The 56451-nt window shown below is 58.5% G+C and carries 51 protein-coding genes, 4 tRNA genes and 2 pseudogenes (2 of these 57 only partly in view); 33 read left to right on the top strand and 24 right to left on the bottom strand.

Going from position 1 to position 56451, the window contains the following annotated elements; genetic code table 11:
• Positions 1-428, top strand: partial view of a GTPase gene (gene yjiA / locus LOY56_RS22725; protein WP_258617217.1) — the 3' portion only. It extends 544 nt beyond the left edge of the window; the window shows 428 of its 972 coding nt (coding positions 545-972); the start codon falls outside the window, past its left edge; it ends in the stop codon at positions 426-428.
• A 129-nt stretch (positions 429-557) separates the two neighbouring features.
• On the opposite strand, the pseudogene LOY56_RS22720 reads toward yjiA, so the two are convergent.
• The 5 genes and pseudogenes from LOY56_RS22720 to LOY56_RS22700 all read right to left on the bottom strand — a co-directional run.
• Positions 558-797, bottom strand: a pseudogene (locus LOY56_RS22720) (FCD domain-containing protein); the annotation flags it as partial.
• A 157-nt stretch (positions 798-954) separates the two neighbouring features.
• Complete coding sequence (locus LOY56_RS22715) at positions 955-1509, bottom strand: hypothetical protein (protein WP_258617216.1); 555 nt, start codon at positions 1507-1509, stop codon at positions 955-957.
• Between the two features lie 86 nt (positions 1510-1595).
• Positions 1596-2168 (bottom strand): hypothetical protein, encoded by a 573-nt coding sequence (locus LOY56_RS22710; protein ID WP_258617215.1) that lies wholly within the window; start codon positions 2166-2168, stop codon positions 1596-1598.
• 248 nt (positions 2169-2416) lie between these two features.
• Complete coding sequence (glyA, locus tag LOY56_RS22705; RefSeq protein WP_007895259.1) at positions 2417-3670, bottom strand: serine hydroxymethyltransferase; 1254 nt, start codon at positions 3668-3670, stop codon at positions 2417-2419.
• Positions 3671-3891: 221 nt separating this feature from the next.
• Positions 3892-7740: a bifunctional diguanylate cyclase/phosphodiesterase gene (locus LOY56_RS22700; protein ID WP_258617214.1), complete on the bottom strand. Its 3849-nt coding sequence runs from the start codon at positions 7738-7740 to the stop codon at positions 3892-3894.
• A gap of 280 nt (positions 7741-8020) precedes the next feature.
• Here LOY56_RS22700 and ettA point away from each other — a divergent pair, with 280 nt between their 5' ends.
• Positions 8021-9685, top strand: a complete 1665-nt coding sequence (gene ettA, locus LOY56_RS22695) for an energy-dependent translational throttle protein EttA (protein WP_258622846.1) — start codon at positions 8021-8023, stop codon at positions 9683-9685.
• A 98-nt stretch (positions 9686-9783) separates the two neighbouring features.
• Here the strand turns inward: ettA and LOY56_RS22690 are convergent, their stop codons facing one another.
• From LOY56_RS22690 to LOY56_RS22680, 3 genes are all read right to left on the bottom strand, one after another.
• The gene (locus LOY56_RS22690) at positions 9784-10278 is read right to left on the bottom strand and encodes a GreA/GreB family elongation factor (RefSeq protein ID WP_258617212.1); all 495 of its coding nucleotides are present in this window, start codon (positions 10276-10278) and stop codon (positions 9784-9786) included.
• Between the two features lie 364 nt (positions 10279-10642).
• Positions 10643-12496: a DUF4105 domain-containing protein gene (locus tag LOY56_RS22685; protein WP_258617211.1), complete on the bottom strand. Its 1854-nt coding sequence runs from the start codon at positions 12494-12496 to the stop codon at positions 10643-10645.
• A 105-nt stretch (positions 12497-12601) separates the two neighbouring features.
• On the bottom strand, positions 12602-13090 hold the full coding sequence (locus tag LOY56_RS22680) for a DUF3015 domain-containing protein (protein ID WP_007901840.1): 489 nt from the start codon (positions 13088-13090) through the stop codon (positions 12602-12604).
• Between the two features lie 275 nt (positions 13091-13365).
• On the opposite strand from LOY56_RS22680, the gene LOY56_RS22675 reads away from it, so the two are divergent.
• Complete coding sequence (locus LOY56_RS22675) at positions 13366-15804, top strand: Lon protease family protein (protein ID WP_258617204.1); 2439 nt, start codon at positions 13366-13368, stop codon at positions 15802-15804.
• Positions 15805-16107: 303 nt separating this feature from the next.
• On the top strand, positions 16108-16449 hold the full coding sequence (locus LOY56_RS22670; protein ID WP_258617202.1) for a hypothetical protein: 342 nt from the start codon (positions 16108-16110) through the stop codon (positions 16447-16449).
• Positions 16450-16454: 5 nt separating this feature from the next.
• Here the strand turns inward: LOY56_RS22670 and LOY56_RS22665 are convergent, their stop codons facing one another.
• Positions 16455-18284 (bottom strand): hypothetical protein, encoded by a 1830-nt coding sequence (locus LOY56_RS22665; protein WP_258617201.1) that lies wholly within the window; start codon positions 18282-18284, stop codon positions 16455-16457.
• Positions 18285-18444: 160 nt separating this feature from the next.
• On the opposite strand from LOY56_RS22665, the gene LOY56_RS22660 reads away from it, so the two are divergent.
• From LOY56_RS22660 to LOY56_RS22650, 3 genes are all read left to right on the top strand, one after another.
• A complete protein-coding gene (locus LOY56_RS22660; protein WP_007901849.1) occupies positions 18445-18933 on the top strand; it encodes a TIGR00645 family protein in 489 nt (162 codons plus the stop codon).
• Positions 18934-19077: 144 nt separating this feature from the next.
• Entirely contained in the window at positions 19078-19371 is a 294-nt protein-coding gene (locus tag LOY56_RS22655; protein WP_258617199.1) for a DUF6482 family protein, read from the top strand.
• A 129-nt stretch (positions 19372-19500) separates the two neighbouring features.
• Positions 19501-20118, top strand: coding sequence for an FKBP-type peptidyl-prolyl cis-trans isomerase (locus tag LOY56_RS22650; protein ID WP_258617198.1), 618 nt, complete (start codon positions 19501-19503; stop codon positions 20116-20118).
• 147 nt (positions 20119-20265) lie between these two features.
• Here the strand turns inward: LOY56_RS22650 and LOY56_RS22645 are convergent, their stop codons facing one another.
• The 3 genes from LOY56_RS22645 to LOY56_RS22635 form a co-directional block, all read right to left on the bottom strand.
• Positions 20266-20523, bottom strand: coding sequence for a hypothetical protein (locus LOY56_RS22645; protein WP_258617196.1), 258 nt, complete (start codon positions 20521-20523; stop codon positions 20266-20268).
• 204 nt (positions 20524-20727) lie between these two features.
• Positions 20728-21069, bottom strand: coding sequence for a zinc ribbon domain-containing protein YjdM (locus LOY56_RS22640; RefSeq protein WP_258617195.1), 342 nt, complete (start codon positions 21067-21069; stop codon positions 20728-20730).
• A gap of 193 nt (positions 21070-21262) precedes the next feature.
• On the bottom strand, positions 21263-22231 hold the full coding sequence (locus tag LOY56_RS22635; RefSeq protein WP_258617194.1) for a polyprenyl synthetase family protein: 969 nt from the start codon (positions 22229-22231) through the stop codon (positions 21263-21265).
• A gap of 239 nt (positions 22232-22470) precedes the next feature.
• Between LOY56_RS22635 and rplU the strand changes: the two genes are divergently transcribed.
• The 5 genes from rplU to LOY56_RS22610 all read left to right on the top strand — a co-directional run bounded on the left by rplU (position 22471) and on the right by LOY56_RS22610 (position 26232).
• Positions 22471-22785, top strand: a complete 315-nt coding sequence (gene rplU / locus LOY56_RS22630; RefSeq protein WP_003176051.1) for a 50S ribosomal protein L21 — start codon at positions 22471-22473, stop codon at positions 22783-22785.
• A 35-nt stretch (positions 22786-22820) separates the two neighbouring features.
• Positions 22821-23096 (top strand): 50S ribosomal protein L27, encoded by a 276-nt coding sequence (rpmA, locus tag LOY56_RS22625; protein ID WP_007901871.1) that lies wholly within the window; start codon positions 22821-22823, stop codon positions 23094-23096.
• Between the two features lie 193 nt (positions 23097-23289).
• On the top strand, positions 23290-24513 hold the full coding sequence (gene cgtA / locus LOY56_RS22620) for an Obg family GTPase CgtA (protein ID WP_258617192.1): 1224 nt from the start codon (positions 23290-23292) through the stop codon (positions 24511-24513).
• A 123-nt stretch (positions 24514-24636) separates the two neighbouring features.
• Positions 24637-25755 carry a glutamate 5-kinase gene (gene proB / locus LOY56_RS22615; protein ID WP_258622845.1) on the top strand — a complete coding sequence of 373 codons (1119 nt, stop codon included), beginning with the start codon at positions 24637-24639 and terminating at the stop codon, positions 25753-25755.
• Positions 25756-25767: 12 nt separating this feature from the next.
• Positions 25768-26232 carry a CreA family protein gene (locus LOY56_RS22610; RefSeq protein WP_258617186.1) on the top strand — a complete coding sequence of 155 codons (465 nt, stop codon included), beginning with the start codon at positions 25768-25770 and terminating at the stop codon, positions 26230-26232.
• Between the two features lie 185 nt (positions 26233-26417).
• Here the strand turns inward: LOY56_RS22610 and rpsT are convergent, their stop codons facing one another.
• Complete coding sequence (rpsT, locus tag LOY56_RS22605; protein ID WP_007901883.1) at positions 26418-26696, bottom strand: 30S ribosomal protein S20; 279 nt, start codon at positions 26694-26696, stop codon at positions 26418-26420.
• A 388-nt stretch (positions 26697-27084) separates the two neighbouring features.
• On the opposite strand from rpsT, the gene murJ reads away from it, so the two are divergent.
• From murJ to ispH, 6 genes are all read left to right on the top strand, one after another.
• Positions 27085-28623, top strand: a complete 1539-nt coding sequence (gene murJ / locus LOY56_RS22600; protein ID WP_258617184.1) for a murein biosynthesis integral membrane protein MurJ — start codon at positions 27085-27087, stop codon at positions 28621-28623.
• A gap of 129 nt (positions 28624-28752) precedes the next feature.
• Entirely contained in the window at positions 28753-29703 is a 951-nt protein-coding gene (ribF, locus tag LOY56_RS22595; RefSeq protein ID WP_258617183.1) for a bifunctional riboflavin kinase/FAD synthetase, read from the top strand.
• Positions 29704-32535, top strand: a complete 2832-nt coding sequence (gene ileS, locus LOY56_RS22590) for an isoleucine--tRNA ligase (protein ID WP_258617182.1) — start codon at positions 29704-29706, stop codon at positions 32533-32535.
• On the top strand, positions 32528-33040 hold the full coding sequence (lspA, locus tag LOY56_RS22585; protein ID WP_038981489.1) for a signal peptidase II: 513 nt from the start codon (positions 32528-32530) through the stop codon (positions 33038-33040). Before ileS ends, lspA begins: the two co-directional genes overlap by 8 nt.
• Before the next feature lie 7 nt (positions 33041-33047).
• Positions 33048-33485, top strand: coding sequence for an FKBP-type peptidyl-prolyl cis-trans isomerase (gene fkpB / locus LOY56_RS22580; RefSeq protein ID WP_176466970.1), 438 nt, complete (start codon positions 33048-33050; stop codon positions 33483-33485).
• 145 nt (positions 33486-33630) lie between these two features.
• Entirely contained in the window at positions 33631-34578 is a 948-nt protein-coding gene (ispH, locus tag LOY56_RS22575; protein WP_150747772.1) for a 4-hydroxy-3-methylbut-2-enyl diphosphate reductase, read from the top strand.
• Here the strand turns inward: ispH and LOY56_RS22570 are convergent.
• Entirely contained in the window at positions 34547-35104 is a 558-nt protein-coding gene (locus tag LOY56_RS22570; RefSeq protein WP_258617180.1) for a GspH/FimT family pseudopilin, read from the bottom strand. The genes ispH and LOY56_RS22570 overlap by 32 nt on opposite strands.
• 131 nt (positions 35105-35235) lie before the next feature.
• Here LOY56_RS22570 and LOY56_RS22565 point away from each other — a divergent pair, with 131 nt between their 5' ends.
• From LOY56_RS22565 to thiO, 7 genes are read left to right on the top strand one after another with little or no spacing between them, the layout of a single operon-like run.
• Positions 35236-35709, top strand: a complete 474-nt coding sequence (locus LOY56_RS22565) for a GspH/FimT family pseudopilin (RefSeq protein WP_008008702.1) — start codon at positions 35236-35238, stop codon at positions 35707-35709.
• Entirely contained in the window at positions 35706-36155 is a 450-nt protein-coding gene (gene pilV, locus LOY56_RS22560; RefSeq protein ID WP_258617179.1) for a type IV pilus modification protein PilV, read from the top strand. The genes LOY56_RS22565 and pilV overlap by 4 nt, the downstream gene beginning before the upstream one ends.
• Entirely contained in the window at positions 36152-36865 is a 714-nt protein-coding gene (locus LOY56_RS22555; RefSeq protein WP_258617178.1) for a PilW family protein, read from the top strand. The genes pilV and LOY56_RS22555 overlap by 4 nt, the downstream gene beginning before the upstream one ends.
• Before the next feature lie 10 nt (positions 36866-36875).
• Positions 36876-37355 (top strand): PilX N-terminal domain-containing pilus assembly protein, encoded by a 480-nt coding sequence (locus LOY56_RS22550; protein ID WP_258617177.1) that lies wholly within the window; start codon positions 36876-36878, stop codon positions 37353-37355.
• Entirely contained in the window at positions 37342-40464 is a 3123-nt protein-coding gene (locus tag LOY56_RS22545; RefSeq protein WP_258617176.1) for a pilus assembly protein, read from the top strand. Before LOY56_RS22550 ends, LOY56_RS22545 begins: the two co-directional genes overlap by 14 nt.
• A gap of 14 nt (positions 40465-40478) precedes the next feature.
• Positions 40479-40883, top strand: coding sequence for a type IV pilin protein (locus LOY56_RS22540; RefSeq protein ID WP_258617175.1), 405 nt, complete (start codon positions 40479-40481; stop codon positions 40881-40883).
• Positions 40884-40940: 57 nt separating this feature from the next.
• A complete protein-coding gene (gene thiO / locus LOY56_RS22535) occupies positions 40941-42041 on the top strand; it encodes a glycine oxidase ThiO (RefSeq protein WP_258617174.1) in 1101 nt (366 codons plus the stop codon).
• A gap of 67 nt (positions 42042-42108) precedes the next feature.
• On the opposite strand, the gene LOY56_RS22530 is transcribed toward thiO, so the two are convergent.
• The 4 genes from LOY56_RS22530 to LOY56_RS22515 all read right to left on the bottom strand — a co-directional run bounded on the left by LOY56_RS22530 (position 42109) and on the right by LOY56_RS22515 (position 46421).
• Positions 42109-43449, bottom strand: a complete 1341-nt coding sequence (locus LOY56_RS22530; RefSeq protein ID WP_258617173.1) for a sigma-54 dependent transcriptional regulator — start codon at positions 43447-43449, stop codon at positions 42109-42111.
• 2 nt (positions 43450-43451) lie between these two features.
• Complete coding sequence (locus tag LOY56_RS22525) at positions 43452-45038, bottom strand: PAS domain-containing sensor histidine kinase (protein ID WP_258617172.1); 1587 nt, start codon at positions 45036-45038, stop codon at positions 43452-43454.
• The gene (locus tag LOY56_RS22520; RefSeq protein WP_258617171.1) at positions 45028-45261 is read right to left on the bottom strand and encodes a PP0621 family protein; all 234 of its coding nucleotides are present in this window, start codon (positions 45259-45261) and stop codon (positions 45028-45030) included. The genes LOY56_RS22525 and LOY56_RS22520 overlap by 11 nt, the downstream gene beginning before the upstream one ends.
• Positions 45262-45398: 137 nt before the next feature.
• Positions 45399-46421: an outer membrane protein assembly factor BamD gene (locus LOY56_RS22515; RefSeq protein ID WP_258617170.1), complete on the bottom strand. Its 1023-nt coding sequence runs from the start codon at positions 46419-46421 to the stop codon at positions 45399-45401.
• 151 nt (positions 46422-46572) lie between these two features.
• Here LOY56_RS22515 and rluD point away from each other — a divergent pair, with 151 nt between their 5' ends.
• The 7 genes from rluD to LOY56_RS22480 all read left to right on the top strand — a co-directional run bounded on the left by rluD (position 46573) and on the right by LOY56_RS22480 (position 51665).
• The gene (rluD, locus tag LOY56_RS22510; protein ID WP_223485945.1) at positions 46573-47535 is read left to right on the top strand and encodes a 23S rRNA pseudouridine(1911/1915/1917) synthase RluD; all 963 of its coding nucleotides are present in this window, start codon (positions 46573-46575) and stop codon (positions 47533-47535) included.
• Positions 47532-48257: a peptidoglycan editing factor PgeF gene (gene pgeF, locus LOY56_RS22505; protein ID WP_258617169.1), complete on the top strand. Its 726-nt coding sequence runs from the start codon at positions 47532-47534 to the stop codon at positions 48255-48257. The genes rluD and pgeF overlap by 4 nt, the downstream gene beginning before the upstream one ends.
• Positions 48258-48386: 129 nt before the next feature.
• Positions 48387-50951, top strand: a complete 2565-nt coding sequence (gene clpB, locus LOY56_RS22500) for an ATP-dependent chaperone ClpB (protein ID WP_258617168.1) — start codon at positions 48387-48389, stop codon at positions 50949-50951.
• A gap of 299 nt (positions 50952-51250) precedes the next feature.
• Positions 51251-51326, top strand: a tRNA-Asn gene (locus tag LOY56_RS22495).
• A 9-nt stretch (positions 51327-51335) separates the two neighbouring features.
• Positions 51336-51412, top strand: a tRNA-Pro gene (locus tag LOY56_RS22490).
• A gap of 5 nt (positions 51413-51417) precedes the next feature.
• A tRNA-Lys gene (locus tag LOY56_RS22485) sits at positions 51418-51493 on the top strand.
• 95 nt (positions 51494-51588) lie between these two features.
• Positions 51589-51665, top strand: a tRNA-Pro gene (locus LOY56_RS22480).
• A 288-nt stretch (positions 51666-51953) separates the two neighbouring features.
• Here the strand turns inward: LOY56_RS22480 and LOY56_RS22475 are convergent.
• The 4 genes and pseudogenes from LOY56_RS22475 to LOY56_RS22460 all read right to left on the bottom strand — a co-directional run bounded on the left by LOY56_RS22475 (position 51954) and on the right by LOY56_RS22460 (position 54288).
• Positions 51954-53252, bottom strand: a complete 1299-nt coding sequence (locus tag LOY56_RS22475) for an NAD(P)/FAD-dependent oxidoreductase (RefSeq protein ID WP_258617167.1) — start codon at positions 53250-53252, stop codon at positions 51954-51956.
• A gap of 60 nt (positions 53253-53312) precedes the next feature.
• The gene (locus LOY56_RS22470) at positions 53313-53486 is read right to left on the bottom strand and encodes a DUF3094 domain-containing protein (RefSeq protein ID WP_033864904.1); all 174 of its coding nucleotides are present in this window, start codon (positions 53484-53486) and stop codon (positions 53313-53315) included.
• A 52-nt stretch (positions 53487-53538) separates the two neighbouring features.
• A pseudogene (locus LOY56_RS22465) lies at positions 53539-53652 on the bottom strand (MOSC domain-containing protein); the annotation flags it as partial.
• Positions 53653-53661: 9 nt separating this feature from the next.
• Positions 53662-54288, bottom strand: a complete 627-nt coding sequence (locus LOY56_RS22460) for a DUF1780 domain-containing protein (protein ID WP_258617166.1) — start codon at positions 54286-54288, stop codon at positions 53662-53664.
• 129 nt (positions 54289-54417) lie between these two features.
• Between LOY56_RS22460 and LOY56_RS22455 the strand changes: the two genes are divergently transcribed.
• Positions 54418-54885: an FAD/FMN-containing dehydrogenase gene (locus tag LOY56_RS22455; RefSeq protein ID WP_258617165.1), complete on the top strand. Its 468-nt coding sequence runs from the start codon at positions 54418-54420 to the stop codon at positions 54883-54885.
• Positions 54886-54905: 20 nt separating this feature from the next.
• On the opposite strand, the gene LOY56_RS22450 is transcribed toward LOY56_RS22455, so the two are convergent.
• A complete protein-coding gene (locus LOY56_RS22450; RefSeq protein WP_258617164.1) occupies positions 54906-55343 on the bottom strand; it encodes a potassium channel family protein in 438 nt (145 codons plus the stop codon).
• Positions 55344-55365: 22 nt separating this feature from the next.
• Positions 55366-56451: the 3' portion of an AI-2E family transporter gene (locus LOY56_RS22445; RefSeq protein WP_258617163.1), read on the bottom strand. 15 nt of this gene lie beyond the right edge of the window; only the last 1086 of its 1101 coding nucleotides appear in the window; its start codon lies off the right edge, out of view; its stop codon occupies positions 55366-55368.

Genomic DNA, 56451 nt, shown 5'->3' with positions numbered 1-56451 from the left:
CACCGATCCGTGTAGTCGACCACGGCAAGATCGACTTGGCAGAACTGCTCGACGTGCGCGGTTTCAATCTCAATGCCGATCTCGGCGGTGGGGTAAGTCTGCGTCCAGCGAGCAAGGCACCGTCCATCGACCGTATCTCCAGCCTGGTGTTGCGCACCGACAAGCCGCTGGATATCGATAAACTCAGCGAGTTCATGAACGAACTGCTGGAAGACCATGGCAAGCAATTGCTGCGCTACAAAGGTGTTTTGAACATCTTGGGCGAACCGCGGCGGATGGTGTTTCAGGGGGTCTTGAAGTTGTACGGATTCGATTGGGATACGGAATGGGCCGATGCTGAAACACGCGAAAGCGTAATCGTGTTCATTGCCGATGATTTGCCGGAAGAGAAAATTCGCGAGGGGTTTGCGCGGGTTGCGGCGGAGTAAGCCCCTCGACATTTTCAGCGGGTCTGATGCCGCCATCGCGAGCAGGCTCGCTCCCACCGTTGATCTCAGGTGTTCACAAATTCTGTGTTCACCTTCGATCCAATGAGCGAGCCTGCTCGCGATGGTGATCTAATCGGCAACACGATTTTTGGCTGACTGCCGATCCAGGGTGCAGCACGCCTCCTCAAGGCGATCCAGATGCCGGGTCATCAACCTCTCGGCCGCCGTAACATCCCCACGCTCCACTGCATCGACAATCTCCGCGTGCTCCCGCCACCCGCAATAATCACCTGCCAGCGCGTCATACCGCGCGATAGCCAGCGAAGTCATTGGCACCAGGCTGCCAAGAAAATGTGCCAACGGAAAATTGGCATGACCGGTCTGACCAGTGGTGGTGATCATGCGTCCACCTGTGCTCAGGCATGCGTTCCTTGTGAGCGCATGCGCGTTAAGTCAGATACTCGTGAAGAGCATTTATGGCGAGGCGCATAAAGTGTTGGGAGGAAGGACTTTCAATTCCGCGCCCTTAATAAGGTACATTGCGCTGGAGGATGTTAAGTTTGAAGTCGAGAATGCCTGAACTGCGAGTTTGGCTGGTGCGAACGAATGTGCCAACTTTAGAATCATATGGGTTGCGGCTGAGTCCTGCTCGTAGCAGGTTACCACCTCGTGTTTGTATTCTTACAGTAGGCGTGTCGTTGTCGAGTTGGTCCAGTGTGATGATTTTTCCGTTGGCATCCAGCAGGTTGAATGTCGTCTGATTTCCATCGTTGGGTGTATAGGCATTTAAAAAATCGTCGCTCTCTTTGCTCAGCGTCATGTAGTAATACACGCCGTGGGTAAAGATATACAGTGTGTAGTAGTCGTTCAGGCACCTGAAGTAGAAGGTTAGTGCGTCGGGGGGGACTTCTGGTTTTAAGAAAAGGTAGTCCGAAACATCCATGTAGTGATCGAAACCGAAAAAATCGTAGTCCGGTTTTGGTGTGCGGGTGATTTTACCGTATGTCAACTTTGGGAAGTGGGGATAGCCAAAGCGTGTACTCAAAGTCGCAGTAAAGGATTTTTCCTGATCGGTGCTCATGTGTGTACCTTGAAGGTTGGGGGATCAACAGGCGATCGCTGTGGTGCCTGTGTGAAGATGCCGCAGGAGCTGTTCCCGGCGGCCTGTCAGATTTCGTTAGGGTTGCTCAGGAAGGAGGCGTTCCGCTCGATAATGCGCAGCTTGAACACCACGCCTTGCTCCTCGATCTCGGCTAGATAGCTGTAGGGCGCGCCCTTGCGAAGAAGACCGCCGATGTGTCCCGAGTTTCGAGCCTTGAGCCGGACTCTGTGAATATCATTCGGCATGTTTTCCAGCGTCATGATGTTGTTTTGACTGCCCAGGATATTGAAAGAAGTGGTGTCGCTGCCTGCAGGAAGGAATGCGCCAAGCACTCTCGCGGAATCCTTGCTTATACAATGCCCTGTGTAGGGTCCGTGAGAGCGGATGTATAAGGTGTAATAGTCGTTAGTGCATCGAAAATAGATGGTTAATGGCGCAATGGCCTCTATTTCTTCTTGTGCGCGACTGCCCAGTAAGTGAGAGTCGTTGCGTGTTGTTGGGGTGCCCGTATAGAAACCGCCACTGGCGAATGTGTCGAATCGAATGGCTGGATTCCCATGCAATGTTTGCAGAAACTCTACATGTCGGTTATCCAGCTCCAGTGTTGCAATGAATGATTTTTGTCGGTTGGTAGTCATAGTCGTCCTTGGCTGTATTGATGTGATTGCAGTCGGATAGTAATTGTTTTTGCAGGGTTGAAGTGGTTGTTATGTATTTCTGTATGTTGGTTGTTTTATTGTTGTTATAGGCTGGCGTAGGTGTTTTAAATAAGTGATTAATCAGTAATCAAGAGGGCGAATGTTTAATAACACGACGTGTCCGGTAAAATTGCAGGCGAAAAAAAACCCGGCTGATTAGCCGGGTTTCTTTATGTCACGAGTTGCAATCAGGCGCCGTACACCGGCAATTTCTTGCAGATGGCCTTGACCTTCTCACGAACGGCGTCGATCACCGCTTCGTTGGAAAGGTCTGCCAGGATGTCGCAGATCCAGCCGGCCAGCTCTTTGCACTCTGCTTCCTTGAAGCCGCGAGTGGTCACTGCCGGTGTGCCGAAACGCAGACCGGAGGTGACGAACGGGGAGCGTGGATCGTTCGGTACCGAGTTTTTGTTCACGGTGATGAACGCTTTGCCCAGTGCGGCGTCGGCGTCTTTACCGGAAATTTCCTGCTTGATCAGCGACAGCAGGAACAGGTGGTTCTGAGTACCGCCCGACACCACGTCGAAACCGCGCTCGATGAACACGCCGGCCATGGCCTGCGCGTTTTTCACCACTTGCTGCTGGTAGGCCTTGAACTCTGGCTGCAGGGCTTCCTTGAAGCAGATCGCCTTGGCAGCGATCACGTGCTCCAGCGGGCCACCTTGGGCGCCCGGGAATACCGCGGAGTTCAGCTTCTTCTCGATGTCGGCGTTGGCGCGAGCCAGGATCAGGCCACCACGTGGACCGCGCAGGGTCTTGTGCGTGGTGGTGGTGACCACGTCAGCGAATGGAACCGGGTTTGGGTAGACGCCAGCGGCGACCAGGCCGGCCACGTGAGCCATGTCGACGAACAGGTAGGCGCCAACCTTGTCGGCGATTTCGCGGAAACGCGGGAAGTCCAGAATCTGCGAGTAGGCAGAGAAACCGGCCACGATCATTTTTGGCTTGTGCTCAACCGCCAAGCGCTCAACTTCGTCGTAGTCGATCAGGCCATTGGCGTCGATGCCGTACTGAACAGCGTTGTACAGCTTGCCGGAGGACGAAACGCTGGCACCGTGGGTCAGGTGACCGCCGTGGGCCAGGCTCATGCCCAGAATGGTGTCGCCAGCTTGCAGCAGGGCCAGGTAAACGGCGCTGTTGGCTTGCGAACCGGCGTGTGGCTGAACGTTGGCGTAATCGGCGCCGAACAGTTCTTTGGCTCGATCAATTGCAAGCTGCTCAACCACGTCGACGAACTCGCAACCACCGTAGTAGCGCTTGCCCGGGTAACCTTCGGCGTACTTGTTGGTCAGTACCGAGCCTTGAGCTTCCATCACCGCAGGGCTGGTGTAGTTTTCCGAAGCGATCAGCTCAATGTGTTCTTCCTGGCGCTGAGCTTCTTGCTCCATGGCGGCAAAAAGGTCGGCGTCGTACTTGGCAATAGTCAAATCACGGCTGAACATGGCGGTCCTCAAGGATCGGGGCAGAAAAGGGGGGCATTCTAACCCAATGGGTTTTAGATGGCATATGAAAGGACATCATGTCGCAGACAAGTGGTGTTCATGCGGGGATCAGCGGTGATCGTGCCGGCCTCATCGCGAGCAGGCTCGCTCCCACAGGGGAACGCATTCCAAATGTGGGAGCGAGCCTGCTCGCGATGGCGTCATCTGAGGCACCAAAAAACTCAGTCAAACATGAACAACGCATCATTGCTGAACTGCGCCTCAAACCGACTCGCCGGCATTGGCCGGCCAAACAGATACCCCTGAACCTCATCGCAACCATGCTCACGCAGGAAGTCGAGTTGCTCGTGGGTTTCCACGCCTTCGGCGATCACCGCCAGATTCAGGCTGTGGGCCATGGCGATGATCGCCCGGGCAATTTGCGCATCCTGTTCACCCGAGGGCAGGCCATCGACGAAGGTGCGGTCGATTTTCAGCACGTCGATCGGGAATTGCTTGAGGTAATTGAGCGATGAATAACCGGTGCCGAAGTCGTCGACCGCAATGCTCAGGCCGAGGTTTTTCAGGCCATCGAGGATCTGCATCGCCTCGCTGACTTCGCGCATCAGGATACTTTCGGTCAGTTCCAGTTCCAGGCACGCCGGCGGCAGGCCGGTTTCCTTGAGGATGGTGGCGATTCGTGTGCCGAGTTGTCCGTCGGAGAACTGCCGCGCTGAAATGTTCACCGAGACCTTCGGCACTCGCACCTTGGCCTGGTGCCAGGTCTTGAGCTGACGGCAGGCTTCGCTGATCACCCAGTCGCCGACATCCACCACCAGCCCGAGCTCCTCGAGCACCGGAATGAAATCCCCCGGCGGCACCAGGCCGCGTCGTGGGTGGCGCCAGCGCAGCAGGGCTTCGGCGCCGGTCAGGCGTTTGCCGTCGCCGCTGAATTGCGGCTGGTAGTACAGCACGAATTCGTTTTGTTCCAATGCATGGCGCAAGTCGCTTTCCAGCTCCAGACGCTCCAGGGCGCTGGCATTCATGTCAGCCTGATAGAACTGGAAGTTGTTCTTGCCGCGCTCCTTGGCGTGGTACATCGCGGTGTCGGCGTTCTTCATCAGCTGACTGAGTTCGCTGCCGTCCTGAGGGCTCAGGGCGATGCCGATACTGGCGGTGACAAAGAACTCGCGGCCTTCCAGCACGAACGGTTTCACCAGGCTGGCGAGGATCTGTTCGGCCACATGAATCGCCCGGTTCAGCGCGATCTCCCGGTTGACCCGCGGTTGCAGCAGCAACGTGAACTCATCACCGCCCATGCGCGCCACGGTGTCGTCATCGTCGACGCAACCGAGCAGGCGCGTGGCCATTTCCTTGAGCATGCGGTCGCCGGCGGCGTGGCCCAGAGAGTCATTGATCGGCTTGAACCGGTCCAGGTCGAGGAACATCAGCACCACCCAAGCCTTCTGCCGTTCAGCCGATTGCAGCGCGGTGTGCAGGCGATCCTGGAACAGCGTGCGGTTGGGCAGGTGAGTCAGGGCGTCGTAATAGGCGAGACGGTGAATCCGTTGCTCACTGGCCTTGCGTTCGCTGATGTCGCTGAAGAAACACACGTAGCTGGCCAGATCGCCTTCGTCGTCGAGCACCGCGGTAATCCCGACCCAGGCTGGGTAATGCTCGCCACTGCGTCGTTTGAGCCAGACTTCGCCTTCCCAGGTGCTGTGCTGATGCAATTGCTTGAGCACATAGCGCAGATGGGCTTCCTGCTGCTCATCGACGGTGAGCATATTCGGCAACTGGTCGAGGACCTGGGCCACCGCATAACCGCTGACGCGACTGAAAGCCTCGTTGGCCTGGACGATGTAGCCGGCCGGGTCAGTGATCAGAATCGCCGAGGTCGAGTGCTCGAATACCGTGGCCGCCATGCGCAGGTCTTTCTCGGCCCGACGTTGCTGGCTGATGTCGCGACCGACCCCGAGCACACCTTCGAAGGCACCGTGTTCGTCCCAGACCAGCACCAGGCGCAACTCGATAGGGATCTTGCGTCCATCGGCCCGCAGGCAGTCGAACAGAAACAGCTGGGTCTGCACCTGACTGCGCAGCAGCGCCAGTTGTTCGGGTTTATCCAGCGCTTTGCTGACCCGGTCCATCAGGCTGTAAATGCCGGTCAGTTGTTGCGGGTTGGCGATGGTCGATTGCCAGCCATTCTGGAATATCCAGTCGGCGTCGAAGCCCAGCACAGCTTGCACCGAGGGGCTGACGTAGTTGAGCGCCAGCTTGCTGTCGGTGGAGAAAATCACGTCGCTGATGCTTTCGGCGAGCATCCGGTAGCGTTGCTCGCTGTCGCGCAGGGACTCACTGGCTTCGATCTGCTCGGTGATGTCCTTGGCCACGCCGATGATACGCGTGACCTGATCGTATTTGTCCCGCGCCAAGGCCTGTTCGCGAATATCGAAACGCCGCCATTTGCCATCGCGATGACGGAAGCGCAACTGGCATTGCATCAGTTGGGTGTAACCCGCGTGACGTTGCGACTGGCGTGAGCGGTGGTAATAGTCGGCATCCTCGGGGTGCAACAGGATTTCCCAGAAATACTCGCCCATCTGATGCAGATCGGTGCGGTTATAACCCAGTGTTTGCCCCAGGTGATGGTTGCTGAAGATCATCCGCTGGCTGACCACATCCTGCACATACAGATGATCCGGCACGGTGCGCACCACGTCGGACCAGAACCCTTCACGCTCCAGCAGCGACAATTCGATGAGCTTGCGACTGGTGATGTCGCTGATGCTCAGGATCACTGCCTTGTAGTCGGCCTGATCTTCCGGCAGACGCAGCACCAGCCACAAATGCTGGTCGCGGCCATTGGCGTCCTGAAGCTTGATTTCCAGTTCAAGCTGTTTCTGCTGATTGAGCACTGCTTCGAGCACTTGATTGCCAATGGCTGTGCAGTCCAGAGGGCTGCCGTCGACCAGCAGTTTCCAGGCCTGATCGCAGGAATTGACATTGAGCAGTTGCAGGGCGACCTGGTTGACTTCGGTGATGCGCAGTTCCTGCAGCAATTGCTGGCGGTGCTCCGGTGTCTCGAGCCAGGCCTTCAACTGCCCACTGCTGTTGAGTTGAGCCTTGTCGAAGATACTTTTGAGCCCGGACAGATCGAGCACGCACAGCGCAACGCCGGTGCCTTCAAAAATGTCTTGATAGCGTCGGCGGTCCTCATGCAGTTGCCGTTGACGGCGACGAATGCTCAGCAGAGCAATGAACGGCAACAGTGAAAAGACCAGCCCCAGCAGGCATTTGCCGATGAACGCCGGCAGCAGTTGTTCGATCACCTGTTGCCGGTCGAACAGCCCGCGCAGTTGCCAGTCGCTGTTGCTCAGGGGGACTGTCAGCACACTGTTGGCCAGTTCGTCGGTTGTCAGCACGGCCGGTTTGGCCGATGGCTGGGCGTCATCGCGGCTGATGATTCGATGATTGATGCGGTTTTCCGCCAACCACTGGGGGCGGATGCCGACGTCGCCCTGTTTGGTCAGAGAGGAGAAAAACGTCGGCGTCAGGCGCAGGAGCCAATAGTCGCGGCTGCTGCCGCTGGCCTGATGCAGGAGCAGGTGCACCACCGAACCGTCATCGGTGTTGCTGAAATAGTGGGCCTGGGCACGGCTGCGCTGAACCAATTCGCTCAGGTAATGGGCGTCCGGGCTGTCGGCGGCACTGTCGCTGAGGATTTTGCCGGAGGGGCTGAGCAGCGCCAGGCTGCGCAGGTCGGGCAGCGATTGTTGCAGTTTGCGCAGCAACGCCTGCTGCTCGTCGGGGCTTTGTGGTTGTTCGATGAACGGTAGCAGATTAAGGGCGATCTGGGCGTTGAGGGCCATGTTGAGGCTGATTTGCGCAGCCAGGTCGGCGGAGTAGTCGATGGTGTACTGGCGCTGGTTTTTCTGGGTTTCGCGAAGCTGATCCAGCAGCTGCCAGAGCAGCAGTGCGAGCAGCAACAGCACGAGGGTCGCCAGCGCGCCCTTCAAGGTTCCGCGCAGGGGCGAGCCGGTCGCAGGATTATGTGCGCTCACGGACGGTGGCGGAGAGACATTGGACAAACTGTAATCCTGGGGTTTGGCTGGACTGGCGCGACGAGCACTATAAGCCGGACGCCCGAAGGGCGGCTAGCATGCCTTGAGTTGTGGCGAAGTGCCAGTCCCGCTCGGCTGGACTGCCTTCTATCAATGAGGTAGCTTTGCCGGTTACGCGGGAGCGTTCCAGCTCCCAGGTTTTTTTCAGCGCGCACGCCTTGATACCCATCAATTGAACGACGCGCATGGCCTGGCCGGGCATCGCCTGCGCTCCAATCATTCATCAGTCACTGACCCAAGGTTCTCCATGGCTCAATACGTCTTCACCATGCATCGGCTGGGCAAAGTTGTTCCGCCGAAGCGGGAAATCCTGAAAAACATTTCGCTGTCGTTCTTCCCTGGCGCCAAGATCGGCGTACTCGGTCTCAACGGTTCGGGTAAATCCACGCTGCTGAAAATCATGGCTGGCGTCGATACCGAGTTCGACGGTGAAGCCCGTCCGATGCCGGACCTGAACATTGGCTACCTGCCGCAAGAACCGATCCTGGACCCGACCAAAACCGTTCGTGAAGTGGTCGAGGAAGCAGTCAGCGTAATCAAGGACGCTCAGGCGCGCCTGGACGAGGTTTACGCGGCCTACGCTGAACCGGATGCCGACTTCGACAAGCTGGCCGCCGAACAGGCCAAGCTTGAAGCCATCCTGCAAGCCAGCGATGGTCACAACCTGGATCGCCAACTGGAAGTCGCCGCCGATGCGCTGCGTCTACCCGCGTGGGATGCCAAGGTCGAATTCCTGTCCGGTGGTGAAAAGCGTCGTGTGGCCCTGTGCCGCCTGCTGCTGTCCGCGCCAGACATGTTGCTGCTCGACGAACCGACCAACCACCTGGACGCCGATTCCGTCGCCTGGCTGGAGCACTTCCTGCACGATTTTCCGGGCACCGTGGTTGCGATCACGCACGACCGTTACTTCCTGGACAACGTCGCCGGCTGGATCCTCGAGCTCGACCGCGGCGCCGGTATCCCGTACGAGGGCAACTATTCGGGTTGGCTCGAAGCCAAGTCCGATCGTCTGGCGGCCGAATCCAAGCAGCAGTCGGCCCACGAAAAGGCCATGAAGGAAGAACTGGAGTGGGTGCGCAAAGGCGCCAAGGCCCGCCAGTCCAAATCCAAGGCTCGTCTGCAACGCTTCGAAGAAATGCAATCGCAGGAATTCCAGAAGCGCAGCGAAACCAACGAGATCTACATCCCGGCCGGTCCGCGCCTGGGCGATAAGGTCATCGAGTTCAAGAACGTCAGCAAGGGCTACGGCGATCGCGTGTTGATCGACAACCTGTCGTTCTCCATGCCTAAAGGCGCCATCGTTGGCGTGATCGGCGGTAACGGTGCCGGTAAGTCGACCCTGTTCCGCATGCTGATGGGCAAGGAAACACCGGATTCGGGCAGCATCGAAGTTGGCGAAACCGTGCAACTTGCGTGCGTCGATCAGAGCCGTGAAGACCTGGATGGCAGCAAGACTGTGTTCCAGCAGGTCTCCGACGGTTCCGACCAGATTCGCATCGGCAACTACGAGATCCCGTCGCGCACCTACGTGGGGCGCTTCAACTTCAAGGGCGGCGATCAGCAGAAGTTCGTCAAGGACCTGTCCGGTGGTGAGCGTGGTCGCTTGCACCTGGCCCTGACCCTGAAAGAGGGCGGCAACGTCCTGCTGCTCGACGAACCGTCCAACGACCTCGACGTTGAAACCCTGCGTTCCCTGGAAGAAGCCTTGCTGGACTTCCCGGGCGCCGCCATTGTGATCTCTCACGATCGGTGGTTCCTTGACCGCGTCGCGACTCACATCCTGGCGTACGAAGACGACTCGCAAGCGGTGTTCTTCGAAGGTAACTACACCGAGTACGAAGCCGATCGCAAGAAACGCCTCGGCGAAGCGGCTTCCCAGCCACACCGCGTACGGCACAAGAAACTGGCCTGATTTCAGGTTGGCAGGATAAAAAAAACGGAGCCTTCGGGGCTCCGTTTTTTTGTTCCTCTGCAGGAGCTCCTACAGGCGAGATTGCGGCGTCATCGAATTCACCCGATTTCTATGGTCAACACCTCAATCACCAAATCCCCCGCCGGTCGTTTCCACAACACTTCATCGCCCACCTGCGCCCCGAGCAACGCCCTCCCCAGCGGCGAGCTCCAATTGATCAAGCCATGGGCGGCATTCGCCTGGTCTTCTCCGACCAATTGCACGCGTTGCTGATGATCGTGTTCGTCGGCAAACGTCACCCAATTGCCAATCTGCACTTTATTGGCCGAGGAGGCCGGTGCGACCACTTGGGCGCTTTGCAGGCGATGCTTGAAGTAGCGCCAGTCGCGATCGAGGTCGGCCTGGCGCTGCTTATCCGCCAGTTCGCCTTTGGCGCTTTCCTGATCAAGCAGCGTTTGCAGCTCGGCGACTTTCGCCTGAAGCTGCGCCAGACCGGCGGGCGTGACGTAATTGGGCTGCGCGCTGACCTGCCGTTCGACTGGCAGATCGGCTTGCTCGGCAGCGTTATCTTCATTGACGAAGGCACGGCTCATGCTGTTCTCCCGTTATAGGATTTGGGCCATGGTCACAGGCTTTAAGTTTCGACGAATGTCTGTAAACGACTTATTGCGAGCGATAGGCTCGCGCGGCGTCCCGGTCTTTCTCTTGTTGCCAGTCCGGTTCGCGCTCGCCCCAATGGACTGCACTGACGCAAGCCATTAGCCGAGCCGGTCTATAAGAGAAGTCTAGAAGTAGATTCGTCGGGTGTGTGAAAGGCTTGTGATTAATCTGCCGGGTAGCGCAGATCCCTTGTGGGAGCGAGCCTGCTCGCGATGGCGGTGGAACAGGCAACACGGATGTTGAAGGTGATGGCCTCATCGCGAGCAGGCTCGTTCCCACAGGTAGTGATGTGTCAGATCAATAGTGATACCACTTCACCTCAAGCATCACTTCGTTTTCGGGCGAAGCCAGGTGGCTGAATTCGCGCTGGGCGCTCAGGCGCAAACCGAGGTTGCGCGACAATTCCCATTGTTGATTCAGGCTCACAATACGGCGCACCTCGCCATTGGTGAAGTAATCGCCCTTGGCTTCCAGGCTGAAATTGCCCAGCGGGTTTTTCCATAGCAAGCCGCTGTTAAAGCCCGCCGCCGGGGCAATGAAGGCCGCGAAGTCGTTGTTATGCTCGACACGCACGGTGCCCAAGGCGAAACCGAGCATATCCTCACCCAGTTGCCAGGTCCCGCCGCCGCCACCGTTGACATGGCTGACCAGGGTTTCGTCATCATGCTTGCCCGGTACGCGCTCAAGGCCACCAGTGACTTGCCACGACAGCGGCTGCAACAATTGATTGCGAGGCGTCAGCGAGCGGATGGTCGCCAGATCCAGTTGCTGCAGCTGCCAGTGATTGCCTTCGTATTGGCGCAGCTTCATCTGCAAAATTTCGATCTGTGCGCCGAGGGGGAAGCTTTCGGCGTTGTCATTGAGGTCGTGATAGGCCATGCGCAGGCCATATTCACCGAAAGCTTTGTCGCCTCGGGTGCCGAGGCCGGCCTGCCAGGTGCGGGACTCGTGTCCGTCCTCGGGCAAGCCGGGTTGCGGAATGTCCAGCTCCGGGGGCGGGTTTTGATTGATTGCGCGCAGCAATTCGAAACTGCGTTGAGCCCGTTGCGGGTCACGCTCCTGACCGTTGGCGCGATAACGCTCCAGACGATAAGCCGCATCGATGATCAACGCTTGTCGGTCGCGAGGCTGAGCCTTGAACGCCGGAGTCTGCAATTGCTTTTGATCGGCGCTGACTTTTAGCACCCACTCCTGCTCTTCAAAGGTTAATGGCTCGGCACGGCTTAGCAGTTCGCGCTCACGGGACGGGCGATACTCGATCGACTCCACCAGCCCGGCTTCTTTCACTGCTTTGACCGTGTCGGTGGGGATGGCCGTCAACGGGAACTGCTCGGTCAAATGTAGGCTCGGCCGCGCTACTTGAAGCAGTTCAAGCAGGCGGTAGGAGCAGTTTTCGTCGAAGAAGAAGTAGTCGAACTGGATCTGCTTGAGTTCCCAGACGTGCTCGACCATGCGCTCGGTTTCCTGCTGGGTCAGGTTCAGGCGGTACTCCCACAGGTCGCGGTTCTCGAGGCTGCGGTATTCCGAGAGTTTTTCCTGATACGGCACCAGCGCAAACAGCCCGGGATAGCCGCCCATCAAGCCTTTCCAGGCGTACAGAAGGCTGTTGTCCGAACCTTCGATGTAAGCGCCGAAGTTGATTGCGTAACTGAGCAGCGAGGTCTTGTCGCTCTGCACATTGGCCTGATCGATGCGCAGCAAGGTGTGGCCGAACATCGACGACGGGCTGTTCAGGTAGGCCGCCGGGAAAATCATCACCGTGCTGTGGGGCGAAACATCCTTGAACCATTGCTTGAACTCAGCACAGTCCGGTGTCGGCAGATCGCCCAGTTCTAGTTGCGCCTTGAGCCAGCGGGTGCGGGCCGGATAGACGCATTGTGCATGCTGCTCGCCGGCACTGGCCGGGGCATACAGTGCCTGCACGGTCGCCGCCAGTTCGCGGTCGGGGTGTTCGTTGCCATCGGGGGCGAGAAAGAATTTCTTGTCGCTGACATAGCTGCGCCAGCCACCGAGCTTGGCGGTTTCGTAATGCCCCAGGGAAATCCAGAAGGGCTCGTTGGCCAGTTGCTGCAAACGTTGATTGTCGATGTGTGGCGCGGCGGACAGCGGGGCGCAGACACAGAGCGCCAGCCAGGCAAGGCGTTTGAGCATAGTGGGCAACTTAAGCCGAAAGAAACAAAAACCCGAAAGGGCAGGCCAAAAGGGCCAGGTTCAAAAAATAAAACCCGCTCCCCAACGAGAGCGGGCCGGTCGAGCTTAAGCTTGAGTGGCGTACTTGGCCAGACGAGGGTCGCTTTTCAGCACGGCCAGGGTGTTGGTATGCACGTCATCAGCGGTCACGTCAGCTTTGCTGAAGATTTGCTGGAAGTGCTGATGAGTCACAGCGGCGAAGTGCGCACGGTCTTCCGGCGCCACGCCCAGTACCACGGCGTAAGTGGTCAGCGCTTCGCCCTGACCTTTGGCCATGTCTTCAGACAGCTCGTTCATCATGCCATTCATGGCAATCCAGGATTTGCCGCCGTAGGTCAGCGACGCATTGGTCGAGCAACCGTTGGTGCCGGAGGTCATACCAAACGTTGCGTTACCGGAAGTGCCGTTGGTGGTGGATGCCAGGAAGTGTGCCGGGGTGCCACGCTGACCTTCAAACAGCATGTTGCCCCAACCGCAGTCCGGACCGCCTGGCGCCTGCGCCATGGCGTTGATGGATACAGCGGTGAAGAGAGTACCGAGAAGAATCCGTTTCATAGCTATGTTCTCTTTGTGTGCATTCCAATGGACAGGGTGCTGGCCCTTAATGGTGCCAGTGGGCCGGTTATTAGTTCCAGCCGCGCAGCATGGAGTTTAGGCATGTTCCGGGGGTTCCGTAATCTTTTGCGAAACATTCCTTGAAACACTGATTTTGACCCGCTCGGCCCGGGGCTGACGCTTTGTCTAAACTTTGGTTATAGGCGCGCCTTGCCAGTGAGGTATGGGCAGCGCCAGAATGCCGCTATCTGCCCCGCCTGATGTAAGGAAGCCCGATGCCTGATCCTGTTGCTGCCAGCTTGCGTTTAGCGCCTGAAGCGCTGACCCGTCCGTTTTCCGCTGAACAGTTCAGCTTCTCTACCACCAATGATCTGGAACCCTTTCGCGGTGTGCTTGGCCAGGAACGCGCGGTCGAAGCCTTGCAGTTCGGCGTGGCCATGCCGCGCCCCGGTTACAACGTATTTGTCATGGGCGAGCCCGGCACTGGCCGGTTTTCGTTCGTCAAACGCTACCTCAAGGCCGAAGGCAAGCGCCTGCAGACCCCGGCGGACTGGGTCTATGTCAATAATTTTGATGAACCGCGCGAGCCTCGAGCGTTGGAGTTGCCGTCGGGCACCGCCGGCGCCTTCATAGGCGATATCAGCGGTTTGATCGACAACCTGCTGGCGACCTTTCCGGCGGTGTTCGAGCACCCGTCCTATCAGCAGAAGAAAAGCGCCATCGACCGCGCTTTCAACCAGCGTTATGACCGTGCCCTGGATGTGATCGAGCGTCTGGCGCTGGAGAAAGAGGTTGCGCTCTACCGCGACAGCAGCAACATCGCCTTCACGCCGATGAGCGAAGGCAAGGCATTGGATGAGGCTGAATTCGCCCAATTGCCTGAAGCCGAGCGTGAACGTTTTCATGACGACATTTCCGGGCTGGAAGAGCGGCTGAACGAAGAACTCGCCAGCCTGCCGCAATGGAAGCGCGAGTCGAGCAATCAACTGCGTCAGCTCAACGAAGAAACGATTACCCTGGCCTTGCAGCCATTGCTCGCGCCGCTGTCGGAAAAGTACGCGGAAAACGCAGGCGTTTGCGGTTACCTGCAAGCGATGCAGGTGTACCTGCTCAAGACGGTGGTCGAGCAACTGGTGGACGACAGCAAGACCGACGCCATCGCCCGCAAAATGCTCGAAGAGCAATACGCCCCCAGCCTGGTGGTCGGTCATCCGTTCAGCGGCGGTGCGCCAGTGGTCTTTGAGCCGCACCCGACTTACGAAAACTTGTTCGGCCGCATCGAGTACACCACCGATCAGGGCGCGCTCTACACCACGTATCGACAGTTGCGTCCGGGTGCGCTGCACCGCGCCAACGGCGGCTTCTTGATTCTTGAAGCGGAAAAAATGCTCAGCGAGCCGTTCGTGTGGGATGCGCTCAAACGCGCGCTGCAATCGCGCAAACTGAAAATGGAATCGCCGCTGGGCGAAATGGGCCGTTTCGCCACGGTGACCCTTACTCCGCAACACATTCCGTTGCAGGTCAAAGTCGTCATCATCGGCGCCCGGCAGCTCTACTACACGCTGCAAGACCTCGATCCGGACTTCCAGGAGATGTTCCGTGTCCTGGTGGATTTCGACGAAGACATCCCAATGGTCGACGAAAGCCTGGAGCAGTTCGCCCAGTTGCTCAAAACCCGTACGTCCGAGGAAGGCATGGCGCCGCTGACCGCCGATGCGGTGGCGCGTCTGGCGACTTACAGCGCGCGTCTGGCTGAGCACCAAGGGCGTTTGTCGGCGCGGATCGGCGATCTGTTCCAACTGGTCAGCGAGGCGGATTTCATTCGTGACCTGGCGGGTGACGACATGACCGATGCCGGGCACATCGAGCGTGCGCTCAAGGCCAAGGCCACCCGTACCGGGCGCGTTTCGGCGCGGATTCTCGATGACATGCTGGCGGGGATCATTCTGATCGACACCAATGGAGCAGCTGTCGGAAAGTGCAACGGGCTGACAGTGCTGGAAGTCGGCGATTCGGCCTTCGGGATACCGGCGCGGATTTCCGCCACGGTTTATCCGGGCGGCAGCGGCATCGTCGACATCGAACGCGAGGTCAACCTCGGCCAGCCGATCCACTCCAAAGGCGTGATGATCCTCACCGGGTATCTGGGCAGTCGTTATGCCCAGGAATTCCCGCTGGCAATTTCCGCGAGTATCGCCCTGGAGCAGTCCTACGGTTATGTCGACGGCGACAGCGCTTCCCTGGGTGAGGCGTGCACGCTGATCTCGGCCTTGTCGAAAACCCCGCTCAAGCAGTGCTTTGCGATTACCGGCTCGATCAACCAGTTCGGTGAAGTGCAGGCGGTGGGTGGGGTTAACGAGAAGATCGAAGGCTTCTTCCGACTTTGCGAAGCCCGTGGTCTGACGGGTGAGCAAGGGGCGATCATTCCTCAGGCCAACGTCGCCACGCTGATGCTCGACGAGAAGGTGCTGGCGGCGGTGCGGGCGGGGCAGTTCCATGTCTACGCAGTGCGCCAGGCCGACGAGGCCCTGAGCCTGTTGGTCGGCGAGCCGGCCGGTGCGCCGGATGAGAATGGCGAATTCCCTGAAGGCAGCGTCAACGCACGGGTAGTGGAACGCTTGCGAGTGATCGCGGAAATGATCAGCGAGGAAGACCTCAAGGAAGCGGAAAAGGAGTTGGCGCAGGAAGCGATGCTGGAAATCAAACCGGCTTGATGTGAAGCAAAAGATCGTCCGAACGCGGCCCGAGCCTTCGGCAGCTCCTACATGGAAAACGCATTCGGCGTAGGAGCTACCGCAGGCTGCGATCTTTTCAGCTAACTCAATCGTGGGTGTTAGTATTTCGCCACAATTCTGGCGTCAATATTCACGCAGTGACCACTCGGCACCTTCTGGTCTCGGTTCGCGTACGAGTCACACTTTTCTTCTATTATCTGCTCAAGGATATCGACAGTTATCACTGGATCGAGACAGCCTTCCCGTGGAGGCTGAATACCGGATCTACCGAGGGTCGCCGCCATGTCGCGCAACCTCTGCCTCACCCGTCAATGCCTGGGCCTTGTGACCCGTATCGAATGTGCCATCCGTCCGTTGGCAGGAGATACGGGCATGTGGACCTTACTCTTCGCCGCCGGAATGGCCGGCGAGCAGCCTTCAGCCATCAAAGCCCAAGGCCCGTTCCGTGGGCCGGTCGCGGCTGAATCAATCCTCGACACCATCGTTGAAAGTCTGACCTTGCATGGCTACGAATTGGCCGACGACCCGCAAATCTGGTGCCTGCATCTGCAAGCCCAGTTGCGAGAGATCAATGGTGGTCGTTACCGCAATCTCAGCGGTCCGGAGTTTCGGCCCGAGCACTGAACAGGCTATCGATCAAGAGTGCTCGGCTCAGCTGGGTCGAGTTTGACCTCAAATCCATATTGCACGGTGGTGAGGTTGGTTCGCTGATAAGTTTCCAGACGTGTGGGTTGGCCATAGAAGTAATGCACTGCGAATAACGCCGGGCCTTGCGCGCTCGCGTCATGACTGACCGAAAGCATCTCTTTCAGATAATTGCCGCTGTCGTCCTTGGCGAAAAAGCGCCAGTCCTGGGCGGGAAACAGCTTCAGATCAACCACCAACGCGTTCCCTTTCAACTCCAGGCCTTTGGGCAATTGGTGGGCGTCGTGCGTTTGCTGAGCGACAGTTGCCAGGAACAGCGGCATGGAGCCCACAACGTAGGCCGGGGTTTCCGGAAACAGGTTCAGATCATAGGTGATATCGCCGCGTAGCGGATCGACCTGATACGCCTCCGGTGGCAGCTCGATCGGCCCGTCGCGCTGGCCCTTGCGGTCTTGGGTGAAGAACGTCACCGGGCTTTCACCGGGATTGAAGGACGTGCCGAGCATCTCGTCATTGAAGCTTCTGGGATGATCGAATTCGATGCGTACGGTGCTAGGGTCATCGACCGACTGACTGATGCTGATGCTTTTTTTCAGTTGCTCCTCGCCCAGCGTTGCGCCTTTGAGCCAAGTCGCGGCCTGGTCGTCATACACCACCACGGGCAAGGTCAGTGGCTGGATGGTTTTTTCCGTGGTGTGCGGGTCGAAACGGCGTATAGGCAGGTCCAGGTTCTTGTGGGTTACCGTGACTGCCGAAAAGTCCAGCAGGCTGACTTCGACGGTATCGATCGGCCCGTTGAAGTACACCTTGGTGTAATGCCGGGTCTGTTGTTTTTCAAACGCGCGCTGCTCGTCATCGAGCTGTTTTTCGAACGCTTCGCTCCAGGCCTTCTGCTGTTGCATCTGCGTCAGTTGTTTCTGATAAAACTTGATCTGCTCGGCGGTTTCATTGATCGCACCCGAGCGAGAGATAAATTGCCCGGTGGCGTCCCTGGCCTGAACGATCACCGGGTTGAGTGTTGTGTCACGAACCTCGGGGGCCAACGGCGCGCTGTTGCTGAATTCGATTTCGGCATGGTTTTTTTCAAGCTTCAGCAGGGTGACACTGAGATTGTCGTTGGCGCGAGTCTGGCCAACATCCTTTTTCGTCAGGTCGAAACTGTAGAGCCGGCGCGGGGCGATGACTTCCACTTTGCCTTGCAGGCTCACCGGTTGTGGCTGGTTTTTCTTGTCCACATCCAGGCCTTCGATGAAGGGGTAGGTCACCGTCAAATCATCCGAGTTGGTCAGGTTGGCGCTCGACGGGCTCAGCTGAATGCCGGGATCAGTTTCCGACCATTCGGGCTGGAATGCGATGACGCGCTTGTTGCTCAGCGTCACCGATTGCCATTCCAGGCTATGAGGGAACAGGAAAGCGCCCGGAATGTTGAAATTGAACGGGAATACCGGCTGCAGGTCAGTCAGGTAATCCGAGCTGGACTCCTTGTGCAGCACGAACAGACCGTTGATATAGGTGTCGACCAGCGCCTGGGGTGTGGGGTAGTGCTTGAGCGTGGCGAGGGCGTCTTCGCTGTATTCGGTCACCACGGGTTTGCTGTCGAGCTTGAGCTGCGCACGCTCGAGTAATAACAGTGAGCCGCCGAGCTCGGCCACGGCGTCCTTGAGTTCTGGATCCTTGATCGCCTCCAGGGATTGTTCGAATTGCGCGGTCTTTTCTTCGAGGCTGGCCTGGCGCTTCTCATCGCTGGGGGAGCAACCACCGAGCAACAACGCGAGGAAAAGTCCGGCACTCGTTAAACGCAATCGCACATCCATTTTCAGTCTTCCTGTCCGACGTCGCTGACCTGTCAATGAGCTGGACACTAGCAGAAAAACTTTGTCACACACACGCAGGTTACGGATTTTTTGACGGTTTCTGGGTGTAACAGGTGGCTGTTATACTCGCCGCCATTTCCAGCCCCTTGTGTGAGATTCAATGGAACGCTTTATCGAAAATGCAATGTACGCCTCCCGCTGGTTACTGGCGCCGATCTATTTCGGTTTGTCCCTGGGCTTGTTGGCGTTGGCACTGAAATTCTTCCAGGAAGTCTTCCACGTCATCCCTAACGTGTTCTCGATGGCCGAGTCGGATCTGATTCTGGTACTGCTGTCGTTGATCGATATGGCGCTGGTGGGCGGCCTGCTGGTGATGGTGATGATCTCCGGTTACGAGAACTTCGTTTCTCAGCTGGATATCGACGACAGCAAGGAAAAGCTCAACTGGCTGGGCACCATGGATTCGTCTTCGTTGAAGATGAAGGTCGCGGCGTCCATCGTCGCGATTTCGTCCATCCACCTGCTACGGATCTTCATGGACGCCAAGAACGTCGATCCCGAGCATTTGAAGTGGTACGTGGTCATCCACATGACTTTCGTGGTGTCGGCGTTCGCGATGGGCTATCTGGACAAGCTGACCAAGCACTGATCGACTGATCCTTGTGGGAACGTGGCTTGCCCGCTCCCACAGAGTTGCCAAAACAGACGGGCGGTGTCGCTTGTAGCTTGTACTTTGGCCCGTCGAGGCATATCCATGTAGAGATCCTGGCTCGCCACAGCGTGAGGTGCGCTCATGACTTTGCAAGAATTGAATGCGTATGCCGTCGCCGGAAAGATCGATGAACTGAACCTGATCTCGATGGAAGGCGTGTTCTACCTGCTGGAAGCTCGGATGCATGGCGCGGCGTATCCATTGCTCGATGCCCACGGCGAGATATTGCAGCTGCGCTCGGTCGAGCATGCGCGTGAAGTGCTTCACGCCTGTCCCAAGTCATTCAACGTTGTACATACCCCGGCTCATGACGAAATGTGCGGTGCCAGCGCCGAGGAAAGCCCGAAAGTACCGAGCACCTTCCGTTCTGTGTAACAGCGCTGACGCAGCTCAAACGTGGCGGCATCTGTGCTAGTCTGCTCGCCCTTTTGATTCCGGGCGCTCCGGGATGCGCTGTGCACGCCACGGCAAGTTCCAGGGCCGTCCGCACAGCGGAGCAGTGTCATGTCCGAAGTAAATCTGTCCACCGACGAAACCCGCGTCAGCTACGGCATTGGCCGTCAGTTGGGCGACCAGCTGCGTGACAACCCGCCACCGGGCGTTAGCCTGGACGCAATCCTGGCTGGCCTGACCGACGCGTTCGCCGGCAAGCCAAGCCGCGTGGGTCAGGACGAAATGTCCGCCAGCTTCAAGGTGATCCGCGAAATCATGCAAGCAGAAGCTGCCGCCCAGGCTGAAGCGGCTGCTGGCGAAGGTTTGGCATTCCTGGCTGAAAACGCCAAGCGCGAAGGCATCACCACCCTGGCTTCCGGCCTGCAATTCGAAGTGCTGACCCAGGGCGAAGGCGCCAAGCCAACCCGTGAAGATCAAGTGCGCACTCACTACCACGGCACCCTGATCGACGGCACTGTGTTCGACAGCTCCTACGATCGTGGTCAACCTGCAGAATTCCCGGTTGGTGGCGTTATCGCAGGCTGGACCGAAGCTCTGCAACTGATGAATGCCGGCAGCAAATGGCGTCTGTACGTGCCGAGCGAACTGGCTTACGGCGCTCAAGGCGTTGGCAGCATTCCGCCGCACAGCGTTCTGGTATTCGACGTCGAACTGCTCGACGTTCTGTAATCCCGTGATCCTGTAGGAGCGGGCGGTGCGGCGATCCGACTTGCTCGCGAAGCAGGCAACTCGGTTTGAGCTTGAAACCGAGTTGATGCCTTCGTGGGCAAGTCGGATCGCCGCACCGCTCGCTCCTACAGAGATTTGCAGTGTTACTCATATTTCGATCTTGTGATGCAGCTCATTCGTCGGGCGCAACGCCCGGGCATAGCAGAACAGAAACAGATTGCGCACCAGTTCCTTGAGCACCACCGGCTCGCTGGAACTCAGGCCATTGACGTCCAGATCACCCTGATCCTGCAGCTCGTTCAAGGCTTCTTCTTCAAGCACCGCACAGACTTCACCGGTTTCCCGATGCAGGATTCTGAGGTAGGGCTGTGGGCGGTCCAGCCAGGCATCGATCAAATAAGTCATGACGCTCATCTCCTTTGAGGGGTTTCAATGAGAATAATTCTTATTCGTCAAATAGCAAGGGTCTATTGGCGGTTTGTGTTTTTTCTGCGGTGAATTGCTGAGCGTCAAAACGATTGGTGTTTGGCTACTGTGCAGGAATGCTGGGTGGTGCGGGGAAGGGCGAAGCACCATCCCACACTGGGCGTGGGATGGGATACAGCAGGATCAGACTTTTCTGACGAACTCGGATTTGAGTTTCATCGGACCGATGCCGTCGATCTTGCAGTCAATGTCGTGGTCGCCATCGCACAGGCGGATGTTCTTGACCTTGGTGCCGACCTTGACCACCAGCGACGTGCCTTTGACCTTGAGGTCCTTGATCACGGTGATGGTATCGCCGTCCTGCAGGACATTGCCGACCGAATCCTTTTTCACGGTGTCATCGGAGGCCGCTTCGGCTTCGCCGCTGACGGACCACTCATGGGCGCACTCCGGGCAGATCAGCTGTGCGCCGTCTTCGTAAGTGTATTCGGAATTGCATTTCGGGCAGGGTGGCAACGTGCTCACTAAAGCTCCTTGGATTCAGGATGGCTAAAAAGCGCACATTATATAGGGTTTATACGGGGGAGGGGTGACACATGATTTTGTAGGAGCGAGCGGTGCGGCGATCAGACTTGCCCGCGAACGCGGTGTGCCAGTCGACATCCATGTGACTGATATACCGCATTCGCGGGCAAGCCTCGTTCCTACAGGGCGCGTGTTAGTGTGTGCGGGCGACCGCAAACTCGCTCAGTTCCACCAATGCATCGCGGTATTCGCTGGAGGGCAGGGCGTCGAGGCACTTGATCGCACGGGTCACGTAATCGCGGGCCAGTTGCGCGGTGTAGTCCAGCGAGCCGGAAGCTTCAACAGCTTCGCGAATGCTTTCCAGGTCTTCGATGCCACCTTTCTGGATCGCCTTGCGCACCAGTGCAGCCTGCTCCGGAGTGCCTTCGCGCATGGTGTAGATCAGCGGCAGAGTTGGTTTACCTTCGGCCAGATCGTCACCGACGTTCTTGCCCAGGGTTTCGGCGTCGCCACGGTAATCCAGCAGGTCGTCGACCAATTGGAACGCCACCCCCAGGTGATCGCCGAAGGTGCGCAGCGCTTCGCTCTGTTCCGGCGAGGCACCGGCCAGGGCTGCGGCACTGTGGGTCGAGGCTTCGAAGAGCATCGCGGTTTTGCCGCGGATGACTTCCATGTAGGTTTCTTCGGTGGTGCTGGCGTCGCGGACCTTCGACAGCTGCAACACTTCGCCTTCAGCGATGATGCGCGTGGCTTGCGAAAGGATCTTCATCACCGGCATGGAGCCCAGTTCGACCATCATTTCGAAAGATCGCGAATACAGGAAATCGCCCACCAGCACGCTCGGTGCGTTGCCCCACATGGCGTTGGCGGTCGAGCGGCCACGGCGCATGCCGGACATGTCGACGACGTCGTCGTGCAGCAGGGTGGCGGTGTGCAGGAACTCGATGGTCGCGGCCAACAGGCGCAGGTCATCGCCTTCGCGGCCCAGCGCCTTGCCGCATAACAGCACAAGCAAAGGACGCAGGCGTTTGCCGCCAGCCGAAGTGATGTAGTCGCCGATTTTCGATACCAGCGGCACTCGGGAAGTCAGCTGTTTCTTGATGATGCCGTCGACGGCGCTAAAATCGTCCGCCACCGCGCGGTAGAAAGCTTGGGGTTGCATCAGCGACAGTTGCTCCAGAAGGGGTGCGCGGCATGCTAGGACCCACGTCGGCGGGTGTCAAGGCGCGATAGACGACCACTTGCAACGCCCCGGCAGCTTGCGTACAATCGCGCACCCTGAACTTCCTGGGCAGCACCTGCCTTACGCAATTGCAAACAGGCCTCCAGCCTTATGCAGCCATGCCAGCCAATACCTCTTCTTATAAAGAGCTGGGTGAGCAGGATTATCGGAGAAATACCATGTCTTATGCAGTAATCGTTACTGGTGGCAAGCAGTACAAAGTTGCTCCAGGTGAATACCTGAAGATCGAAAAACTGGAAATCGCTACCGGCGAATCCGTTACTTTTGATCGCGTTCTGTTGGTTGCCAATGGCGACGACGTGAATATCGGCGCTCCAGTTGTTGCTGGCGCTACCGTTGTGGCTGAAGTGATCTCCCAAGGTCGTCACGATAAAGTCCGCATCATCAAGTTCCGTCGCCGTAAGCACCACATGAAGCGTATGGGCCACCGCCAGTGGTACACCGAGATCAAAATCACCGGTATTCAGGCTTAATTTCAGCCTAATTCCTCACTAGGAGAATTGAACTCATGGCACACAAAAAAGCTGGTGGTAGTACCCGTAACGGTCGCGACTCAGAAGCCAAACGCCTTGGCGTGAAGATGTATGGCGGCCAGGTTATCATTCCGGGCAACATCATCGTGCGTCAGCGCGGCACCCAATTCCACGCTGGCTACGGCGTTGGCATGGGCAAGGATCACACTCTGTTCGCTAAAATCGACGGCGTGATCAAGTTCGAAGTAAAAGGCGCCTTCGGTCGTCGTTACGTAAGCATTGTCCCGAAGACTGACGTCGTCGCGGCATAATTACGTAGTTGCTGGAAAAGCCCTGTCTTGCGACGGGGCTTTTTCGTTTGTGGGGTGAGTCTCTTGCAAAGCTGTTTGTGATGGGCTCCAGCGCTGTATTGGCGGTCGTTGATTGAGGTCGCTGCGCTCATTTTTGCAAGAGTCTTATGTCTAGGTTTTTTCGGCTCGTCCGTATGGCGAGAGGCGTTCTGTTATGAAGTTTGTTGATGAAGTATCGATTCGAGTAAAGGCCGGGGACGGCGGCAACGGTTGCATGAGCTTCCGTCGCGAAAAATTCATTGAAAACGGCGGCCCGAACGGCGGTGACGGTGGTGATGGCGGCTCGGTCTACATGATCGCCGACGAAAACCTCAACACCCTGGTGGACTACCGTTACACCCGGCACTTCGATGCCGAGCGTGGTTCCAATGGCGGCAGTACCGACTGCACCGGCAAGAAAGGTGAGGAGTTGGTGCTGCGCGTTCCGGTCGGCACTACCGTCATCGATTCCGCGACTCAGGAAGTGATCGGCGACCTGACCAAGGCCGGTCAGAAGCTGTTGGTGGCTCACGGTGGCTGGCACGGTTTGGGTAACACCCGTTTCAAATCCAGTACCAACCGGGCGCCGCGCCAGACCACGCCGGGCAAGCCGGGTGAGCAGCGCGACCTGAAGCTGGAAATGAAAGTATTGGCGGACGTCGGTCTGCTCGGTTTGCCGAACGCCGGCAAAAGTACCTTTATTCGCTCGGTATCGGCCGCCAAGCCGAAAGTCGCCGACTACCCGTTCACTACGCTGGTGCCGAACCTGGGTGTGGTCAGCGTCGATCGCTGGAAAAGCTTCGTGGTGGCGGACATTCCGGGCCTGATCGAAGGTGCTTCCGACGGCGCGGGTCTGGGGATTCGTTTCCTCAAGCACTTGTCGCGTACCCGTCTGCTGCTGCACCTCGTCGACATGGCGCCGCTGGATGACACCAGTGCTCCGGATGCCGCTGAAGTCATCGTCAGCGAGCTGACCAAGTTCAGTCCGTCCCTGGCTGAGCGCGATCGTTGGCTGGTGCTGAACAAGTGCGATCAGATTCTTGAAGAAGAGCACGATGATCGCGTCAAGGAAATCGTTGATCGTCTGGAGTGGACTGGTCCGGTCTATGTGATCTCTGCGATCGCCAAGCAAGGCACTGAGCGTCTTTGCCATGACATCATGCGTTATCTGGAAGATCGCGCCGATCGTCTGGCTAACGACCCAGCCTACAAGGAAGAGCTGGCCGAGCTCGATCAGCGCATCGAAGATGAGGCACGTGCCCAGTTGCAGGCGCTGGATGATCAGCGTGCGCTGCGTCGCAGTGGCGTGAAGTCGGTCCATGACATCGGTGACGACGATTGGGATGAAGAAGATGTGGATGATGAAGACGGTCCGGAAATCATTTACGTGCGTGACTGATTCGTTGCGATAAACTTAAGCGCCGCTCACCAGAGCGGCGTTTTAGTATCTGGAAATCGGTAGTCACGAATAACGTTACGGGCAGCGCTGAGTCGTGCTGTCCTCAAGCTAAGGTTGAAGATGATGCGGAGCAAGGTGACAGGTGCGCAGCGTTGGGTCGTGAAAATCGGCAGTGCTTTGCTGACGGCGGACGGCAAAGGCCTGGATCGCGCGGCAATGGGTGTCTGGGTTGAGCAGATGGTTGCCCTGCACGAGGCGGGCGTCGAACTGGTGCTGGTATCCTCCGGGGCGGTGGCGGCGGGTATGAGTCGTCTGGGCTGGACCGTACGACCCAGTGCGATGCACGAGTTGCAAGCGGCTGCCGCCATTGGTCAGATGGGGTTGGTGCAGGCTTGGGAGTCGAGCTTCGCCGAGCATGGTCGGCATACCGCGCAGATTCTCCTGACGCACGACGATTTGTCCGACCGCAAGCGCTACCTGAATGCTCGCAGCACGCTGCGCGCGTTGGTCGAGCTCAAGGTGATCCCGGTGATCAACGAGAACGACACCGTGGTCACTGACGAAATCCGTTTCGGCGACAACGACACATTGGCGGCGTTGGTGGCGAATCTGGTCGAAGCTGATTTGCTGGTGATCCTCACTGATCGCGATGGCATGTTCGATGCTGATCCGCGCAACAATCCCGACGCCAAGCTGATTTACGAGGCGCGTGCCGATGATCCGGCGCTGGATGCGGTGGCTGGCGGCACGGGCGGTGCGCTGGGGCGTGGCGGTATGCAGACCAAGTTGCGCGCTGCGCGTCTGGCGGCGCGTTCCGGTGCGCACACCATCATTGTCGGTGGGCGCATTGAGCGGGTGCTGGATCGTCTCAAGGCGGGCGATCGCATCGGCACCTTGCTGTCACCTGAGCGCGGCATGCTGGCGGCACGCAAGCAATGGTTGGCCGGCCATCTGCAAACCCGCGGCACGCTGGTGCTGGATGCGGGGGCGGTGACGGCGTTGTCCCAAGGCAACAAAAGTTTGCTGCCGGTGGGCGTCAAACTGGTCCAGGGCAGTTTTCGTCGCGGCGAAATGGTGGTCTGCGTGGCGCCGGACGGTCGTGAAATCGCCCGTGGCTTGGCCAACTACAGTGCTTTGGAAGCGCAAAAAATCATCGGTCGGTCGTCTGAGGCGATTGTCGGTCTGCTGGGTTACATGGCGGAGCCGGAACTGGTTCACCGCGATAACCTGATTCTGGTCTAAAGGAATACCTGAATGCGTGTGGCAAAAGGATTATTGGGCTTGTTGTTGGCGATGCCGCTACTGGCCTCGGCCGATGAAATTGGCCAGGTGTCGACGGTGTTCAAATTTGTTGGCCCGAACGACCGTATCGTTGTTGAGGCGTTTGATGATCCGGAAGTGGATGGCGTGACCTGCTACCTGTCGCGCGCCAAGACCGGCGGCGTAAAGGGTGGGTTGGGTCTGGCCGAGGATCGCGCTGAGGCCTCTATTGCGTGTCGTCAGGTTGGGCCGATCAACTTCAAGGGTGAGCTCAAGGATGGCGAGGAGGTGTTCAAGGAGCGCACGTCCTTGGTGTTCAAGACCATGCAGGTGGTGCGATTCCTCGACAAGAAGCGCAATACGCTGGTGTACCTGGTTTATAGCGATCGTTTGATCGAAGGCAGCCCGCAGAATGCGGTGACGGCGATTCCGATTCTGCCGTGGACGCACGCTCAATAAGCTAGCGAAGATGCAAAATGTGGGAGCGGGCTTGCTCGCGAAGACTGGCTGACATGCGGCATTTATGCTGACTGTTGCGCCGCCTTCGCGAGCAAGCCCGCTCCCGCATTTTTTTGCGTGGCGTTTGCCAGGTCGCAGGCAATAAAAAACCGACCCTGAGGTCGGTTTTTTAATGAGCGTGTCGCTTAGGCAGCAGCGGCAACGTTCAGGGCCTTTACGTGGCCATTCAGGCGGCTCTTATGACGAGCAGCTTTGTTCTTGTGGATGATGCCTTTATCGGCCATACGGTCGATAACTGGCACAGCCAGAACGTAAGCAGCTTGAGCTTTGGCAGCGTCTTTTGCGTCGATGGCCTTAACTACATTCTTGATGTAGGTACGAACCATGGAACGCAGGCTGGCGTTGTGGCTGCGACGCTTCTCAGCCTGTTTTGCACGTTTTTTGGCGGAAGGTGTGTTGGCCACCGTCGAGCTCCTCGAAAGACTTTTTAGGAAATAGCAAACAAAATAGGCCGCGAATCATGCCGATGAGTTGATGTCTTGTCAAGGGCGGGAGAAACGTTCCGCTAAGTGGCCGGTTCCGGCCCCCATGAAAACTACTGCGCTCGGCAATACAGCGTTGAAAACAGACTCGAAATGCTCATTGACTAACGTCAACTGCGCTTTCTCGCCTGCTTTCGCCTTGTCTTGCCTTCGCTCGCTACGTTTTCAAGGGGACGGTGAGCTGGATATTTCTTTCCGGCGTGCGACCTGTAAACTCGCGAGCTTTGGCTCTGTGCTGTTGCGGCGCGGAGTATCGCATAAGTGGGCGCGTTGTTCGCCTGCTGTTTATCGACAGGCAAAAACTCTTTCAATGAATCTGCTCAAATCGTTGGCCGCTGTCAGCTCTATCACGATGCTTTCCCGGGTGTTGGGGTTTGTTCGTGACACCCTTGTCGCGCGTGCATTTGGTGCCGGAATGGCGACCGACGCCTTCTTTATCGCCTTCAAACTGCCCAATCTGCTGCGGCGGATCTTCGCTGAAGGGGCTTTTTCCCAGGCATTCGTGCCGATTCTCGCTGAGTACAAAAGCCAGAAGGGCGAGGAGGCGACGCGAACGTTCATTGCCTATGTCTCGGGCCTGTTGACGTTGGTGCTGGCGCTGGTCACCGCGCTGGGCATGCTCGCTGCGCCTTGGGTCATCTGGGCCACAGCGCCGGGTTTCGCCACTACCCCGGAAAAATTCGCGCTGACCACCGATCTGCTACGGGTCACTTTTCCTTATATATTGCTGATCTCCCTGTCTTCATTGGCCGGAGCGATCCTCAACACCTGGAACCGCTTTTCGGTGCCGGCCTTCGTGCCGACCCTGCTCAATGTCAGCATGATCATCTTTGCGGTGTTCCTGACGCCGTATTTCGATCCGCCGGTAATGGCGCTGGGCTGGGCCGTTCTGGTAGGCGGTCTGGCGCAGTTGCTGTTTCAGCTGCCGCACCTGAAAAAGATCGGCATGCTGGTGCTGCCGCGCCTGAATCTGCGCGATAGCGGCGTCTGGCGGGTCATGAAACAGATGCTGCCAGCGATCATCGGCGTTTCGGTGAGTCAGATTTCGCTGATCATCAACACCATATTTGCGTCGTTTCTGGTGGCCGGTTCCGTGTCCTGGATGTATTACGCCGATCGCCTGATGGAATTGCCATCCGGTGTGCTGGGGGTGGCGCTGGGTACGATTCTGCTGCCGACCCTGGCCAGGACTTATGCCAGCCAGGATCGTCATGAGTACTCGCGGATCCTCGATTGGGGTCTGCGTCTATGCTTCATGCTGGTATTGCCGTGCGCCCTGGCGTTGGGGATTCTGGCTGAGCCGTTGACGGTTTCGCTGTTCCAGTACGGACAGTTCAGCGCTTTCGATGCGGCCATGACTCAGCGCGCGTTGATTGCTTATTCCGTCGGCTTGCTGGGGATTATTGTGATCAAAGTGCTGGCGCCGGGCTTTTATGCGCAACAAAACATCCGCACTCCGGTAAAAATCGCGATTTTTACCCTGATCGTCACTCAACTGTTCAACCTGGTCCTGATCGGTCCGCTGGCTCATGCCGGTCTGGCCCTGGCCATCAGCGCGGGTGCCTGCCTCAACGCCGGGCTGCTGTTTTATCAACTGCGCAAGCAGCAGATGTATCAGCCACAGCCGGGCTGGGCGAAGTTCGGGCTTAAACTGTTGGTGGCGGTCGCCGTGATGTCCGCTGTATTGCTGGGTGCAATGCACTTCATGCCGGCCTGGGGGGAAGGGCATATGCTGGAGCGCTTGTTGCGTCTGGGCGCATTGGTGATCGCTGGCGTGGTGGTCTACTTCGGCATGTTGCTGTTGATGGGCTTCCGTTTGCGCGACTTCAATCGCAAGGCCTTGAACTGAGGCTTTTGTCTCGATAAACACGGGCGGGCCGGCGGTTTTGTCGGCTCGATCACTTTGGGTTACGGTGTTGCCTGTCGTCGGCCGCCGGGTGTGGTTATAATCGACCACTTTATGAGCAAGAAGCGCGTTATGCAGCTGGTTCGAGGCCTCCACAACCTGCGCCCCCAGCATCGGGGCTGTGTCGCCACTATTGGCAACTTTGACGGTGTTCACCGTGGTCACCAGGCTATCCTGGCCCGGCTGCGTGAGCGTGCGCTCGAGTTGGGCGTGCCCAGCTGCGTGGTGATTTTCGAGCCGCAGCCGCGAGAATTCTTCGCCCCGGACACCGCTCCAGCCCGTCTGGCCCGCCTGCGAGACAAGCTGCAACTGCTGGCCGAAGAAGGCGTCGACCGGGTGCTGTGCCTGGCGTTCAATCAGCGGCTGAGCAAGCTCAGTGCCAGCGAGTTCGTCGATGCCATTCTGGTGGACGGTCTGGGCGTGCAGCATCTGGAAGTCGGCGACGATTTCCGTTTTGGTTGTGACCGGCTAGGGGATTTCGATTTCCTGCAACAAGCTGGCGTCCTTCAGGGGTTTACCGTCGAAGCGGCGCAGACCGTCGAGCTGGACGGCATTCGTGTCAGCAGCACTCAGGTGCGTAATGCCCTGGCAGCTGCCGATTTTGCCTTGGCCGAGCGGCTGCTCGGTCATCCGTACCGGATTGCCGGGCGGGTGCTGCACGGCCAGAAGCTGGCGCGCCAGTTGGGTACGCCCACGGCCAACGTGCAGCTCAAGCGTCGTCGTGTGCCGCTGAGCGGGGTTTACCTGGTCAACGTCGACATCGACGGCAAGACCTGGCCAGGCGTCGCCAATATCGGCGTGCGGCCAACGGTCGAAGGGGATGGCAAAGCCCACCTCGAAGTACACCTTTTAGATTTTGCCGGCGATCTGTATGACCGGCGTTTGACGGTGGTTTTCCACCACAAGCTGCGTGAAGAGCAGCGTTTCGCCTCTCTGGAGGCGCTTAAGACGGCGATCAATGCGGATGTCGCCGCCGCCCGTGCCCTGTCGCACCTAGCGCCAATCGCTAATGAAGAGCCTTAAATGACCGACTATAAAGCCACGCTAAACCTTCCGGACACCGCCTTCCCAATGAAGGCCGGCCTGCCTCAGCGCGAACCGCAGATTCTGCAGCGCTGGGACAGCATTGGCCTGTACGGTAAGTTGCGCGAGATTGGCAAGGATCGTCCGAAGTTCGTGCTTCACGACGGTCCTCCGTACGCCAACGGCACGATTCACATCGGTCATGCACTGAACAAGATTCTCAAGGACATGATCATCCGCTCGAAAACCCTGTCGGGTTTCGACGCGCCTTATGTGCCGGGCTGGGACTGCCACGGTCTGCCGATCGAGCACAAAGTCGAAGTGACCCACGGCAAGAACCTGGGCGCGGACAAGACCCGCGAGCTATGCCGTGCCTACGCCACCGAGCAGATCGAAGGCCAGAAGTCCGAATTCATCCGTCTGGGCGTGTTGGGCGACTTCGCCAACCCGTACAAGACCATGGACTTCAAAAACGAAGCCGGTGAAATCCGTGCCCTGGCGGAAATCGTCAAGGGTGGCTTCGTGTTCAAAGGCCTGAAGCCTGTGAACTGGTGCTTTGACTGCGGTTCGGCCCTGGCTGAAGCGGAAGTCGAGTACGAGAACAAAAAATCCGCGACCATCGACGTGGCGTTCCCGATCGCCGACGAAGCCAAGCTGGCCACCGCGTTCGGTCTGCCATCGCTGGGCAAACCCGCCTCGATCGTGATCTGGACTACCACCCCGTGGACCATCCCGGCCAACCAGGCGCTGAACGTTCACCCAGAGTTCAACTACGCCCTGGTCGACGTCGGCGACAAACTGCTGGTGCTGGCTGAAGAGCTGGTCGAGTCGTGCCTTGCCCGTTACAGCCTGGAAGGTTCGGTCATTGCGACCACCACCGGTAAAGCACTGGAACTGATCAACTTCCGTCACCCGTTCTACGATCGCCTGTCGCCGGTTTACCTGGCTGACTACGTCGAACTGGGCGCCGGCACCGGCGTGGTTCACTCCGCGCCAGCCTATGGCGTAGACGACTTCGTGACCTGCAAAGCCTACGGCATGGTCAACGATGACATCCTCAATCCGGTGCAAAGCAATGGCGTGTACGCGACATCGCTGGAGTTCTTCGGCGGCCAGTTCATCTGGAAGGCCAACCCGGCCATTGTCGACAAACTGACCGAAGTCGGCGCGCTGCTGCACACCACCATCATCGAACACAGCTACATGCATTGCTGGCGTCACAAGACTCCGCTGATCTACCGCGCCACCGCACAGTGGTTCATCGGCATGGACAAAGAACCTGCGACCGGCGAAACCCTGCGCAAGCGGGCGATCAAAGCCATCGAAGACACCAGGTTCGTTCCGGCCTGGGGCCAGGCGCGTCTGCACTCGATGATCGCCAACCGTCCTGACTGGTGCATCTCCCGTCAGCGCAACTGGGGCGTGCCGATCCCGTTCTTCCTGAACAAGGAAAGCGGTGAGCTGCACCCGCGCACCGTCGAGCTGATGGAAATCGTCGCCCAGCGCGTCGAAGTCGAAGGCATCGAAGCCTGGTTCAAGATGGACGCCGCCGAGTTGCTCGGTGAAGAAGCGCCGCTGTACGACAAGATCAGCGACACCCTGGACGTCTGGTTCGACTCGGGCACCACGCACTGGCACGTCCTGCGCGGTTCGCACTCGATGGGCCACGAGACCGGTCCACGCGCCGACCTGTACCTGGAAGGTTCGGACCAACACCGCGGCTGGTTCCACTCGTCGTTGCTGACCGGTTGCGCCATCGACGACCACGCCCCGTACCGCGAGCTGCTGACCCACGGTTTCACCGTTGACGAGTCCGGTCGCAAAATGTCGAAGTCCTTGGGCAACGTCATCGCGCCGCAGAAGGTCAACGACACACTGGGCGCCGATATCATGCGTCTGTGGGTCGCTTCTACCGACTACTCGGGTGAAATGGCGGTTTCCGAGCAGATCCTGCAACGCAGTGCGGACGCCTACCGGCGCATCCGTAACACCGCGCGCTTCCTGCTTTCCAACCTGACCGGTTTCAACCCGGCCACCGACATCCTGCCGGCCGAAGAAATGCTGGCGCTGGACCGTTGGGCCGTGGATCGTACCCTGCTGCTGCAACGCGAGCTGCAAGAGCACTACGGCGAATACCGCTTCTGGAACGTCTACTCCAAAATCCACAACTTCTGCGTGCAGGAGCTGGGCGGTTTCTACCTCGACATCATCAAGGACCGTCAGTACACCACTGGCGCCAACAGCAAGGCCCGTCGTTCGGCGCAAACCGCGCTGTACCACATCAGCGAAGCGCTGGTGCGCTGGATCGCGCCGATCCTGGCGTTCACCGCCGACGAGCTGTGGCAGTACCTGCCGGGCGAGCGTAACGAGTCTGTGATGCTCAACACCTGGTACGAAGGCCTGACCGAATTGCCGGAAGGCTTCGAGCTGGACCGCGCCTACTGGGAGCGGATCATGGCGGTGAAGGTGGCGGTCAACAAGGAAATGGAGATCCAGCGCGCGGCGAAGGCCGTCGGTGGCAACCTGCAAGCCGAAGTGACGCTGTTCGCCGAAGACGCGCTGAGCGCCGACCTGGCCAAGCTGAGCAACGAACTGCGCTTCGTGTTGATCACCTCGACTGCCACCGTTGCGCCGTTCGTTCAGGCGCCGGGCGATGCCGTAGTCACCGAAGTTGGCGGTTTGAAACTGCAAGTGGTCAAGTCGAGCCATGCCAAGTGCGCCCGTTGCTGGCACTGCCGTGAAGACGTCGGCGTGAACCCGGAGCATCCGGAAATCTGCGGTCGTTGCGTCGACAACATCAGCGGCGCTGGCGAGGTTCGTCACTATGCCTAATGCAGTTGGCCGTTTCGGACGGTTGAGCTGGCTCTGGTTGAGTTTGCTGGTCCTGGTCATCGACCAGGCCAGCAAGTTCTACTTCGAAGGCTCGCTGAGCATGTACCAGCAAATCGTGGTGATCCCCGATTACTTCAGCTGGACTCTGGCCTACAACACTGGCGCGGCGTTCAGTTTCCTGGCTGACAGCTCGGGCTGGCAGCGCTGGCTGTTCGCCCTGATCGCAGTGGTGGTCAGTGCGGTGCTGGTGATCTGGCTCAAGCGCCTGGGGCGCAACGAAACCTGGCTGGCAGTCGCCTTGGCGCTGGTGCTGGGTGGCGCGTTGGGTAACCTGTACGACCGCATTGCCCTGGGCCATGTGATCGATTTCATTCTGGTGCATTGGCAGAACCGCTGGTATTTCCCGGCGTTCAACTTTGCCGACAGCGCAATTTCTGTCGGTGCCGTGATGCTTGCACTGGATATGTTCAAAAGTAAAAAGACCGGAGAAACCGTTCATGACTGAACAGGTATTGGCTGAGCAACGCATCGGCCAGAACACGGAAGTCACCTTGCACTTTGCATTGCGTCTGGAGAACGGCGATACCGTCGACAGTACCTTCGACAAAGCCCCGGCGACCTTCAAGGTTGGCGACGGCAGCCTGTTGCCAGGTTTCGAAGCAGCGCTGTTCGGCTTCAAAGCCGGCGACAAACGTACCCTGACCATCGAGCCGGAAAACGCCTTTGGTCAGCCGAACCCGCAAAACGTGCAGATCATCCCGCGCTCGCAGTTCAAGGATATGGAGTTGTCGCCAGGATTGCTGGTGATCTTCAATGATGCGGCCAATACCGAGCTGCCCGGTGTGGTGAAAGAATTCGATGACGCCCAGGTGACCATCGACTTCAACCACCCGCTGGCCGGTAAAACCTTGACCTTTGACGTCGAGATCTTCAACGTCAAAGCGCTGTAATACCGTGTAGGAGCAGAGCTTGCTCGCGAAGACGTCATCACATTCAGCATCAATGTTGACTGACACACCGCCTTCGCGAGCAAGCTCTGCTCCTACAGGGATTGCAATGATCTAACTTCCCTGCGCGCAAGACACGAGGCACAGCATGCAAATCAAACTCGCCAACCCCCGTGGCTTCTGCGCCGGTGTGGACCGGGCGATCGAAATCGTCAATCGCGCCCTGGAAGTCTTCGGGCCGCCGATCTACGTGCGCCACGAAGTGGTTCACAATAAATTCGTCGTCGAAGACCTGCGCGCCCGTGGGGCGATCTTCGTCGAGGAACTGGATCAGGTGCCGGACGACGTGATCGTGATCTTCAGCGCCCATGGCGTTTCCCAGGCCGTGCGCACCGAAGCCGCTGGCCGTGGCCTGAAGGTGTTCGATGCGACCTGCCCGCTGGTAACCAAGGTGCACATCGAAGTGGCGCGTTACAGCCGCGATGGCCGTGAATGCATCCTCATCGGCCACGCCGGTCACCCGGAAGTCGAAGGCACCATGGGCCAGTACGATGGCAGCAATGGTGGCGCGATTTATCTGGTCGAGGACGAGAAAGACGTCGCCGCGTTGCAGGTGAACAACCCTGAAAAACTCGCCTTCGTCACCCAGACCACCCTGTCCATGGACGATACCAGTCGCGTGATCGACGCCCTGCGTGCCCGGTTCCCGGCGATCGGAGGTCCGCGCAAGGACGACATCTGCTACGCCACGCAAAACCGTCAAGACGCCGTCAAGCAACTGGCAGACGAATGCGACGTGGTGTTGGTGGTCGGCAGCCCGAACAGCTCCAACTCCAATCGTCTGCGTGAACTGGCCGAACGTATGGCCACCCCGGCCTATCTGATTGACGGTGCCGAAGACCTGCAAAAGAGTTGGTTCGACGGTGTCGAGCGGATTGGCATCACTGCCGGAGCCTCCGCTCCGGAAGTGCTGGTGCGTGGCGTGATCCAGCAATTGCAGGCCTGGGGCGCCACCGGGGCCGATGAACTGGCCGGCCGCGAAGAGAACATCACGTTCTCCATGCCTAAAGAGCTGCGCGTGCGTTCGTTGCTGTAACGCTTTTCGCCTTTCGACACAGCGCCTGCTCAGCCTTTTCGTTGGCCAGGCGCACTCGACCGCTCGCGGCCAGCACTACCTGGAGCAGGCTGACCGGCTCGCGAGCCGAACAAATATGTAGCGTCCCTGCCTGAAACGCTCCTTCGGGCATCTGCGGTTCCCCCAGACTACTGAACCGCACAAAACGCCTGACCCACCAATTACCGACAATCGGCGTCCGTGCATCGCTCGCGCGCTCGACCAGCAGCGGGTTGCTGCTGTCCTCCGGCCCTTTGCCGCTGATGTCCAGAATGATTCGCCAGCCTTGGCTCCAATCGCCATTGATGCCATGGATGACTACGCTCTGGTTGCGGGTGATGGCCAGGGTTCTGGCGTGACGGATCCCGCCCACCAGCGACTCGGCCGCTTGCTCCCGATGGTTCGATTCTGTGAAGGCAGCGAACGCCGGGCTGACCAGTTGCAGAACAATCCCGACAATTGTCAGTCCCATGAGCAGTTCGATCAGGCTGAAACCTTGCTGATGCATGTCATTTCCTTCCCTGGAGTGCTGCGGCCCGCGTGATCCCTGCGCGAGTAATGGCAAAACAACCGTACATCCGCCGGTCGAATGTTCTAGCGTGTAGAAGCAGGTATAGCCGACGGCAACGGAGGGCACCGATGGATCATCGTACAAAAGGTTTCACGCTGATCGAGCTGCTGATCACGCTCGCCGTGTTTCTGATCCTGATCAGCCTGGCTGTTCCGGCGTTTACCCGCTCGGTGCAAAGCACCAAGGCCGACACCGAGATCGGCGACCTGCAACGCGCGCTCAATTACGCCCGGCTTGAGGCGATCGACCGGGGCATTACCACCCGGGTTCGCCCGACAGCAGGCGGGAGTGTCTGGACCGGCGATCTGACCGTTTATGACGGTACCGGCAACCCGGCCAATGTATTGCGGGTTGTTCCAGCGATGAGCAGTGGCGCCACTCTGACGCTAACCTCAGGAGTGACCGCAATTGATTTCAACAATCTGGGCGGTTTGTCGGCGCCGTCCACGGCCGTCGTGATCAGTTATGTACTGGGGGCACAGAGCAGGACGCTGAATGTGTGTTTGAACGGACGAATTCTATTGGGTGGAAGTTGCGGATGAGGGGTTGGAGCAAGCGTGCACAGGAAGGCATGACGCTGATCGAGGTACTGGTCGCGTTGTTGGTTCTGGCCGTGGGGTTGTTGGGCGCGGCGGCGATTCAGCTCAATGCGCTGAAATACACCGATAGCTCGCGGATGACCAGTCAGGCGAGTTTTATCGCCTACGACATGATGGACCGCATTCGCGCCAACTCCGGCGCCGATTACACCGTTACGCCACCGACCTCGGGCAATTTGAGCGTGGCCCGGGATCAGGACCTTTTCGACTTCACCCGCAACATCGCCAGTTTCGGCGGCGCCACGGCGACCGGCAGCATCACCCGCAACCAGCGGGTGTACACCATTACCATTACCTGGGACGACTCGCGGGCTGCCAATAACGCCGACTCGCGCCGCAGTTTCGTCGTTGTCAGCCGCGCCACCGTTGATCCGGCGACGACACCATGATCAGAGCCAATAGAGGTTTCGGCCTGATCGAATTGCTGATCGCTCTGGCGTTGAGCCTGGTGGTGATTCTGGGTGTGGCACAGATTTTCATCGCGGCTAAAAACACCTACGTCAGCCAGAACACTGCCGCCGGCATGCAGGAAGATGCACGGTTTGTCCTGAGTAAAATGATTCAGGAAATCCGCATGGTCGGTATGTTTGGTTGTCTGGGTACGATTACCGATGCCAGCACGGCAGGGAGTTTCAATGCCAGTCAAATCACGCCGATCAGTTGGGACAATGCCAACCTCAAATTGACTCTGGTCACCGCCGATGTCGGCGGCAGTGGCGGGGTGCCAACCTGGACGGTATTTTCCGACTGCCGCAACACCGCGACGGCTTACTCCGGTGCGCCTGCGCCGCCGTCGGGACAGTTGGCGTTTCCGATCCGGCGTCTGGTCTACAGCTTCAGTAACGATCAACTGCTGATGGGCTCTGGTGCCGGCACGCCGACGCAGCAGGTGTTGGTGAACAATGTCAGCGCCTTCAATGTGAGCTTCGGCCTCGCCAGTTCGGCCACGGATACGGCCGCCTCCAGCTACAGCAGCAACCCGTCCGATCCGGCGCGAATCCGCAGTGTGCGGCTCACGCTGACGCTGAGGGACCCGAACGACCGGGTACACAGTCAAACCTTCAACGTGGTTGCCGCCTTGCGCAACCGGTTGCCATGAGGGAGGGCCGATGAATATTTCTCCCATGACCCCTCACGCCCAGCGCGGCATGGCGCTGTTGGTCAGCCTGGTATTTCTGCTGGTGCTGACATTGATCGGTCTTTCGTCAATGCAAAGCGCTACGTTGCAGGAAAAAATGGCCGGCAGCGTGATCCTGCGCAATCAGTCGTTCCAGGGCGCGGAAGCGGCGTTGCGCGTAGGTGAAAGCGCGGTGCAACTGAATAGCTATTCATTGCCGGTTTGCAGCGGTACCAGCCAATGCGCGCCGCCAGCCGAGGCGTCGGTCATTACCGCCCCCGGGTTCAATTCCACCTCGGGGGTGACCTGGATCGCCTCCGGCAGCGGCTTTTATGGTGTGCAGAACATCGGCACCACCCTGACGGCCGTGAACGTACCAAGCAACACGTCGGCAACGCTATACCGGGTGACCGCCGTGGGCATCGCGGGCAACTCGCGCAGTGTGGTGGAGAGTATCTATGCGAAGTACTGAAACCCGCACAGGCTGGCGCTGTTGGTTGTTGCAGGTGTTCTGCGGCGCGGCGTTGAGTCTTTATCTGACGGCACCGGCTTACGCCTTCACGCCCTCGGATTCGCCGCTGTTGAACACCGCTGCCGTGGCGCCCAATGTGATGTTGTTGCTCGATGACTCGAAGGGTATGAACAGCATTATCTGGGCGGCAGGCTTCGACCCGACGGTCGCACGTACCCCGGTGACTATTTGCCTCTCCAATGGTTCGTGCAACAAAGGCCGCGACCTTGACATGACCGATACCAATATTTCTTTGTCGCGTTTGAATCATGGGACGTGTTCGAAGGCCGGATGGTACGGTTTTTATACGAACAGCGTTTCCGGTCTGGATTCGCTTTGCCTGAAGCTTCCTGATCCGGTGGGGAGCGAGGACACCCTATATACGGCGAATTACCTGTCCTATCTGATAAGCCTGGCGAACAATGCTGACCGGGATTTCACTGATGGTTCGATCCCCAATGATTACCGGATGAATGTGGCGCGCAGCGTCTCCAGGACGTTAGTGACCAGCAACCGCTCGCTGCGCATCGGCCTGGCAACGTTCAACCTGGCTGTCGGCAACCATAAGGATGACGGTGCTTACATCGTCCGTTCGATCAGTGATTTGTCGGCAGTCAGCGGCACCGTGACTCAGGCTCAGGCGGATACCAACTACAACGCATTGATCACCGGAATTGATGACCTGAGCGCACAGGCCAATGTGCCGCTGGCTGAAGCCTATTACGAGGTCACCCGCTATTTCCGTGGCATGGCGCCCTACAACAACTCGACGGTCACCACCTACACCAGTCCGATTCAGTATCGCTGCCAGAGAAATTACGGGGTGGTGATCACCGGTGGTCTGCCGACCTACGACCACACCTTTCCCACCGACGATCCGCTGGGTGACAACCGCTTACCGAACTGGGACGGTATCAGCAGTAACGATGGCGCCAACCCCGTCGGCGACAAAGAGGGCGACACCTTTTATCTGGATGACATCGCCAAGTTCGCCTTCGATATTGACCTGCGATCCACGGGAACTGACTCCACAGGAAAAAGCTGGAACGCCTTGGATTTTCCCAAGCAGAACCTCAACACCTATACCGTGGGTTTCACCGTGGCAAACCAGATGTTGTCGGATGCCGCCAGCTATGGGCAGGGTAAGTACTATCAGGCGACCGATAGCGAGGGGCTCAACAGCGCGTTGTCTTCAGCCTTGAGCGATATCACTTCCAAGGCAGGCTCCGGTGGCAGCGGCGTGACCAGTGGCACGACCCTGACCAGCAACTCGAGCTACTTCCAGAGCAGCTATGACCCCAAGGACTGGCGGGGCACCATAAAGTCCTTTGGTTTCACATCGGCGGGAATAGTCAATACGGCCACAGTGCTGTGGACCACCGATACCACCATCGTGCCTGGTGCCACCGCGCCGACCTACCAGTCCTGGAACACGCAGACCAACGCGGCTGTCACCTTGGCCTACAGCAATTTCTCATCGGCCCAGCAGACATCCCTCAGCCAGGGGCTGCCTACCGGCATTACCGGCAGCGATCTGGTGGAGTGGAGCAAGGGCACCAACAAAACCGGGTTGAAAGCGCGCAGTGTATTGCTCGGCGATATCATCAATTCGCCGCTCGTGCTGGCCGCGCCCACGGACCAAACCGCGTCCGATCTGGTGGGCGACACCAGTTACAGCACTTATCTCACCACCAAAGCCGCCAATATGAACTCCAGCCTGGTGGTGAATGCAAACGACGGTTTTGTAAACATCATCAATTCCACCAACGGGGCCAGACGCTACGCCTATATGCCCGCCAGTGTGCTGCCATCATTGCGCTACATTGCTGACCCCACTTACATCAATGGTGTGAGCCACAAATATCTGGTCGACGGCCAAGTCGGTGTGTTTGATACCCAACTCAACGGCGCCTGGAAAACCCTGGCGATTGGCGGAACAGGGGCGGGCGGCAAAACCTTCTATGCGCTGCAACTGTTCGACGCCTCGGCCGGTAACGTGACCAAAGCGCTGTGGGAAATCAGTGCACCGGCCACGGCCAGTACTGCGAACGTTTTCAATGATCTGGGTTATGCCTATGCGCGTCCCGAAGTGGCACGCTTGGCCGATGGTCGCTGGGCGGCGTTTATCTCCAATGGTTATGGCAGCAATTCCGGGGTGGCGGCACTGTATGTGGTGGATATCCGTGACGGCTCGCTGATCAAGAAAATCGTGGTCGATGGTACGGAAACCACTAATGGTCTGTCGTCGGTAAAGCTCCGGGTCAACTCACAGAATGTGGTCCAGGCCGCCTATGGTGGCGACCTGAAAGGACAGTTGTGGAAGTTCGATTTGAGCGGCACCAGCCCCGACACCTGGGGTGTGGCGTTTTCCGGCAAGCCGTTGTTTACCACGGCCGGCGGCGCGACCCAGCCAATCACTGTGCAGCCATTGCTGGCTGATCACGCATTGGGCGGCAAAGAAGTGTTTTTCGGTACCGGCAAACTCAATGAGGCCGGCGACAAGACCAACAAGGACGTGCAGGCGTTCTACGCGGTATGGGATGCGGAGGGGGGCGCCGGCCAAATTACCGCGTCCAGCTTGCAGGCGCAGGCGGTGACTGGCGTATTTTCGGGCAGCACCGGACAATTCATCACTACCAGCCAGAATGAAGTGACCTACCCGGCAAAGAAAGGCTGGTACTTGCCCTTGGTGTACAACAACGTGCTGACGGGGGAGCGGGTACTCAATCAGGCCAGTCTGGTGTCAGGGCGAATCGTCTTTACCACCGCCAGTATGGATACCATAGACCCCTGTACCAGCTTCGGCACTGGCAAACTGGTCGAGCTCGATGCGTTCAGCGGTAAGATGCTCAATTACGCGGTGCTCGATACCAATGGCGACGGGACGGTCGACAGCACTGACACGATTTCCAGCGGGGTGATCTTCACGGGCGGTATTCCGACTTTGAACGCGGTCGTCAATGACGCAACCCGCAAAGTGGTGAACGATTCCGGTGGTGGCGTGACCACTCTGGTGGAAGAGTCCGGTGGCGACAGCGGCCGTCGCATCATGTGGCGACAAATACAGTAAGTGAGAGTTGAGGCATGCGCAGATCCAACCTAGGTTTTACCCTGATCGAAATCATGATCGTGATAGCGATCATCGGGATCGTCATCACCATTGGCTATCCGAGCCTCACTGAGTACGTAAAAAAGGGCCGCCGCACTGAAGTGGCAGGGCTACTTTCCGAGCAGGCGCAGATTCTTGAGCGCTTCTATTCGAAGAATAATTATGTCTACACCAATGCCACCGGCCTGAGTGCCGGCAATGATTTCTATACCATCACCCCGACCCTTACCGATCAGACTTTCCTGCTGACGGCAACACGCAAGGCCGGTTCGACCATGGCGAGCGACAAGTGCGGTGATTTCACCCTTACCAACACCGGCGTCAGAAGCATGGTCAATGCAGCGTCCGGCCTGACCACCAGGGATTGCTGGGGTCGCTGAGTTTCTTTATTCGGGCGCCCTTTGCGCCTTCTGCCTATTGAACGGTTGGATCAGAACATGAGCAAGCAACAGCAAGTGGTGATTGTCGGCGGCGGGGTGATTGGCCTGCTGACGGCGTTCAATCTCGCGTCCGAAGTGCAGAGGGTTGTGCTGCTGGATCGCTCGAATGTCGGTCAGGAAGCCTCCTGGGCCGGTGGCGGGATCGTCTCGCCGCTCTACCCGTGGCGCTACAGTCCGGCCGTCACCGCGTTGGCTCATTGGTCCCAGGACTTTTATCCACAACTGGCCGAGCGCCTGTATGCGGCCACCGGGATCGATCCTGAAGTCCACACCACCGGGTTGTACTGGCTGGACCTGCCTGACGAGGCCGAAGCGCTCGCTTGGGCCAAACGGGAAAACCGTCCGCTACGGGCTGTGGATATCTCTGCGGCACATGATGCGGTGCCAGTGTTGGGCGGCGGTTTTTCGCGGGCGATCTACATGGCCGATGTGGCCAATGTGCGTAATCCACGGTTGGTGAAGTCCCTTAAGGCAGCGTTGCTGGCGCTGCCAAACGTCACGATTCATGAGCAGTGCGAAGTCAGCGGGTTTATCCGCGAAGGCGCTGCGGTGGTCGGGGTACAGACCTCAATGGGGGCGATCACGGGTGATCAGGTGGTTTTGACAGCGGGGGCCTGGAGCGGGGCGTTGCTGAAAGGCCTGGACTTGGAACTGCCGGTCGAGCCGGTCAAAGGCCAGATGATTCTCTACAAGTGCGCGGCGGATTTCCTTTCGAGTATGGTCCTGGCCAAAAGACGTTATGCCATTCCTCGGCGCGATGGACACATTCTGATCGGCAGTACGCTGGAACACGAAGGCTTCGATAAAACGCCGACCGATACTGCGCTGAAGAGCCTGAAGGCCTCGGCGGTGGAGTTGATTCCGGCGCTGGCGGACGCCGAGGTGGTGGGGCATTGGGCCGGGTTGCGGCCGGGGTCGCCGGAAGGGATTCCCTATATTGGCCAGGTGCCGGGTTTTGACGGGCTCTGGCTCAATTGCGGGCATTACCGCAATGGGCTGGTGCTGGCGCCGGCATCGTGTCAGTTGTTTGCGGATGTGATGCTGGGGCGGTCGCCGATTATCGACCCGGCGCCGTATGCGCCAGTCGGACGGATCTGATCGTGCGATCTTTGTTGTCGGTTTAGATCGCCTTCGCGGGCAAGTCGGATCGCCCGTGAAAGGGTCCTCAATCCAAACCCAATTTCTTAAGTCGATAACGCATCGACCGAAACGACAGATTCAGCCGCTGAGCCGCAGCCGTGCGGTTCCAGCGGGTTTCTTCCAGGGCCTGTAGGATGAGTTTGCGTTCGACGTTTTCCAGATAGGCTTCCAGATTGTCGATCTGCGTCAGGTCCGGCACACCGCCGTCCGGGTTGCAGTTACCTTCGGCCAGTCGAAGGTCGCTGGCTTCGATTTGTTTGTTCTCGCACAAGGTGTACGCCCGCTCAAGCATGTTTTCCAATTCCCGCACGTTCCCTGGAAAGCGATAGCTTTTCATGGCTTCGAGGGCTTGCGGGTGGAGTTTTGCGACGGGTTGGCCGGTACTGGCGGCCAATCGATTGAGCATGTTGTTGGCCAGAAGCTCAATGTCGTCGCGGCGTTCGCGCAAGGGCGGCACCCGCAGTTCGATCACGTTGAGTCGGTAGTACAAGTCCTGGCGAAAGCGTTCGGCAGCGACTTCGGCATCAAGGTCTTTGTGGGTGGCACAGAGAATGCGCACATCGACTACGGTTTCCTGCTGCCCACCGATGCTGCGAACGGCTTTCTCCTGAATCGCCCGCAGCAGTTTGACCTGCATCGCCAGCGGCAAGTCTGCCACTTCGTCGAGGAACAACGTGCCACCATGGGCGGCCTGGAACAGACCGGGTTTGTCTTCGATCGCACCGCTGAAACTGCCTTTACGATGGCCGAAAAACTCGCTTTCCATCAATTCCGACGGGATCGCTCCACAGTTCACCGGAATGAACGCTTGGGTGGCGCGTGGTCCTTGGTCGTGGATCAATCTGGCGACCAACTCCTTGCCACTGCCGGACTCGCCGCTGATGTACACCGGAGCCTGGCTGCGGGCCAGTTTGTCGATTTGTTTGCGCAGGTTGCGCATCGGCAGTGAGGCGCCCAGTAGCCGTCGATCGATAGCGACATGGGTGCCGCCTGGTGCAGGCAAACTCAATGCGCTGATGACCAGTTCGCGCAGGCGGGTGAGGTCTACCGGTTTAGTCAGAAAATCGAAGGCGCCGGCCTTGAGGGCGTTGATTGCCGTCTCCAGGCTGCCGTAGGCGGTAATCATCGCTACCGGCACTTGCGCATAGCACTGCTGGATGTGCTGAACCAGGGCAAGACCGGTGCCGTCGGGCAGGCGCATGTCGGTCAGGCACAGGTCGAACGTCTCCCGTGCCAGCAGTGCTTGCGCTTCTGCGAGGTTGCGGGCGCTGAAGGTGTCGAGTTTCATCCGTCCCAGGGTGATTTCCAGGAGTTCGCGGATATCCGGCTCGTCGTCGACAATCAGGATTTTTTGCCGTGGGCTCATGTTCAACTTTGTTTCCGTCCGTGAGCAAAGGTGATGCGAAAGCAGCCGCCTTGGCGTGGTTTGAAGTCTAGGCGGGCTTGATTGCTTTCGCACAGCTCACGGGACAGATAAAGCCCCAGGCCAGTACCCTGGCTGCTGGTGGTGAAAAACGGTTCGAACAAGTGCGAGCGCTGGTCCGGTGCTACGCCGGGGCCATCGTCCAGGACTTCAAGGGTGGGCAACTGGCTGTCCGGGTCGATGTACAACTCAAGCCAGGCCTGCGCCTGATTGTGCATCAGTGCGCTATGGCGCCAGGCATTTCGTAAGAGATTGTCAAGAATCTGGGTCAGCTGATTTGGATCCATCAGGGTTTTGAAGTCCCCCAGACTGATGCGCAGGTGAATGTGCTGACATTTGCTCGCGCTTTCGCGGGTTTCGACGACGAAGTGCTCCAGCCATGGTTTCAAATCGAGCCGTTGCGGCACGCTTTGCTGGCGACGGGAAAGTTGCAGGACGTTTTCGATTACCCGATTCATGCGCTGAGAGTGGTCTTGAATAATCTGCGTCAGACGCCGATCCGTGGTGTTCAGTTCCTCGGATTCCTGCAGTAACTGTGCGGCATGACTAATGGCGCCCAGTGGATTGCGGATCTCATGGGCAATACCGGCGGTCAGGCGACCGAGGGCGGCGAGTTTCAGTTGCTGGGCCTGTTGGGCGATTTGGGCGAGGTCTTCGAGAAAGACCAGTGTCTGGTGGTGCGGACTTTGGTCCAGGGCAATGAAGCTCGGTTGCAGCTCCAGGCCATTGCTGGCGATTTTCAGGCTTTGTGGGCGTAAAGTCGGATTGTTGAGCCACAGTTGGAGCCGCTCGACCAACGGTATCGAATGATCGTCGATCAACTGCCCATCCAGTTTTTCCCGCCCCAGCAAGGTCAGGGCGCTGTGATTGGCCAGTTGTACCCGTCGCTGCTCGTCGAGCACCAGAATGCCGGTGCGCATGCGTTGCAGGATCAGTGCGTTGAGGGCTTCGAGGCCGAGTACTTCGCTGGCCCGCTGTTCGGCCAGGGTTTCGCTGACTTCCAGTCGTCGGATCAAGCCTTGCACCAGCAATGCCGCGGCAAAACACAAAGCGCCGAGGGTGCCGACTTGCAGGTAATCGCTGGCGCTGGCAGGGTGGTTGAAGCTCAGCAGGAAGCTCAAACCCACGATGCCGAGGGCGCCGACTGCTGCGATCAGCAGGCCGATTCGTCCGCGCAGCAAGGTATTGCCGATGGCCACCGACACGATCAACAAGTTGCCGATGGCGCTGGCCACGCCGCCGGCGGCATAGAACAGGCCGCACAGCAGCAAGATATCGACCAGCACCAGGCTGAACAACTGCGCCGGGCGCCGGGTGTTCGCCAGAAAGACTACCAGCAAGATATTCAGCACCAGGTACAACCAACTGCCATTGCGCAGCAGATCGTCATTGGCGAATGTCAGCAACTGGTTGTCCATGTTGCTGGAGATCAACAGCACCAAGGTAATGCCGATGCTTAAACGGTAGAGGTGATAGAGACGCAGCAGTCGCTGGGTCTGTTTGTTACCGGGACTGGACGTCTCAGTGATCACTGGAGCCCGGGCCTTGCTCGAGGTGAGCCTGGCTGCAATACCACTGTTTTTCCAGTTTCAGCGCCCGGTCGCGAGGCAGGTGTACGCCGCAATGAGCACAGCGGACCATGGGTGGAGCATCTTGCTCGCGCGGCGTGTTGGCGACCGATGCCGAGCCCTTGAACTTGCGCCAGAACCATACCGCAGCGGCAATCAGGACGATCCAGAACAATAAACGAAGCATGGTGGGCTGCTTTTTGAGTGGTGAACGGGCAGTTTAGCCAAGGACGGGTCAGGCGCACAGCGCAATACGCCCACCACTAAAATCCGGCAATAAAAAAGGCGCCTCGAAAGGCGCCTTTTCGGCACATTACCTCAGCGTCAGTCGAACACGCCGAAGGTCATGTAGCTGAACCACGAGCGGTCGGTGTTGTTGGCTTCGGACTCGTGCTGCTCTTCTTCGATCACATCGCCGTTTTCATCTTTAGGCTTGAGCTCGTTCGGAATCGCGTCCTTGGCATCCTGGAACTGCCTCTGCACGTCCTGGTTGGCGCGGGTTTGGCCCGGCGGCAGCGGCGGACGGGATTCGATCAGGCCCAGGGTGGCCTTGCTCAGCCACGAACGGTTGTCGGCTTCATCCCTCGATGGCACAAATTGACCGTCCACCAGGCTTGGGTGGTTCGGGTAGTTGAGCTTCAGGGTTTCGAGGCTGGTTGCGGCCAGTTCGTCCAGGTGCAGACGCTGATAGGCTTCGGTCATCACCGCCAGGCCGTCACCGACCGAAGGCGTTTCCTGGAAGTTTTCCACCACGTAACGACCCCGGTTCGCGGCGGCGACATAGGCCTGACGGGTCAGGTAATAGTCGGCAACGTGAATTTCGTAGGAAGCCAACAGGTTGCGCAGATAGATCATGCGCTGCTTGGCATCCGGCGAGTAGCGGCTGTTCGGAAAGCGGCTGGTCAGCTGGGCGAACTCATTGTAAGAGTCGCGAGCGGCGCCCGGGTCACGCTTGGTCATGTCCAGCGGCAGGAAGCGCGCCAGCAGGCCAACGTCCTGGTCGAAAGAGGTCAGCCCCTTGAGGTAGTAGGCGTAATCGACGTTCGGGTGCTGTGGGTGCAGACGAATGAAACGCTCGGCGGCGGACTTCGCAGCCTCAGGCTCGGTGTTCTTGTAGTTGGCGTAGATGAGCTCGAGTTGAGCCTGGTCGGCGTAGCGACCGAACGGATAACGCGACTCCAGGGCCTTCAGCTTGGCTGTGGCGCTGGTGTAGCTATTATTGTCCAGGTCGTGCTGAGCCTGCTGGTACAGCTCGACTTCGCTCAGGTTTTCGTCTACGACTTCCTTCGATGAGCAAGCAGCGGTCAATGCGAGGATGGCGATCAGCAGCAGGTGTTTCACTTGCATGGCGGCTTGCGTCCCTATGACGGCCGCTGTCTTGGGCGGGGCCGTCCTGTTATGATGAGCGCCCCGTTGAAAAGCCTCGGGGCAAAAGACGCCGTATTTAACCACAAGCGCGCAGCCGAAACCAAAAGCTGTGCCGACGCCTAGTCTGAGCATGTCCGATAAAATTGAACTTCGCGCAGAGGTGCCGTCCGAATTGGGCGGCCAACGCCTCGATCAAGTCGCCGCACAATTATTCGCTGAGCACTCGCGCTCGCGCCTTTCCGCCTGGATCAAAGACGGCCGCCTGACTGTGGATGGGGCGGTGATCCGCCCGCGAGACATCGTCCATGGTGGCGCCATCCTCGAGCTCACTGCCGAGCAGGAAGCTCAAGGCGAGTGGATCGCTCAAGACATTGCCCTGGACATCGTTTATGAAGACGACGACATCCTGGTGATCAACAAGCCTGCGGGCCTGGTGGTGCATCCTGCCGCCGGTCACGCCGATGGCACCTTGCTCAACGCCTTGCTGCACCACGTGCCGGACATTATCAATGTGCCCCGCGCCGGTATCGTGCATCGCCTGGACAAGGACACCACCGGTCTGATGGTGGTGGCCAAGACCATTCAGGCGCAGACACAGCTTGTCACGCAATTGCAGAGCCGTAGCGTCAGCCGGATCTACGAATGCATCGTGATCGGTGTGGTAACGGCCGGCGGCAAGATCAATGCGCCGATCGGTCGACATGGCCAGCAACGCCAGCGCATGGCTGTGATGGAAGGTGGCAAGCAAGCCGTCAGCCATTACCGCGTACTCGAGCGTTTCCGCTCCCACACTCACGTGCGGGTGAAACTGGAAACCGGTCGTACGCACCAGATTCGCGTGCACATGGCGCACATCAACTACCCGTTGGTCGGAGACCCTGCCTATGGCGGTCGCTTCCGTATTCCGCCGGCCGCCAGCGTGACCATGGTCGAATCCCTGAAGAATTTCCCGCGTCAGGCGCTGCATGCGCGGTTTCTGGAACTGGATCATCCGACCACCGGTAAACGCATGAGCTGGGAATCGCCATTGCCGGATGACTTTGTCTGGTTGCTGTCGCTGCTCAAGCAAGACCGCGAGGCGTTCATCGGATGAGTGACTGGCTGATTCCCGACTGGCCTGCGCCTGCCGGGGTGAAAGCCTGCGTCACCACCCGTGCGGGCGGCGTCAGTCTGGCGCCGTTCGACAGCCTCAACCTGGGCGATCACGTCGACGACAGTCCTGAAGCTGTCGCCGAAAACCGCCGTCGCCTCACCGATCATTTCTCTATTCAGCCAGCCTGGTTAAAGCAGGTACACGGCATTGTCGTGGCCCATGCTGACCCAGGCATTACGGCCACCGCTGACGCCAGCTGGACGGCAACACCCGGTATCGCCTGCGCGGCGATGACCGCTGATTGCCTGCCAGCACTGTTTTGCGACCGTGCCGGCACCCGCGTTGCGGCGGCCCATGCCGGTTGGCGTGGATTGGCGGCAGGTGTGCTCGAAGCGACCCTCGACAGCCTGGCTGTGCCGCCTGAAAACGTGCTGGTCTGGCTCGGCCCGGCCATTGGCCCGCAAGCCTTTGAAGTCGGCCCGGAAGTGCGCGAAACCTTCGTCCAGCAATTGCCTGAAGCCGCCAAAGCCTTTGTGCCGAGCCAGAATGCCGGCAAGTTCATGGCCGACATCTATGCGCTGGCGCGTTTGCGGCTGGCCGCTCGCGGTGTAACGGCTGTCTACGGCGGCGGGTTTTGCACTGTGACCGATCCACGTTTCTTTTCTTACCGCCGCAGTCCACGCACCGGCCGGTTTGCCTCTTTAGTCTGGATCGAACGCTAGACTTCTCTGATCTACATCAACTGTACGACGCTTGAATCTTCCAGAATTGACCACATCTAGTGAGGTATCTGGCAGGCTTCTTCATTCAGGATGTTTATAGGTCCGGCCTGCTCAAAAGGAAGGTGACCCATGCGTATAGACCGTTTAACCAGCAAGTTGCAGTTAGCCTTGTCCGACGCCCAATCCCTGGCCGTCGGCCTCGATCATCCGGCCATTGAACCGGCGCATTTGATGCAGGCCATGCTTGAGCAACAGGGGGGGTCGATCAAACCCCTGCTGATGCAGGTGGGTTTCGACGTCAACAGCCTGCGTAAAGAACTGACCAAAGCACTCGATCAGCTACCGAAAATCCAGAATCCCACCGGCGACGTGAACATGTCGCAGGATCTGGCGCGCCTGCTCAATCAGGCCGATCGTCTGGCCCAGCAGAAGGGCGACCAGTTCATCTCCAGCGAACTGGTGCTGCTCGCCGCGATGGACGAGAACAGCAAGCTCGGCAAATTGTTGCTGGGCCAGGGCGTGAGCAAGAAAGCCCTGGAAAACGCGATCAATAACCTGCGCGGTGGTGAGGCAGTCAATGATGCCAACCACGAAGAGTCACGTCAGGCGCTCGACAAGTACACCATCGACCTGACCAAGCGCGCTGAAGAGGGCAAACTCGATCCGGTGATCGGTCGGGACGACGAAATTCGCCGCACCATTCAGGTCCTGCAACGCCGTACCAAGAATAACCCGGTACTGATCGGCGAGCCTGGCGTGGGCAAAACCGCCATCGCCGAAGGCCTGGCCCAGCGCATCATCAACGGTGAAGTGCCGGACGGCCTGAAAGGCAAGCGTCTGTTGTCCCTGGACATGGGCTCGCTGATTGCCGGGGCCAAATACCGCGGCGAGTTCGAAGAGCGCCTCAAATCCCTGCTCAACGAACTATCGAAGCAGGAAGGGCAGATCATTCTGTTCATCGACGAATTGCACACCATGGTCGGCGCCGGTAAAGGCGAAGGCTCGATGGATGCGGGCAACATGCTCAAGCCGGCGTTGGCTCGCGGTGAACTGCATTGTGTGGGCGCGACCACGCTCAACGAGTACCGCCAATATATAGAGAAGGACGCGGCCCTTGAGCGGCGCTTCCAGAAAGTATTGGTGGATGAGCCGAGCGAAGAAGACACCATCGCCATCCTGCGTGGCCTGAAAGAGCGTTACGAGGTTCACCACAAGGTGGCGATCACCGACGGCGCGATCATCGCCGCGGCCAAGCTCAGTCATCGCTACATCACCGACCGTCAGCTGCCGGACAAAGCCATCGACCTGATCGATGAAGCCGCCAGCCGCATCCGCATGGAAATCGACTCCAAGCCGGAAGTGCTGGACCGCCTGGAACGTCGCTTGATTCAGCTGAAGGTGGAGTCCCAGGCGCTGAAGAAAGAAAGCGACGACGCGGCGAAGAAACGTCTGGAAAAACTGCAGGAAGAAATCGACCGTCACGAGCGTGAATACTCGGACCTCGAAGAGATCTGGAATTCGGAAAAAGCCGAAGTCCAGGGTTCGGCACAGATCCAGCAGAAGATCGAACAGTCCCGTCAGGAACTGGAAGCCGCGCGCCGTAAAGGCGACTTGAACCGCATGGCCGAGCTGCAATACGGAGTGATCCCGGACCTGGAGCGCAGCCTGCAAATGGTCGACCAGCATGGCAAAAGCGAAAACCAGTTGCTGCGCAGCAAGGTGACTGAAGAAGAGATCGCAGAAGTCGTGTCGAAGTGGACCGGTATCCCCGTGGCGAAAATGCTCGAGGGCGAGCGCGAAAAACTGATGAAGATGGAAAGCCTGTTGCACCAGCGTGTGATTGGCCAGGACGAAGCGGTGATCGCCGTCTCCAACGCGGTGCGGCGCTCTCGGGCCGGGTTGTCCGACCCGAATCGCCCGAGCGGCTCGTTCATGTTCCTCGGCCCGACCGGTGTCGGTAAAACCGAGCTGTGCAAGGCGCTGGCCGAGTTTCTGTTCGATACCGAAGAGGCGATGGTGCGAATCGACATGTCCGAGTTCATGGAGAAACATTCCGTGGCTCGACTGATCGGCGCGCCACCGGGCTATGTGGGCTATGAAGAGGGCGGCTACCTGACCGAGGCGGTGCGTCGCAAGCCTTATTCGGTGATTCTCCTGGACGAAGTCGAGAAGGCCCACCCGGACGTGTTCAACATCCTGCTGCAAGTGCTTGAAGATGGACGCCTGACCGACAGCCATGGCCGCACGGTAGATTTCAAAAATACCGTGATCGTCATGACCTCCAACCTGGGCTCGGTGCAGATCCAGGAACTGACAGGGGATCGCGAGGCGCAACGAGCAGCAGTGATGGATGCGATTTCCACGCACTTCCGGCCGGAGTTCATCAACCGAGTCGACGAAGTGGTGATTTTCGAGCCGCTGGCTCGGGATCAGATCGCTGGCATTACCGAGATCCAGTTGGGCCGCCTGCGTAGCCGCCTCACCGAGCGCGAGCTGAAGCTGGAACTCAGCCCTGAAGCGATGGATAAGCTGATCGCCGTCGGTTACGACCCGGTCTATGGCGCACGGCCACTCAAACGGGCGATCCAGCGCTGGATCGAGAACCCGCTGGCACAGCTGATTCTGTCGGGTAGATTCATGCCGGGCGAGACGGCCAAGGGCACCGTGGAAAACGACGAAATCGTTTTCGTCTGACGCTCAGCGGCAGTGCAATGAAGGAGGCCTCGCATCGCGAGGCCTTTTTTTCGCCAGGCTGTTGAACTTAAAGGAAAAGGCTTGTAAAGTGCGCCCCGCAGTAAGTCGCCCTGAAGGGTTTCTGCTCCCCAAGCAGGAATCTGAAATAAGTTGCAAATCATTAACTTGAAAGCAATTTAGGGGGTTGACAGAGGTGTTTAAGATTGTAGAATAGCGCGCCTCAGACACACGAACGCAGCGATGCGAACGAGTCGAAGAGAGTGCAGTAAGTTTCAAATGTTGTAATTGAAATATGTAGTTCCGTGATAGCTCAGTCGGTAGAGCAAATGACTGTTAATCATTGGGTCCCAGGTTCGAGTCCTGGTCACGGAGCCAATTTCAAACCGGGGTATAGCGCAGTCCGGTAGCGCGCCTGCTTTGGGAGCAGGATGTCAGGAGTTCGAATCCCCTTACCCCGACCATTTTTGGGTCGTTAGCTCAGTTGGTAGAGCAGTTGGCTTTTAACCAATTGGTCGTAGGTTCGAATCCCACACGACCCACCATTTTTGAAACCAGTTAACGCTGGAATCGAATCTTAAGATCAGACGCCAAAAGCGCTGATCGAAGAAGGCGCCTTTCAAAGGTGCCTTTTTTTTACCGGGGTATAGCGCAGTCCGGTAGCGCGCCTGCTTTGGGAGCAGGATGTCAGGAGTTCGAATCCCCTTACCCCGACCATATTGAAAATCCTCGTATTGAAAGATACGGGGATTTTTTTTGCCTGCAGTAAATGCAAAAAAGCCCTACTTCTCGATGGAGAGGCAGGGCTTGGGCCTTCAGAGCTTAACTATTGTCTTTCAGGTGCTCGAACAAGCCCTTGGTTGCACGACACAACCGCTCGATAAAGGACGCCACGCAAGTGCGGCGATGACCGAAGCAGGCAGTGCCTTGCTCGGGTGTGGCCATTTAGCGGGCGTGGTGTATCGCTCTGTGTCGCGCGAAGAGGCCCTAAGCAACGCCGAAATCTTAATGCAGCTTCAGCCGCGGCTCAGTTCCGCGCCCAATCTTGCTACCCAGCATCAACATCGCCGTGCGGAACGCGCCATACAACGCCATCTGGTGCATGCGGTACAGCGACACGTAAAACATCCGCGCCAGCCAGCCCTCAAGCATCACGCTGCCGGTGAGGTTGCCCATCAAGTTACCCACAGCCGAAAAGCGCGACAGCGAGATCAGCGAACCGTAGTCGGTGTACTTGTACTCCGGCAGGGATTTGCCTTCGATCCGCAGTTTCAGCGATTTGGCCAGCAACGAAGCTTGCTGGTGCGCAGCCTGCGCGCGCGGCGGTACATTGCGATCGGTGCCCGGTTGTGGGCAGGCCGCGCAGTCACCGAAGGCGAAGATGTTTTCGTCGCGGGTGGTTTGCAGGGTCGGTAACACTTGCAGCTGATGGATGCGGTTGGTTTCCAGGCCATCGATGTCTTTGAGGAAGGCCGGAGCACGAATTCCGGCGGCCCAGACTTTCAGGCTGGCGTTGATCATTTTGCCATCGGCGGTAATCAGGCTGTCTGCCGTCACTTCGCTGACTGCAGCGTTAGTCATCACGTTGACCCCGAGTTTCTCCAGGGTTTTATGCACAGGCCCGCCGATTCGTTCCGGCAGAGCTGGCAGCACCCGTGGCCCGGCTTCGATCAGGGTGATGTGCATGTTTTCCGGTTTGATCCGGTCCAGGCCGTAGGCCGCGAGTTCATGGGCGGCGTTGTGCAGTTCCGCTGCCAGTTCGACCCCGGTGGCACCGGCGCCGACGATCGCTACGCTGATCTGCTGCACTGCGTCAGTTTGCCCGGCGTGGGCGCGCAGGTAGTGATTGAGCAGTTGCTGATGGAAGCGCTCGGCCTGTTTGCGGGTGTCGAGGAACAGACAGTGTTGCGCCGCGCCTTGAGTGCCGAAGTCGTTGGTGGTGCTGCCGACGGCAATCACCAGCGAGTCGTAAGGCACTTCGCGCGCCGGCACCAGCTCCAGGCCGGCATCGTCGTAGGTGGCGGCCAACTGGATTTTTTTCTGCGTACGATCGAGCCCACTCATGCGCCCCAGCTGGAACTCGAAGTGGTTCCATTTTGCCTGGGCGACATAGTTGAGTTCGTCTTCGGAGGAGTTCAGAGAACCTGCCGCCACTTCGTGCAACAGCGGTTTCCAGATGTGGGTCAGGTTCGCGTCGACCAGCATCACACTGGCCGTGCCGCGCTTGCCCAGAGTCTTACCCAGACGGGTAGCCAACTCCAGACCGCCGGCGCCGCCGCCGACGATGACAATACGATGAGTCATGGGGATATCTCGCAAGGCTAAAGGAAATCGGTGGCAATACCTTCGCGAGTGCAAGGCAACTCATAGCGTCAGGTAACTGATAAGGCGGCTCAACAGGCCTAAACCAATGGTCACTGCCAACACCATCACCAGGAGCATCCACGGCCGGAAAGGCCGGCGCTCGACTTGGTGCTGGGACAGGCGCAGGTACTCTTCGACATGCTTCTGGTCGTCCGGGTTCAGGCGGCTGGTCATATTGGGCCTCGTCGGGTAGACGTTACTGAATGTGAAGAAGCTACAGAGGCTTTTACCCTGGGTTGAATGACACATAACCACTGTCCGGGATCGGCTCGACGTTCACTGTATCGTCCAGGCGAACGATGCCACTTTGTAACACTCGAGCAGTGATTGCGCCATGTCCGCAACGGACTCACAGGCTGATCCCGACATCGAAAACGATGCTGCGCCCCAGATTGCCGCGCAGGAAGTCCGGGGCTTCGGGGTGGGCGAAGAGCACTCGGGCGAAAGTCGGGCCGACCAGCGACAGCGAGCGCCAACCCTGACGCAAGTATTCGGTGGGCGGCGGAAAGTGGCTGTTGAGGTCCAGCACTTCGCGCTTGAGGCTGGCGAAGGCAATGATGTCCAGCTCCCCCAGGTCCATGCCGCGCTCTTTGTAGTTGTGGGCTTTTTTGCGCAAAGTCGGCGCCAGCCTCAGTAGAAATTCATTGGCCGGGATCCGCCGGGGCTTGGCCTCGCGGCGCACCAGTTGGCTCAGGGAAAACGCGCTGCGTCGACGTTGCAGCTCGTCGCGCCATTCGTCGTTGAGGCGTCGGCCTTCGTCGAGCACGAAAAACACCTCGAAATTCGCGTCGCGGAACAACACGTCCGGCGGCTCCCCGGCGGGGGCAAATTCGTCGGCGCGATAGGGAATGTTCAGGCCTTGCAGCAGGCGCTGGCAAACCCAACGCTCGCGCTCCCATTTGCGGGCATTGGACAGGAACGTGTTGGCTTGCTCGGCCGCAATGGTCAGCAGGCGTAAATAATCTGAGTCATCCATAGGCCCAAGCTTAGCGTTCATTTGCGACAAGCAGAAAGCGTGAAACGGTAAACGGAGGCGCTGGGCACTCGGAACGGACGGTGTAGACTGGCGGGCATTACGCATATGCGCTCAAACAAGGAGTAGAACGTGAAATATTGGCCGGTGTTATTGCTCAGTCTTTTGCCTCTTTGGGCCCAGGCACTGGAGGTTGGCGAGCGCCTGGCGCCGTGGACCTTACTTGATCAGTTCGATCAGGCCTTCACGCTCGATAACCAGACTCAGACGCTACTGGTGGCGCGCAGCATGGACGCCGCCAAACTAATCGGCGCCGCTCTGCAGGACCAGCCCAAGGGCTACCTGGAGGCTAGGCACACGGTATTTGTCGCAGACATCCAGCGCATGCCTCGACTGATCGCGAAGATGTTCGCAGTACCGGCTATGCGCGATTATTCCTATCGAGTGATGCTTGACCGTGATGGTCGCGTGGCGCCGCGCTACCCCGGGTCCGTGGATAAAGTGCTGTGGCTGCAGCTCAAGGACGGCCAATTGGTGGGGCAGCACGAATACGCCACGGCGGCACAATTGCGTGAGGCGCTGGAGAAGGCCCTGCCATGATCGGTGCATGCCTACGGGCGTTAACGCTGCTGTAGCCTTTCCATGTTGTGTTTTATGACATCCATCACCGCAGCGGTCATCACTGAGGTGGAGACACCAAACATCAGGATTCCGTTGGCTGCCTCCAATGGGCCAAGCAGACGCCAGCGAGAGGACATGACGATGTCTCCGTAGCCCAGCGTGGCGAAGTTGACCGCCGAGTGATACAGCGCGATGGCGAATTCGTCGAACTCATCAAGCAGCGTGAACAGCGCGGCCCAGATGGCAATCTGCACGAAATTACTCAGCAACATCAGCAGCATGACCATTGATAACAACAGGATATTCAGCCATTGCGTTTCAGGCGGTTTGGAATGCCTGAAATGCACGTATTGACGCAGGCATATGGTCACGAAAACGGCTTGCATCAGCAGGCAGAACAACATTACGGGGAGGCCGGCCAGCAGGTTTAACAGCATGGGGATATCCTCGGCCGCCGTGTCAGGTCTGCCCCTGGTTGTCTGGCCCGGGTTCTTGCGCTTGATCCACCCATTCCCAGAACAGCTGATAACCGACCGCGAGTATCACAGGGCCGATAAACAAGCCGAGGATACCGCCCGTGACCATGCCGCCCAAGGCACCGATCAGCACCACAGGCATCGGTACATCGACACCACGGCCTAGCAACAGTGGTTTGAGGACGTTATCGACCAATCCTGCGATGAAGACATAGATGGCAAACACAATGGTCGCCGTGCTGGCACCTTCGCTCATGAAAACAAAGGCGATGACCGGAAGGGTAATCAGGCTCGCCGGTAATTGCATGATGCCAAGAAGCAGCACCGCCAAAGCGAGAAGACCGGCGCCGGGGACGCCCATGAGCACAAAGCCGATGCCCACCAACAGCATCTGGATGAAGGCGATACCGACCACCCCCAACGCCACTGCCCGGATGGTGGCGGTGCACAGATCAGCGATTTTCGGCCCATTGATCGGACCGCTGAAGCGCGAAACGATTCGCACCGCGCTGCGGTGACCGCTTTCGCCATACGCTAAAAAAATACCGGCAATAATCAGGGCGACGATGAATAAAAGGAGCCCCATGCTGACACCCGCAAGCTTGCTCAGCAGGGAGAGGCTGACACCTTTGATCTGCGGTATGAACTTCTGTGCCAGATCGGGCAGGTCAGTGGTGGCTTGCGCCCACAAGTTATAAAGAGGTTTTCCCACGAGTGGCCAGCTGGCTACCGTATCGGACGGTGGCGGAATATGGAAGCTGTCGGTTTTGACCATGGTCATGACCTTCTCCACGGATTCCGCAAGCGAGGCTCCCAACAAATAAACAGGCACCATAAGAATACTGATGGCGATCAATACGATCAGCGTCGCGGTGAGCCCGTCTTTGTTCCCCAGCTTGCCTTTGAACCTGACTTGCAAGGGGTAGAGGGTGATTGCCAGGATCACCGACCAGAGCATCAGGTCGAGGAACGGGCTGAATATCTGAAAGCAGAACATCACCAGAACGGCAATCACTCCGGCACGAATCAGCACATCGAGCAGATCCCGGGAAAAAATCTTTTCGAGCAT

Source organism: Pseudomonas sp. B21-048, assembly GCF_024748615.1.
GTDB lineage: Bacteria > Pseudomonadota > Gammaproteobacteria > Pseudomonadales > Pseudomonadaceae > Aquipseudomonas.
Note: the sequence above shows the minus strand (reverse complement) of the source record. Positions and strands in the feature narration are given on the sequence as shown.

Bases quoted from the DNA above. Each gene is read 5' to 3' on its own strand.
- LOY56_RS22715 (WP_258617216.1), bottom strand. From the start codon at position 1,509: ATGAGCACCGATCAGGAAAAATCCTTTACTGCGACTTTGAGTACACGC.
- LOY56_RS22710 (WP_258617215.1), bottom strand. From the start codon at position 2,168: ATGACTACCAACCGACAAAAATCATTCATTGCAACACTGGAGCTGGAT.
- glyA (WP_007895259.1), bottom strand. From the start codon at position 3,670: ATGTTCAGCCGTGATTTGACTATTGCCAAGTACGACGCCGACCTTTTT.
- ettA (WP_258622846.1), top strand. From the start codon at position 8,021: ATGGCTCAATACGTCTTCACCATGCATCGGCTGGGCAAAGTTGTTCCG.
- LOY56_RS22690 (WP_258617212.1), bottom strand. From the start codon at position 10,278: ATGAGCCGTGCCTTCGTCAATGAAGATAACGCTGCCGAGCAAGCCGAT.
- LOY56_RS22685 (WP_258617211.1), bottom strand. From the start codon at position 12,496: ATGCTCAAACGCCTTGCCTGGCTGGCGCTCTGTGTCTGCGCCCCGCTG.
- LOY56_RS22680 (WP_007901840.1), bottom strand. From the start codon at position 13,090: ATGAAACGGATTCTTCTCGGTACTCTCTTCACCGCTGTATCCATCAAC.
- LOY56_RS22675 (WP_258617204.1), top strand. From the start codon at position 13,366: ATGCCTGATCCTGTTGCTGCCAGCTTGCGTTTAGCGCCTGAAGCGCTG.
- LOY56_RS22670 (WP_258617202.1), top strand. From the start codon at position 16,108: ATGTCGCGCAACCTCTGCCTCACCCGTCAATGCCTGGGCCTTGTGACC.
- LOY56_RS22665 (WP_258617201.1), bottom strand. From the start codon at position 18,284: ATGGATGTGCGATTGCGTTTAACGAGTGCCGGACTTTTCCTCGCGTTG.
- LOY56_RS22660 (WP_007901849.1), top strand. From the start codon at position 18,445: ATGGAACGCTTTATCGAAAATGCAATGTACGCCTCCCGCTGGTTACTG.
- LOY56_RS22655 (WP_258617199.1), top strand. From the start codon at position 19,078: ATGACTTTGCAAGAATTGAATGCGTATGCCGTCGCCGGAAAGATCGAT.
- LOY56_RS22650 (WP_258617198.1), top strand. From the start codon at position 19,501: ATGTCCGAAGTAAATCTGTCCACCGACGAAACCCGCGTCAGCTACGGC.
- LOY56_RS22645 (WP_258617196.1), bottom strand. From the start codon at position 20,523: ATGACTTATTTGATCGATGCCTGGCTGGACCGCCCACAGCCCTACCTC.
- LOY56_RS22635 (WP_258617194.1), bottom strand. From the start codon at position 22,231: ATGCAACCCCAAGCTTTCTACCGCGCGGTGGCGGACGATTTTAGCGCC.
- rplU (WP_003176051.1), top strand. From the start codon at position 22,471: ATGTCTTATGCAGTAATCGTTACTGGTGGCAAGCAGTACAAAGTTGCT.
- rpmA (WP_007901871.1), top strand. From the start codon at position 22,821: ATGGCACACAAAAAAGCTGGTGGTAGTACCCGTAACGGTCGCGACTCA.
- cgtA (WP_258617192.1), top strand. From the start codon at position 23,290: ATGAAGTTTGTTGATGAAGTATCGATTCGAGTAAAGGCCGGGGACGGC.
- proB (WP_258622845.1), top strand. From the start codon at position 24,637: ATGCGGAGCAAGGTGACAGGTGCGCAGCGTTGGGTCGTGAAAATCGGC.
- LOY56_RS22610 (WP_258617186.1), top strand. From the start codon at position 25,768: ATGCGTGTGGCAAAAGGATTATTGGGCTTGTTGTTGGCGATGCCGCTA.
- murJ (WP_258617184.1), top strand. From the start codon at position 27,085: ATGAATCTGCTCAAATCGTTGGCCGCTGTCAGCTCTATCACGATGCTT.
- ribF (WP_258617183.1), top strand. From the start codon at position 28,753: ATGCAGCTGGTTCGAGGCCTCCACAACCTGCGCCCCCAGCATCGGGGC.
- ileS (WP_258617182.1), top strand. From the start codon at position 29,704: ATGACCGACTATAAAGCCACGCTAAACCTTCCGGACACCGCCTTCCCA.
- lspA (WP_038981489.1), top strand. From the start codon at position 32,528: ATGCCTAATGCAGTTGGCCGTTTCGGACGGTTGAGCTGGCTCTGGTTG.
- ispH (WP_150747772.1), top strand. From the start codon at position 33,631: ATGCAAATCAAACTCGCCAACCCCCGTGGCTTCTGCGCCGGTGTGGAC.
- LOY56_RS22570 (WP_258617180.1), bottom strand. From the start codon at position 35,104: ATGCATCAGCAAGGTTTCAGCCTGATCGAACTGCTCATGGGACTGACA.
- LOY56_RS22565 (WP_008008702.1), top strand. From the start codon at position 35,236: ATGGATCATCGTACAAAAGGTTTCACGCTGATCGAGCTGCTGATCACG.
- pilV (WP_258617179.1), top strand. From the start codon at position 35,706: ATGAGGGGTTGGAGCAAGCGTGCACAGGAAGGCATGACGCTGATCGAG.
- LOY56_RS22555 (WP_258617178.1), top strand. From the start codon at position 36,152: ATGATCAGAGCCAATAGAGGTTTCGGCCTGATCGAATTGCTGATCGCT.
- LOY56_RS22550 (WP_258617177.1), top strand. From the start codon at position 36,876: ATGAATATTTCTCCCATGACCCCTCACGCCCAGCGCGGCATGGCGCTG.
- LOY56_RS22545 (WP_258617176.1), top strand. From the start codon at position 37,342: ATGCGAAGTACTGAAACCCGCACAGGCTGGCGCTGTTGGTTGTTGCAG.
- LOY56_RS22540 (WP_258617175.1), top strand. From the start codon at position 40,479: ATGCGCAGATCCAACCTAGGTTTTACCCTGATCGAAATCATGATCGTG.
- thiO (WP_258617174.1), top strand. From the start codon at position 40,941: ATGAGCAAGCAACAGCAAGTGGTGATTGTCGGCGGCGGGGTGATTGGC.
- LOY56_RS22530 (WP_258617173.1), bottom strand. From the start codon at position 43,449: ATGAGCCCACGGCAAAAAATCCTGATTGTCGACGACGAGCCGGATATC.
- LOY56_RS22520 (WP_258617171.1), bottom strand. From the start codon at position 45,261: ATGCTTCGTTTATTGTTCTGGATCGTCCTGATTGCCGCTGCGGTATGG.
- LOY56_RS22515 (WP_258617170.1), bottom strand. From the start codon at position 46,421: ATGCAAGTGAAACACCTGCTGCTGATCGCCATCCTCGCATTGACCGCT.
- rluD (WP_223485945.1), top strand. From the start codon at position 46,573: ATGTCCGATAAAATTGAACTTCGCGCAGAGGTGCCGTCCGAATTGGGC.
- pgeF (WP_258617169.1), top strand. From the start codon at position 47,532: ATGAGTGACTGGCTGATTCCCGACTGGCCTGCGCCTGCCGGGGTGAAA.
- clpB (WP_258617168.1), top strand. From the start codon at position 48,387: ATGCGTATAGACCGTTTAACCAGCAAGTTGCAGTTAGCCTTGTCCGAC.
- LOY56_RS22475 (WP_258617167.1), bottom strand. From the start codon at position 53,252: ATGACTCATCGTATTGTCATCGTCGGCGGCGGCGCCGGCGGTCTGGAG.
- LOY56_RS22470 (WP_033864904.1), bottom strand. From the start codon at position 53,486: ATGACCAGCCGCCTGAACCCGGACGACCAGAAGCATGTCGAAGAGTAC.
- LOY56_RS22460 (WP_258617166.1), bottom strand. From the start codon at position 54,288: ATGGATGACTCAGATTATTTACGCCTGCTGACCATTGCGGCCGAGCAA.
- LOY56_RS22450 (WP_258617164.1), bottom strand. From the start codon at position 55,343: ATGCTGTTAAACCTGCTGGCCGGCCTCCCCGTAATGTTGTTCTGCCTG.